A 56429-nucleotide genomic window follows, 5' to 3' on the forward strand; every position below is an offset into this window, starting at 1 on the left:
TGACCATGCCGGCCCTGCTGTTCGCCGGCGTGCTGGTGTTCTTCCTCGGCTTCGAGGTGTTCGGGCTGCCGCTGGTGCTGGGCGATCCGGAAGGCCACCTGGTGCTGGCCACCTACCTCTACAAGCTCACCAACAAGCTCGGCGTGCCGTCCTACCACCTGATGGCGGCGGTGGCGATCTGCATCGTCGCGATCACCTTCCCGCTGGTGCTGCTGCAGCGCCGCCTGCTCAGGAGCGCGAACCGTTTCGTCACGGTCAAGGGCAAGGCCGGGCGCGCCACCGTGCTGCCGCTGGGCGGCTGGCGGTGGCTGGCGCTGGCGATCGTGATCGCCTGGCTGGCGCTGACCGTGGTGGTGCCGATCTCGGGCATCGTGCTGCGTGCCTTCGTCACCAACTGGGGCGAGGGCGTGGCGCTGGCCGAGGTGCTCACGCTGGCCAACTTCGTCGAGCTGTTCGAGCAGGACAACCTGGTGCGCGCGATCCTCAACACGCTCGGCATCGGCGTGATCGGCGGCGCGCTGGCGATCGGCTTCTACACGCTGGTGGCCTTCGCCGGGCATCGCCGCCACGACTGGGCCACGCGCCTGCTCGACTACCTGGTGCTGCTGCCGCGCGCGGTGCCGGGGCTGCTGGCGGGCCTGGCCTTCCTGTGGATCTTCCTGTTCGTGCCGGGCCTGCGCGAGTTGAAGAACTCGATGTGGAGCATCTGGGTGGCCTACACCGTGGTCTGGCTCGCTTACGGCATGCGCCTGATCCAGAGCGCGCTACTGCAGGTCGGCCCGGAACTGGAGGAAGCCGGCCGCAGTGTCGGCGCGAGCCGCGCGCGCGTCTCGCTCGACGTCACCCTGCCGCTGGTGCGCTTCGGCCTGCTGGCCGCCTGGCTGCTGATCTTCATGATCTTCGAGCGCGAATACTCGACCGCCGTCTACCTGCTCTCGCCGGGGACCGAGGTGATCGGCGCGCTGCTGGTCTCGCTGTGGGCAACCGGCGCCGTCGACCAGGTGGCCGCCCTGTCCGTCATCAACATCGCGATGGTCGGCGCCGGTCTCGGCGTGGCCCTGCGTTTCGGAGTCAAACTTCATGGATAAGCTCAGCGTCGACGATCTCCATCTCAGCTACGGCAGCAACCCGATCCTCAAGGGCGTGTCGTTCGAACTGAAGGCCGGCGAGGTGGTCTGCCTGCTCGGCGCCTCGGGCAGCGGCAAGACCACCTTGCTGCGCGCGGTGGCGGGCCTCGAACAGCCGCATGCCGGCCGCATCACGCTCGATGCGCGCGCCTTCTTCGACGGCGCGCGCGGCCTGAACCTGCCGGTCGAGGAGCGCTCGCTCGGGCTGGTGTTCCAGTCCTACGCGCTGTGGCCGCATCGCACCGTGGCCGACAACGTCGGCTACGGCCTCAAGCTGCGCCGCGTGTCGGCCGCCGAGACGCGCCAGCGCGTGCAGGCCGCGCTCGACCAGCTCGGCCTCGGCCATCTCGCCGGCCGCTATCCGCACCAGCTTTCCGGCGGCCAGCAGCAGCGCGTGGCGATCGCGCGCGCGCTGGTCTACAACCCGCCCGTGATCCTGCTCGACGAGCCGCTCTCGAACCTCGACGCGAAGCTGCGCGAGGAGGCGCGCGCCTGGCTGCGCGAGCTGATCGTCTCGCTGGGGCTGTCGGCGCTGTGCGTCACGCACGACCAGGCCGAGGCGATGGCGATGTCGGACCGCATCCTGCTGCTGCGCAACGGGCGCATCGAGCAGGAAGGCACGCCGGCCGAACTCTATGGCGCGCCGCGCACGCTCTACACGGCCGAGTTCATGGGCAGCAACAACCGGCTGGACGCGCGTGTCGAGGCGGTGGCCGGCGAGCGCGTCACGCTGGCCGGCGAAGGCTGGCAGTTGCAGGCGCTGGCGCGCGAGGCGCTCGCGCCGGGCCAGCCGGCGCAGGCGGTGATCCGCCTCGAACGCGTGCAGGTGGCCGACGCGCCCGGCGCGAACCGCCTGCCGGCCGAGCTCGTCACCTCGATGTATCTCGGCGATCGCTGGGAGTACCTGTTCCATTGTGGCGCGCTGCGGCTGCGCGCGTTCGGCCAGGTGCCGCGCGCGGCCGGCCCGCACTGGCTGGAGTTCCCGGCCAACGACTGCTGGGCCTTCGCCTCGGCGGGCTGAGGCCTCGCCCGCCTCGCTTCAGGCTGCCGGCCCGCCGCGCCGGGCCGGCAGCCGTCGTCCGCGGGACGATCGAGCGCGGTCCTTCACGAACCATGTCGCATCACCCGCTCTTATCGCAGTCCTCATCAATCGATAACAACCAGACTGGAGACATCACCGCATGAACCCGCTTTTCCGCCCGCGCCATCGCCGCGCGCCCGCGCCGCTGGCCGCCGCCATCGCCGCCGCGCTCACGCTGGCCCCCTGCGCCGCGCAGGCCGCCTCCTCGGTCACCCTCTACGGGATCATGGACGCCGGCCTCGAATACACCAGCCATGCCGCGCCCCGGGGCGGCGACAGCTTCAAGCTGCGCTCGGGCACCAAGAACACCTCGCGCTGGGGCCTGCGCGGCGTCGAGGACCTGGGCGGCGGCCTGCAGGCGGTGTTCCGGCTCGAGAGCGGCATCGACATCGCCAACGGCACGCTCGACGACGGCGCCGATTCGATCTTCGGCCGCCGCGCCGTGGTCGGCCTCAAGGGCAAGTGGGGCGAGCTCACGCTCGGGCGCAACTTCACGGTCACCTACGACTACGTGCTGCCCTTCGACCCGATGGGCTACGCGCAGAACTACTCCTGGGCAACCAGCTCGACGGCCAGCGGCAACCGCAAGGACGGCCTGTTCACGCGCGCCTCGAACGCGGTGCGCTACGACGGCGAGTTCGGCGACTTCCGCTTCGGCGCGATGGTCGGCCTCGGCAACACGCCGGGCAGCGTCAAGACCAGCTCGAAATACGGCGTGGCCGGCGGCTACGAGCATGGCCCGTTCGCCGCGGTACTGACCTTCGACCGCCAGAACGGCGCCAACGACAGCGTGCTGCCGGCCGACCCGGTCAACTACGCGCAGCAGATCCACGCGGCGCTCAGCTACGACTTCGGCAAGCTCAAGACCATGGCCGGGTATCGCAACTACCGCCGCAGCCTGCATGCCGGCGACGTCACGCAACTGAGCGACACCTACTGGCTGGGCGGCTCCTACCAGTTCACGCCGACCTTCACGCTGATCGCGGCCGTCTACCACCAGGACCTCAAGGGCGGCACCGACGCCGACCCGACCCTGGTCTCGCTGCGCGCGAACTACGCGCTGTCCAAGCGCACCGTGCTGTTCGCCTCGGGCGGCTTCGCCTTCGCGCGGCACGGCCAGAACACCAGCGTGTCGCGCGACCTGGTCGGCTACGCGAGCAACCAGGTAGGCGCCACGCTCGGCATCCAGCAGCGCTTCTGAGCGATGCGCCCATGAGGTGCCGTCGAGGCGCCGCCAAAGCGCACGATCGTTCGCGGAAAAAACGCGGCGGCCTTCACGGCCGCCGCGTTTTTTTGCCGAATCCGTAAAGCCGGCCTCGTAAGCACAACGAAAACCTTTAACAGTGCTTGCCGCGATCTGACGAATCCATTCACGAATCCGCGCACAAATACGCACGAATTTCATCGAACCGGAGTGCCTCGGAAACATATCCTCCTGTTAAGATTGTTTCCCTGCCTGCAACACCCGAATCGATTTACATGAATCGCACGATTGACCATCGCAATCTGACGATGCTGCTGCTCGAGGCTCGTGAGACGCTGATCGGACGCTTCCGCCCGATCCTCAAGGAAGTCTCCCTGACCGAGCAGCAGTGGCGGATCATCCGCCTGCTCGATGGCGAGCCGAAGGGCGAGCTGGAAGCCGGGCAGATCGCGAAACGCTGCTGCATCCTGAGCCCGAGCCTCACCGGCGTGCTCGAGCGGCTCGAACGCGACGGCATGATCACGCGCATGCGCTCCACCGAGGACCAGCGCCGCCTGCTGGTCGCGCTGACCGAGCGCAGCCGCCAACTGGTGCGCCGGATCGGGCCGCGCATCGACGACCAGTACCGTCAGCTCGAACAGCAACTGGGCTCGGATACGCTGCGCGACGTCTACTCCGCGCTCGACCGCCTGCTCGAAGTCGCCTCGCCCAACTGAGCGCGCGGCCAGCGCCGCGATCCGCTCCCCTCTCCGCCCGCGCCTCGCCGGGCCGCCGCACGATTGCCCGCCCGCTTCCGCTGGACCGACGAGTCTGTTCGTCATGACGCGATGCCGTCGCGCGCGGCTTCGTCAATTCCAGGCGTGACGCGCCGGCTTCACGCCGTTCAGGTAGTAGTTGCCGACCAGGTGATACTTCCAGCGCACCGGATCGTGCAGCGTATGCGTGCGCGCATTGCGCCAGTGACGGTCCAGGCCGTGCTCGGCCAGCGTCGCCTGGGTGCCGGCCAGCTCCAGCAGCTTCTCGCCGGCCAGCAGGGCCGCCTCGGTGGTCAGCACCTTGGCCTCGCCCACCGCCACCGAGGCGCGCGCCACGTCGTCCTCGCTCACCTCGCCGCGCGTGGCGATCTCGTCGAGCGTGCGCGCCGCGCGCTCCAGCAGCGCCTCGGCCGCGTGCAGGCGGATCACCAGGTTGCCGGTCTCGCGCAGCGTCAGCGGATCGTCGGCGGCGCGCTCCACGCCGCTGTCGATCCAGGCGCGCGAGCGCTCGCGCACGAAGCGCAGCGTGTCGTCGAGCGCCGCGCGCGCGATGCCCGCGTCGATCGCGGCCTGGATGATCTGCGAGATCGGCCCGTTCAGGGTCGGCTGGTCCGACACGCGCTGCGCGGGAAATACGTGCGAGGCCGGCACCCGCACGTCCTCTAGCCTGACCGTGCCGCTGGCCGTGGTGCGCTGGCCGAAGCCGGACCAGTCGTCGATCACCGTGAGGCCCGGCGTATCGCGCGGAATGTAGGCGAGCCAGGCCTGCCGTTCCTCGTCGAGGCCGAGCACCGGCACGTAGTGGGCGAACAGCGCGCCGGTCGAGTAGAACTTGGTGCCGTTCACGCGCCAGGTCTCGCCCTCGCGCACGATGCGGGTCTTCAGATCGAGCACGTGCTTCGTGCCGCGCTCCGAGAAGCCGTTGCCGAAGCGGCGGCCGGCCAGCACCTCGGCGAAGAAGGCGCGCTGCTGCGCCTCGCTGCCGGTCAGCGCGATCACGTCGACCAGGCCGTAATGGTTCTGCGGCAACTGGCCGAGCGAGGGATCGGCTGCCGAGATCAGCTTGACCACCTCGGTCAGCGTCACGAAGGACACGCCCGCGCCGCCATGCGCCTTCGGCACCGTGATCGCCCACAGCCCCGATTGCGAGAACCACTCGATCTCCTCGCGCGGCAGGCGCCGCTCGCGGTCGCGCTCGATCGCGCCGGCCGCCAGCCGCGCGGCCAACTCGCGCGCCACCGCCAGCGCCTCCTGGTCGGAGGCGATCACGTGGGCGCGCGCGGCGGCGGGTGCCGCCGGCGCGTTGGCGGAGGTCGGGGTGGTGGCGTCGAGGGTGGACATCGGCATCTCCGTGCAGGGAATCGAGGGGAACGAAGCGACAGGCAGACGGCCAATCTAGCAATCGCGCCCCCGCCGCCCAAGCGATCGATTCGGGAATCGATATTCCCGCGCAGGACCTCGCCGCGACACACCAGTCATCACACCTCTTCGCGCGACATGATCCACCCGATAAGGCACGAAAATGCGCAAACGATTTCGCTCCCGAGGCCGATGCAGCGAGCCTATGACGGCTGCATGCCCAGTGCGGCAATTTTATTGCGCACCCATCTTGTGTTTAGCTGGGAGGCCTCTAGACTGTTTACTTCCCGCCTTCATCCATGCCATCCAGGAGACGATTCCATGCGCCTCACGATACGGATCAACGCAAGCAGCCAACCCACTTCGCGCCAAGCCTCGTATGCGGTGCTGTGGGTCGACACCGACGAGCAGCTCTGGTCGCGCGAGGCGCATCAGGGCATCGATCTGCCGCAATGGGGGAAGGTGAAGCATGTCGAGGGCGCGGTCGCGCTCTGCGCGGCCGACGGCGACGAAGCGCTGTGCCGGTTGCAGGGCCTGTCGATCGATCGCGTGATGGGCGTCGCCGCCGATGCCGGCCAGGGCACCGCGCTGCTCGGCAGCAGCAGCTCCGACGGCGCATGGCACCTGCAGGCCGTCGATCGCTGCGCGACGCAATCGGAGAACCGCGGCTTCACCGTGGTTCGCTGAAGTTTCTCGCCGAAGTCGCATGAGCGGCGCGTTCGCCGGCTCGTTTCCAGCCAGCGGGTTCGAAGCCCTCACCTGCCGATCATCAAGGCGCCCGGCGCGATGCCGGGCGCCTTTCTCTCGCGGGCCAGGTTCGCATGCGGCGCAAGCCGCGCCTTGGCGGATCCGAAACCGGCCCGGCGAATCCCGGGCTGCCCCAGCTTCCTCGCTCTCGCGCCACCGCCTTCGGTCCCTTGTCGGGCGGCCCTGAGCCGATCCTCGACCGTTTCGGGCGTAAATTTGCACACTTCATACCAATTCGCGCAAACGTTTCGCTCGATGCAACGTTCACGTTCCTTGACGTTACGTCACAGGGGAACAGCGCCGTAACAATTCGCCCCTTGCTACGTAACAGAGCGCCGAGCGCGCCATGCAGGCCAATGCGAAGCCGGCCTCACGCTTCCGAAGCCACCTCGACAATTCCTTTTAAATCAGTTGCTTGCGAAAAATTTCCAGTCGACTCCGCCGAACCACGCACGTTGGCCCGCTTATTGCAGAGTAGAGGGCGTTCCGCTCCGGGGCCATCAGACTAATTGCGAGGACCATCATGGATTGCAAGTATCTGTACATCGACAACATAAAAATCAATTTCATCCGCCGCTCGATCGAGATCGAGGGCCAGCAGGTCGACATGACGCCGCGCGAATTCGACGTGGTCGAATTCCTGCTCGACAACATGAACAAGATCGTGCCGCGCCAGGCTATCCAGGAAGCCATCTGGGGCCGCGAACTCGGCGTCTCGTCGCGCACGCTCGACACCCATATTTCCCGCATCCGTTCGAAGCTCAAGCTCGACAACGACAAGAACATGCGGATCATCCCGATCTACTCGATCGGCTATCGGCTGGTGCTGTTCGGCGCGGCGATGACGCATGTCGAGCCGCACGACGAACCGACGCTGCGCCGCAGCCCGCAACCGGGCGCGCCGCTCACGCACGCCTTCGCCTGAGTTCCACCGATCGACGCGCGGGCCGCTCGCGACTCGCGCGTCGATCGCCAGGACTTCGCGATGCCGCCCGGCGGCATCGCAACCCCGCCGCCTCACGGCGACTGCCTCGCCATCGATGCCTGTGCACGCAACCAGGCCGCGACGGATCATGGGCGCCGACGCAAACCCTGGCCGGCGCCCCTCCTCCCTCCAGCCGCCGCTCACTGCCCGTAACGATCGAGCAGCTTCGCGGTCACGCCATTGGTCCAGCCGAAGCCGTCCTGCAGCGGGTACTCGCCGCCGCCACCGCCGCCCACGCCGGAGCCTTCCACCACATACTTCTCGACCAGCTTGCCCTCGCTCGCGTAGACGCCCTTCACGCCCTTCAGGAAACGCTGGCCGATCTCGTCGGCGAGCGGCCGTTCGCCGTAGCGCGACAGCCCCTCGATGGCGATCCACTGCAGCGGCGCCCAGCCGTTCGGCGCGTCCCATTGCTGCCCGGTGTTCTGCGTGGTGGTGGCCAGCCCGCCCGGTTGCAGCAGCGTGTCGCGCACGTGCTGGGCGGTCGAGATCGCATGATCCGGCGTGGCCACGCCGGCGAACAGCGGGTACAGCGCGGCCGCGGTGAGGCCGTCGCGCGGCTGGCCGAGCTGCCAGTCGTAGTCGCCGTAATAACCGTTCGCGTTCCACAGCCAGTGATTGATCGCCGCGTCGCGGCGCGACGCGCGCGCCGAGAAGTCGGCCACGCAGGCCGCGTCGTGCGTGACCGTGCAGCCCGTCACGATGGTCTTCTCGAGGTGGTACATCAGGCTGTTCAGGTCGATCGGCACGATCGCGGTGGTGCGGATGGTCGCCAGCGTCTTGCCGTCGCCGAGCCAGCGCGAACTGAAATCCCAGCCGCTCTCGGCGCCCGCGCGCAGGTCGCGCCAGACTTCCGGAGCCGGCCGGCCAGCCGCCGACTTCGCGGTCTGCACGTCCTCCAGGTAGGACTCGTCGCGCGGCGTCGCGCTCGCATCCCAGTAGCGGTTCAGGACCGCGCCGTCGGGCATCGTCACCACGTGCGCGGTGGCCGCGCCGCGCGCCGTGCCGGTCTCGCCCTGCATCCAGTACGCGTACTCCTTGCGCAGCGCCGGCAGGTATTTCTGATAGACGCCGTTGCCTTCCTTCTCGGCGGCCAGCTCCACCATGTAGGCGAAGAACGGCGGCTGCGAGCGGCTCGCGTAGTAGGTGCGATTGCCGTTCGGCACATGGCCGACGGTATCGATCAGGTGCGCGAAGTTGTCGAGCATGTCGTCGACCAGGTCCTCGCGGCCGGCTTCCTGCAGGCCCAGCATCGTGAAGTAGCTGTCCCAGTAGTAGCCCTCGCGGAAGCGCCCGCCCGGCACCACGTAGGGCTTGGGCAGCGTGATCAGCGAGCCGTTGGGCGAGGCGCCCTCGGTGGTGCGCGTCAGGTGCGGCCACAACCAGTCGATATGCGCGCGCAGCGTCTGGTTCGCCGGCGGCGTGACCACCGCGTCGACCGGCGGCTTGAAGTGCTGGGTGACGAAGTCGCGCAGCGAGAAGCCCGGCGCGTCCTTCTGCTGCGCGTAGAGCCGCATGATGGTGGCCGCGTCGGCATCGGGCGTGGTGTCGACGAAGGTCTTCTGGTCGGGATAGATCTGCTGGGTCTGCACGGCGGTGAACAGTTCACCGTACAGCTCGCTGGGCGGCGGCAGCACGCCGCTCGGGCGCGTCTGCGGCGGCGCGGCGGCGTCCTCGCCGGGGCGCACCACGGGCTGCGTGTCGGAGCAGGCCGGCAGCGAGACGCAGGCTGCGGCCAGCACGAAGGCGAGGCTGGCGCGGCGGCGCAGCGTGCGCGGCAGGTTCGGTCGGCGCGCGAGGGCGTTCGCGGCGAAATGTTTCGCTGTGCGATCGAATGCGGCTTCCGGAGAAGGGTTCGACTCGTGTCGGGCTGGAATGACGGCCATCTTCGGTCCTTTGTTATGAATTCCGGGAATCCGATGATGCCCGAGGCGGGCGCGGGCCGCGCCGGCAGTTCTGCGAGCTTGTCAGGCGAAACGATGCCGTGCGTGGCCCCACGAGTCGCGCGGCGCGAGCAGGCGTCATGCCTTGCGCGCCGCCCGCGCTGGCAGGATCAGATGCTTGGCTCGCGCCTCACAAGCCCGTCCGCCCGGGCTCCGCACGCAGATAACCGAACACCGCCCGCAGCGCGCGCCGCTCCAGCGCGGCGGCATCGGTCTCACCGGCCTCGCCCGCCATGTCAGTGATGCCCCGCACCATCGCGAGCACATCGCGTGCCGCGACCTCGGGCGCCGCGAGCGGCGGCGCACCGGGCTTGCCGAACGCGATCGCGATCGCTTCCAGCCCGCGCGCGGCCACGTAGCCCACGCGGCCCTCCACCGGCAGCCGCCGCTCCTCCACGTCGATCAGCCGGGCCAGCGCGGGACGGCGCAACTGGTGCGCGACGGCCGCCCGCACCATCGCCGCGAGGATCGAGGCGCAATCGGGCAGCTCGACCGCGCGATCGAAATCGGCGAGCAGCGCGCCGGTCTCGCGCTCGATCAGCGCGGCCGTCAGGGCATCGCGATTCGGGAAGTACTGGTAGAGCGAGCCGATGCTGACGCCGGCGCGCGCGGCCACCGCATTGGTGGTGTAGGCATCGAGCCCCTCGCGCTCCAGGATGCGCGCGGCGGCCTCGACCAGCGCCTCGACGGTGGCCGCCGAACGGCGCTGGACCGGCGCCTTGCGCGGCGTCACGTGGTTCCTGGCGGGGGATTTCGTCATGGGCTGGGTGCAGGGCGTTTCGAATATGAGCGAACGCTCGTATTCTAAACAGTTGGCTGCAGCCCTCGCGAACGCGATCGGCGACGGGTGGAAATCGATGCGCACGCATCCACGACATGGCGTTCCATTCGTCACGCGAACCCTGGCGCGCGACCAGCGACCCACATCGCCCGCGAGGTGCCGCGCGACATACCGATCCTGGATCGCCGCATCGAAAGCATCGAGAACCGCGTCGAGCGCGAGCCAGCCCTCGAAGCCCGGGCGATTGGCGAGCAACGGGATGCAATCGCGCGACACGCCCCGAACCCGCCATGCAGTACGCAACGCGTTCGGCGGCGATACGTCCAGATGCGCCCAGATGCTCGAACGGGAAGGGTTCCGCTAACGCCGGCAGAGGGATCGATGCAATAATGTCGGCTTTGCCGCGCGCCGATCCCCAATGCCGCTCGCAGTCCATCCGTTCATCGCACCGCTGATCGTCGCCTGCGCGTTGTTCATGGAGACGGTGGACGCCAACATCATCGTCACCGCGCTGCCCGCGATGGCACGCGCCTTCGGCCACAACCCCGTCACTCTCAATATCGCGATCACCGCCTACGTGGTCGGGCTCGGCGTGTTCATCCCGATCTGCGGATGGCTGGCCGACCGCTACGGCGCGCGCACGGTGTTCCGCACCGCGATCGGCATCTTCGTGGTGGGCTCGCTGATGTGCGCGGCCTCCACCAATCTCGAGCTGTTCACCTTCGCGCGCTTCGTGCAGGGCGTGGGCGGCGCGATGATGGTGCCGGTCGGGCGCATCATCATCTTTCGCGCGGTGCCGCGCGCGGACCTGATCCGCGCCATGAACTACCTGAGCCTGCCCGCCTTGTTCGGCCCGGCCGCGGGGCCGCTGCTGGGCGGCTTCCTCACCACCTACCTGCACTGGCGCCTGATCTTCTTCATCAACGTGCCGATCGGCATCTACGGCATCTACCTCGCCAACAAGTACATCGCCAACACGCACGAGGCGAACCCGGGCCCGCTCGACTGGTTCGGATTCCTGCTTTCCGCGGCCGGCGCCTCCTTGCTGCTGATGGGCCTGACCATGCTCGACGGCGCGCTGATCAGCCCGCGCGACGCGGTGCTGATGTGCGTGGCCGGCGCGCTGCTGCTGGGCGGCTACGTGCTGTACGCGCGGCGCGCGACAATGCCGGTGCTCGAGCTGCGCTTCCTGAAGATCCCCACCTTCAACGCCAGCGTGATGGGCGGTTCGCTGTTCCGTATCGGGCTCGGCGCGGTGCCGTTCCTGTTACCGCTCACGCTGCAGGAAGGACTCGGCATGAGCGCCTTCGATTCGGGGCTGATCACCTGCGCCTCGGCGGTCGGCGGCACGCTCTCGCGGCTGCTCTCGCAACGCCTGCTGCGCCGGTTCGGGTTCCGCCGGGTGCTGATGGTCAATGCCGCGCTGGCGGGCCTCGCGATCGCGATGTACGGCACCTTCTACCCGGGCATGCCGGTGTGGGTGATCTGGGTGATCGTGCTGGTCGGCGGGATCTTCCCCGCGCTGCAGTTCACCAGCCTCAACTCGGTGATCTACGCCGAGATCCAGCCGCGCGACATCGGCCGCGCCACCAGCCTCGGCAGTGTGGTGCAGCAGATGTCGCTGGGCCTGGGCGTGACGGTGGCCGGCATCGTGCTGCACCTGTCGGCCGCGCTGCGCGGCCACCCTTCGGTGCAGTGGTCGGATTTCTGGCCGGCCTTCCTGGTGGTGGGGCTCTGCTCGTTCGCCTCGATCCCGATCACGCGGCGCCTCGCGCCGAACGCCGGCGACGAGATCGCGCGCGGCAAGCGCGGCTGAGCACGCCGATCGCATCGGCGGGTTCGAATTCAGGCGGGAAAGAGGCGGCGCGGCGGCCCTGGAAAAAACGGCTCGCGCCAAAAAGAAATCGGCGGACATCCACATCGGGCCTGGAGAGCCGTTCGGATATCCGCCGAATGATTCCGGGTGCGGCGACACAGTCACGTTCCCCGGATTCACTCCCTGCGTGCCATTGACATATGTTGCGTCGGGAGCAAAACCGGCGCCGATCGAATCGCGATCCGGTGGAATCGCGGCCGTCACGGCATGAACGTCACTATAGGGAAACTCGATTCGGGCGTCTGTCAACGATTGTCAGATCCGATGCAGCAAGCATGTCGCGTCTTCGCGTCCCTGCCGCCGCGTCGACGGCAACGGCGGCCATCGAATCGCGCTACAGTGACGGCTTCCGTCCCCGCTCCGCGCACGCCCGTGACCACCCTCCCGCTCTCCGCCGCCCGCTCCCTGCACCTGGCCGCGCAAGGCCTGCTCGCGCCGCCGCGCCGCAAGGCCGTGAAGGCCGACGTGCTGGATGCGATCCGCCGCATGGCGCAGTTGCAGATCGACACCATCCACGTGGTGGCGCGCAGCCCCTACCTGGTACTGTTCAGCCGCCTCGGCCCCTATGAGCAGCGCTGGCTCGACGAGCACCTGGCCGAGGCCAGCCTGTTCGAATACTGGTCGCACGAGGCCTGCTTCCTGCCGATCGAGAGCTTCGGGCTGATGCGCCACAAGATGCTGAACCCGGCGGGAATGGGCTGGAAATACGCGGCGGACTGGCACGAGCTGCACCGCGAGTCGATCGATACGCTGCTCGCGCGCGTGCGCGACACGGGCCCGGTGCGCTCCTCGGACTTCGCGCGCGAGGATGGCGCCAAGGGCTCGGGCTGGTGGGACTGGAAGCCCGAGAAGCGTCACCTGGAGGTGCTGTTCTCGACCGGGCAACTGATGGTGGCCGCGCGCCAGAACTTCCAGCGCATCTACGACGTGCTCGAACGCGTGCTGCCGCATTGGGACGATGCGCGCGACCTGCCCGCGCGCGAGATGGTGCTGCCACAGCTGCTCGAGCAAACCTGCCGCGCGCTCGGCGTGGTACGCGCCGACTGGGTGGCCGATTACTATCGCCTGCCCAAGCGCGCCTATCGCGACGAACTGCATGCGCTGGTCGACGCGGGCCAGTTGCTGCCGGTGACGGTGGAAGGCTGGAAGGAACAGGTCTTCGTGCATCGCGACCTCGAGCCGCTGCTCGCGCGCGCCGCCGACGGCACGCTGCGCTCCTCGGTCACCACCCTGCTCTCGCCCTTCGACCCGGTGGTGTGGGACCGACGGCGCGCCTCGGCGCTGTTCGACTTCGACTACACGATCGAGTGCTATACGCCGGCGGACAAGCGCCGCTATGGGTATTTCTGCCTGCCGATCCTGCATCGCGGCCGCCTGGTGGGCCGCGTCGACGCCAAGGCGCATCGCACGCAGGGCGTGTTCGAACTGAAGGCGGTCCACTTCGAGCCGCAGGTGCGGCTCGGCAGCGGGCTGGCCGGCGACGTGGCCCGCGCGATCGGCCGGCTCGCCGATTGGCACGGCACGCCCGAGCTGGCGGTCGGCAACGCACCGCGCGAGTTGAAGGCCGCGCTCGCGGCGCGCTGAAAAGGCTCGCAGCAGCGAGTCGGCGTCACGACGAGTTCCTCGCCGGGCCAGCCCGGCCGATAGGGTCCGCGCCGCTCGCGCGCTCATCGAATCTTCAATCGCGCAGCTTGCGAAAGCGCGGCGTGCCATCTTCCAGCGTGCCGTGGAAGTTGTCCTCGGGACGCGCGCGCAGGCTCGGCTCGTGCGGCCAGACATGCTCGTAGATCACCAGCGCCTCGTCGGTTTCGGAATGACGCGCGACGCCGATCACGCGATAGAGGCCGCCCTTGTAGTGGCGGTGGGTGGCAAGCTGTTCGGCTTGTTGTTCGGTCAGGTCGCTCATGGCGGGCTCCGCGTGCAAAGCGCGTATTGTAGGCGCCCGCGCGCTCAAGCCCGGCGATACACCTCGGGCCGATGCAGCTCCATCCAGCGCTCGGGATGCGCGGGCGCGACGAAGCCCACCGGCGCATAGAGCCCGTGCGCGTCGCTCGTCACCAGCGCGATGCGGCGCAGGCCGCTCACGCGCGGGTCGGCGAAGACCTGGTCGATCAGCGTGCGCGCATGACCCTGCCCGCGATGCTCGGGCAGCACGAACACGTCGCAGAGATAGGCGAAGGTGGCCAGGTCGGTGACGAGCCGCGCGAAGCCGACGAAGGTTTCGCCGAGGAAGGCGCCGAAGCAGAGCGAGCCGTCGATCGACTGCTGCACCACCTCGCGCGGGATGCCGAGCGACCAGGGCGCGTGATCGTGCAGGAAGGCGTGGATCGCGTCGACGTCGAGCTCGCGCTTGTCGGTCGAGATGCGCAGCGCGCCCGGCCGGATTTCAGGTTGGGACATGAGACGAATCCTTCGTGGTCCTCGATAGGCGGCAGGCGCCCGGTATACGGCGCAGGGGCGCGAGGCAATCCGGCCTCGCGCCCCTGCGTGGTTCCAGAGCGCGCTCAGCGCGCGGCGGCGATCACGTCGGCCACCGCGGCGGTCAGCCGTTTCGCGTAAGGCACGTGCAGGAACTCGTTGGGCCCGTGCGCGTTCGACTTCGGCCCGAGCACGCCGCACACCATGAACTGCGCCTTCGGGAAACCGGCCTGCAGCACGTTCATCAGCGGGATCGTGCCGCCGATGCCCATGAACGCGCAGTCGGCGCCGAAGTGGCGGCGCGAGGCCTCGTCGAGCGAGCCGGCCAGCCAGGGCGCGAGCTCGGGCGCGTTCCAGCCGGTGGCGGCACCCGAATCGGGCTTGAAGGTGACCTTGGCGTTGTAGGGCGGCTCGAGCTCGAGCAGGCGCTTCAGGTCCTGCACGGCCGTGGCGGCGTCGACCAGCGGCGGCAGGCGCAGCGAGAGCTTGAACACCGTCTTCGGGCGCAGCACGTTGCCGGCGTTCTCCAGCGGCGGCAGGCCCGCCGCGCCGGTGACGGCCAGCGAGGGCCGCCAGGTCGAGTTGAGCAGCGCCTCGCGCGGGTCGCTGGTGGTCGGCAGCACCGGTCGGCCGTCCTGGCCGCAGGCCCAGGGCAGGCCCTTCCATACCTGGTCGCCGAGGATCGCGGCGGTGGCCTCGGCCTCGCGCACGCGGCTCTCGGGAATCTCGCAGTGGAACACGCCCGGCAGCAGGTTGCCGCTGGCCGAATCCTCCAGCCGCTCGAACAACTGCCGCATGATGCGGAAGCTCGACGGCGCGATGCCGCCGCCCATGCCCGAGTGCATGCCCTCCTCCAGCACCTCGACATGCAGCTCGCCCGCCACCGTGCCGCGCAGCGAGGTGGTCAGCCACAGCTGGTCGTAGTTGCCCGCGCCCGAATCGAGGCAGACCACCAGGCCGACCTGGCCGAGCCGGTCGCGCAGCGCGTCGACATAGGGCAGCAGGTCGTAGCTGCCCGATTCCTCGCAGGTCTCGATCAGGCCGACGCAGCGCGGGCGCTCCACGCCCTGGGCGTCGAGCGCGGCCAGCGCGGTGATGCTGGCGTAGATCGCGTAACCGTCGTCGGCGCCGCCACGGCCATAGAGCTTGCCGTTCTCGTACTTGGGCGTCCAAGGGCCCAGGTCGGCGCGCCAGCCGTCGAATTCGGGCTGCTTGTCGAGGTGGCCGTAGAGCAGGATCGTCTCGGTGGTGCCGGAGCGCGTGGCGGGCGCGTCGAAGAAGATCACCGGCGTGCGGCCCGGCAGGCGCACGATTTCCAGCGTGAGCCCGCGCACCGGCTGGCGCTCGGCCCATTGCGCGGCATCGACCACCACGCGCTCGAGCAGGCCGTGCTGCTGCCAGTCGGGATCGTAGGCCGGGCTCTTGGCGGGAATCGCGATGTAGTCGGTCAGTTGGTGGAGGATCTCGTCGTTCCATTTGCGCTCGACGAAATCGGTCAGGCGCGGGTGATCGAGGGCGGTGTCGGCGGTGCTTGTCATGATGGTGCTGGCCGGTGGGGACGAAGAAAAGATGATAGCGCCGATGCGGGCTCGCGCGGCGGGCGATCTCGCGCAAACGCGCGCCGGCGCACGAGACTACGGTAAACCGCTTGCGACCGCCCGGCAGCCGCCGGCTGCGGGGCGGCGCGAAGGGCGTCTGCCGCGGATCTGCCGCTCGACGGTGCAAACACGGTGGAGCGCCGCGCCCCCAGCCTACCGCCGCGCCTCTTCAGCGCACGTCGAAATCGCGCCGGTACGCAGCGGGGCTGGTGGCCGCGACGCGCCGGAAGTGGCGACGCAGCGATTCCTCGGAGCCGAAGCCGGCCAGCTCGGCCAGCTGCGCCAGCGGCAGCGCCGGGTTCGCCTCCAGCATCTCCTTGGCGAGCCCGACGCGCTCGCGGATCAGCCAGGCATAGGGCGCCAGCCCGGTCGCCTCGCGGAACTGGCGCTGCAGCGTGCGCGGGCTCATCGCCGCGCGCTCGGCCAGGCTCGCCAGCGTGTGCGGCTCGGCCGCGTGCTCGCGCATCCAGTCGATCAGCGGCGCGAGCCGGTCCCGCCCTTCCGGCGCGACCGGGCGCGGCACGAACTGCGCCTGGCCGCCCTCGCGATGCGGCGGCAGCACCAGCCGCTGCGCCACGCGGTTGGCGATCGCGCTGCCGTGGTCGCGCCGCACCAGGTGCATCAGCATGTCGAGCCCGGCGGCCGAGCCGGCCGAGGTGACGATCGCGCCCTGGTCGACATACAGCGCGTCGGGGTTCACCTGCAGCGAGGGATGACGCGCGCGCAGGCGCTCCACATACCGCCAGTGGGTGGTGACGGCCAGGCCGTCGAGCACGCCGGCGGCGGCCAGCACGAACACGCCCGAGCAGATCGAGCAGAGCCGCGCGCCGCGCCGGTGGGCCGCGCGCAGCTTGCGCAGCAGCGCCTCGGGCGGCGCCTCGTCGGGATCGCGCCAGCCGGGGATCACGATCGTGTCGGCGCGATCGAGCATGGCCAGCCGGTAGGGCGCGGCCACCGTGATGCCGCCGGCCGCGCGGATCGGCCCCGGCTCGGCAGCACAGACCGCGAAGCGATACCAGTCCACCTCCAGCTCCGGGCGCGGCAGCGCGAACAGCTCGACCGTGCAGCCGAATTCGAAGGTGCAGAGGCGATCGTAGGCGAGCGCCACGACGAGATGATCTTTCATGGCGCGATGTTACCGGAACTTGTCGATCGCGCCACTTTCGGGCCGGGCCCGCGATGCCGATACTGGGGACTCGGACACTTATTCCAGAGGAACCCGAACCATCATGTCCTACGTCACCGAGATCCCCGCCGCCGACAGCGCCGCCGCCCTGGCCCACTTCAGCGACCTGCTCCGGTTCGAAACCGATTGCTGGGACGTGCATCACGCGCTCGCTTCGGGCCAGGCCGATTTCGTCCTGCTCGACGTTCGCAGTCCCGAGCAGTTCGCCGCCGGACATATCCGGGGCGCCATCAATCTTCCGCACCGCAAGATCGTCGCGGGGACGCTATCGCATTTTCCAATCGATACGATATTCGTTGTCTATTGTGCCGGCCCGCACTGCAATGGCGCCGCTCGTGCAGCGCAGCGCCTGGCCCGCCTCGGAAGGCCCGTGAAGCTTATGGCAGGCGGGATTACGGGATGGTGCGACGAACATTTCAAATTGGTGACGGATTGAGTGACGGGTCGGTATCATCGCGGTAAACGCAACAATTAGTTGCCGGCACGGGATCCGAAAAAGCGCGACAATCCGTCTCACTGCAGTCGACTTGTCGCACTGCAACACGGAAGGAGAAGTCCCATGAAGATCCTGTTTCAGATTGCCGGGGCAGTTATCGCGATTGCGCTCTACTTTCTGCCGGCGATCATCGCCGACCGTCGCGGCCGTCACGACAAGCTGACCCTCGCGCTGTTCAACGCGCTGTTCGGCTGGACCGGCATCGGCTGGCTGATGACGCTGTACTGGGCCAGCCTGCCGAACCCGGCGCGCAACCTGGCCGGCAACATCGTCCAGACGCGCCGCTCGATCAGCATGCGCAAGTTCTCGAACGGCCTGGTCGATCGCGTGCAGAACCGCGTCGCGCTCCAGCAGGCCTGGATCGAGAAGCAGGATTCCCGCTGAGCCACCGGGCCCGGCCCGCCAGGCCTGATCCGTCGTACCCGTTGTCGTCGCTTCCGGATTTCCCCGCATCACCGACTGCGTAGCCCTGCCCCGCGTCACCTGTGAGCGTCTTCCGCCTGCGTCACCCCGCCCGATCGTTGGTCCCGTCCCGGCGCCTTGCCCCGGATGATCCCGTCTTGCCGGTTTTTGGCGGGACGGGCCGTGCCGGCACTGCCGGCAAGCCTGAAGGCGCCGACGAACGCGCACGGCATCACCCGCGCGGCGTATGCCGCGCGAGTGATGGGAAAACTCGGGAAAAACAGCGGGAAGGAAAAACGGCGGGAAGAAACGACGGAAAAACGCGGCAGGAAACGACTGGCGGACGACTGGCCGACGGCCCGGCGCGCCTCAGAGCGCCACGCCGTTCGACCAGCCGAAGCGCCGCAGGCTGGCGCGGCCCGCCGAGATGGTGGTCGGCTCCAGCACCACCGCCTCCACGGCAAAGCGCTGCTGGCGGAATTCCCCGCTCGCATCGAACCACTGGCAGCTCACCCAGGATTCGCCGCCGGCGGCACCGACGAAGGTGACCGTCATGCGCGGCCCGCCGGTCTTGAGCGTCACGACGTCGCCGATGCACGGCGACGCGGCACGGATATCGTTCAGTGATGTCATGGCCCTGGCCTCTCGGAAGTCATGCCGGATCGATTTCCGGCTTGTGTATTTGACGCAGCCTAGCAACGAAAATATTCAGGCACAAGAAGTCTTTTCAGCTTCCTTCATCACCAATCAGAAAATAGCCGATTTCACCTGTCAGCCTTGCCAGTCAAGACTTCGCAGACTGTCCAAAGCGCCATTTCCTCCTGTCCGATTTGACGGGTTTTCAGCCGACATTTTCGACTGGGGAAATCATCGGATTTCATTATTTCGTCAAAACTTCATTGCCGAAAATGAATCCACCAAAGATCGAATGGCGATTGGAATCGGGGAATATCGAAAATGAACCGATCCGGCCGCCCTTGTCGGCCTGTATTGCGGGAAACGGCTCAGGACGCGCTATAGGCGCCGCGCGCGTGCAATTCCGATTCGGTGCGCTCGAGCGCGGCCACCGCCTCGCCGCCCTCCAGCGCCAGCAGTTGCGCTACCAGGCCCTCGGTGAGCGCGTGCGCGGCCACCAGCGAGGGGAAGAACGAGGGGCTGTCGTGGCTGAACAGCAGGGTGAGATCGGCCAGCAGCGCGATCGGCGAGACGCTGCTGTCGGTGATCGCGACCACCCGGCTGCCGCGATCGCGCGCGATGGTCGCCACGCGCGTGGCCTCGGCCGAATACGGCGCGAAGCTGACGATCACGGTCACGCTGTGGCGGCCGATCGCGCGCAGCTCCATCTCCAGTGAACCGGCCACGCCGGCCAGCAGCGACACGCTGGGCCGGAACAGCCGATAGGCATAAACGAAGCCGAACGCGACCGGATAGCAGGAACGGAAGCCCGCCACATGCACGTGCTGCGCCTTGCGGATCAGCTTGGCCGCCTCGAGCATCGCGCGCTCGTTCTGGCCGGCCGTGCCGGCCAGGTTGTGCTGCTGCGCGGCCAGCAGGTCCTGCGCGAGCGCGGCCTTGCCGCCGGGCTTGACCAGCGAACGCGCGCGCTGCGTCATCGGCGCGGGGCGCGTGCGCAGGCGCGCCACGAACAGGTCGCGCAGCTCGTTCCAGCCGGGAAAGCCGAACTGCTGCGCGAGCCGCACCAGCGAGGCCGGCTGCACCTGGGCACGCTGCGCGAGCTTGCGCATCGACGACACCGCGACCTCGTCGGGATGGTCGAGCAGGAAGGCCGCGCCGACCTGGAATTGCGGGCTCAGCTCGGAAAATTGCGCGCGGATCAGGGACGCGAGTTCGTCGAAATTGGCGGGCATCGTCAGGGCAGCGTGGAGCGGGCGCCCATGGTACACCGGCCCTCGCGGCCCTGCGCGACGGGCGGCGGCCCTCGCGCGCCGGGCTCGCGCCCGCTTCTGCTACATTGCGGCGAGGCGCCGCCCCTTTGTTTCCTTGCCCCTTCATGCCTCGATGCCTGCCCGGCCCGCGCCGGCGCGGGCCCGCCACGATGACCGACGACTTCCGCTGGATCGATGCCCCCCAGGGCCGCCTCTACGCGCAACGCTGGCCGCGCCCCGCCGATGGCCCCGCCACGCCGCCCGCGCCGATCCTGATGCTGCACGACTCGCTCGGCTGCGTCGCCCTGTGGCGCGAATTCCCCGCCGAGCTGGCACGCGCCACCGGCCGCGACGTGATCGCCTACGACCGCGCCGGCTTCGGCCGCTCGGCGCCGGCGCAAGCGCCGCTGCCGGCCGACTTCATCGCGGCCGAGGCGCGCGACAGCCTGCCGGCGCTGCAGCGCGGCTTCGGCTTTGCGGGCTTCGTGGCGCTGGGCCATAGCGTCGGCGGCGCGATGGCCGCCGCCTGCGCGGACGCGCAGCCCGAGCACTGCGAGGCGCTGGTGACGATCTCCGCGCAGGCCTTCGTCGAGGCGCGCACGCTGGAGGGCATTCGAGCGGCCCGCGAGGCGTTCGCGCGGCCGGATCAATTCGAGCGGCTGGCGCGCCATCACGGCGAACGCGCGCGCTGGGTGCTCGATGCCTGGATCGACACCTGGCTCGATCCGGCCTTCGCCGGCTGGACGCTCGACGCCACGCTGGCGCGGGTGCGCTGCCCCGCGCTCGTGCTGCACGGCGAGCATGACCAATACGGTTCGCCGCGCCACCCGGCGCGCATCGTCGAGGGCCTGGCGGGGCCGGCGCGCATGATGCTGCTGCCCGGCTGCGCGCATGTTCCGCATCGCGAGGCGAAGCCGGCGGTGCTGCAGGCGCTGCACGGTTTCCTGGGTGCGCCGGCACGCTGAGCGCCCGGCCTCGCGGCTTATCCACAGAAAATGTTGGCAAGCTTGTGGATGACCTGCGCATGCCTTTCGCAAGCCATTGAACATACAAGGATTTTTCCCGAATCTCAGGAATCCGGCAGGCCCCGCCGCGATGCGCCCCGGATGCATGGCTTGTCCACAGTTTTTGTTGGCAAGCTTGTGGATATCCTGCTGGCGAGCCCGCCAAGTCCTTGATTCGATTCGGATCCTTGCCGGCAATACGTGCTTCGGCAGCGCCGCCATGCCCGGCTGGCGGGCGAAAAGATCAACGAGATCAAGGATCTAGCGTTCGATTGGCGGCCGGCACCGGCATCCTGCCGATGCGGCTGCCCAGCCTGCTCCATGGCTCGCGTGCGCCGGAAACCTCGGCGACAGCCCCCTCGCCCCGGCGCCCCGGTTGTCCACATTTTTTGTTGGCAAGCTTGTGGACATCCTGCTGTCACATACGACAAGCCCATGATCCGTCGAGGTTTTTTCCCGCGCACCAGGAAAGCGGCAGCGCGCCCGGCGGCCGGCTTGTCCACAATTTCTGTTGGCAAGCTTGTGGATTACCTGCGCACCGGCCACGCAAGCACTTGATCCGACACGGTTTACCGCCGCGCGACAAGGATGCGGCAGCGCGCATCGACGCCAGCCCGGCATGCCCGCTTCACTGCCCGTAATCGAGCTTGGGATACCAGTCGCCGCCGCGGCCGGCCGGCGTCATGTCGAGCACGGTCCAGATCGGCATCAGGTCGGGCGCGCCGCGCGGATCCTGGCCGGGATCCGACATCTCGCCGCTCATCTCGCCGCCGTAGAAATGCCGGATCGTGCCGTCGCGCCGCGTGAAGACGTTGAGCGCGGGGATATCGCTGTCGCCCTCGCCGATCGCGTGGTAGTCGCGGCTGTATTCGCCCGACAGATCCGTGTAGAGCCGCAGGTCGCGCCAGCCGCGCTCGCGCCGGAACGCGTCGAGACGTGCCCAGGGCGCGCGCGCCACCGCGACCAGCGAGACGCGCTGCCCGATATCGCGCGCCTCGCCGTTCCAGGCGCCCAGCAGCGAGGTACACATCGGGCAGGGCCGCTGCCAGGTCGGGCCGAACATGTAGCTGTAGACCACCAGCGTGTCGTGCCGCCCGAACAGCTCGGCGAAGCTGCTGCCGCCGGCCTCGCCCTCGAAGCGGTAATCGCGCGTCACCGCGCCGCCGGGCGGCAGCGCGCGACGCTGCTCGGCCACCCGCTCGATCCGGCGGCGCAGCTCGATCTCCTCGGCCAGCAGGGCGTTGCGCGCCTCGCGATAGGCCGCGCTCTCGTTCGGGTAGCTGCAGCGGTTGAGAGCCGCCAGTTCGGCGGCGGGGATCAGCGGCTGGCTCGGGTTCATGCTCGTCTCCTTGGCAATCGTGGATCGCGGCGGGGGCGGCGAGAGCGGCAGGCAGTTGGCCCGGGCTTCGGGCCGCCGCCGTGTGCCGCATGGCCGCCGCGCGGGATTCAATCGGCGTCGGGCGCGCCGAGCGGGAACAGCTTGCGATAGGGCCGCGCCTCGTCCACCGCGCGCGCGAACGAGGGCCGCGCCAGCAGCCGCTCGCGGTAGGCGATCACGTGGCGGAAGCCGCGGTCGATGCGGTGCGTCCAGTCGGCATAGAACAGGAAGGGCGCGGCGCCGCAGTCGGCGAGGCTGAAGCCCTCGCCGGCCGCCCAGCTTCGCTGCGCCATGTGGCCGTCGAGCCAGGCATAGGCGGTCTCGAGCTGCGCGCGCGCCTCGGCCACGCCATAGGCATCGCGCTCGCCTTCGGGCCGCAGGGCATTGGCGACGATGCGCTGGGCCGGCGTGGACAGGTAGTTGTCGAAGAAGCGGTCGAGCGCGCGCACCTCGAGCGCGGCCACCGGATCGGCCGGCAGCAGCCTCACCGGGCCCGGATGATGGAGCCCCAGGTGCTCGATGATGATGGTGGCCTCGGCCACGCTGCGCCCGGCGTCGACCAGCAGCGGCATCCGCTTCAGCGGCCAGCGCGCGGCGAACTCGGCGTAATGCCCGGGATGCTCGCCCGACAGCTCGCGCAAGCTGAACGGGGTGGCGTTCTCGTAGAGCGCGATCAGCACCTTCTGGCAATACGAGGAAAAGGGATGCGCGTAGAGCGTCAATGACATCGCGACTTCCTCCTGGGAATCGACGACAACGGATGGAAAAACGGCAACGCGCGGCAAATACGGCGAGCGGCACCCGGCGACACGGCAAGGCGGCCCGGCACCCGCGCAGCCCGGGCCGCCACCTCGCCATCGCGCCGCCGCGCTTCAGGCGCCGACGCTCAGGACGGCTGGCGCACGCACTGCTCCATGCCCTCGCGGATCTGCTCGGGCGTGAGGTCCTGGCGATGGGTGGCGACCGACCAGCGATGGCCGAAGGGATCCTCCACCTGGCCGTAGCGATCGCCCCAGAACATGTCGGCGGGCGGCATGACCAGCTTCGCGCCGGCCTCGACCGCGCGCGCCACCACCGCGTCGGCGTCCTCCACGTAGAGATGCAGGATCACCGGCGAGCCCTTCAGCGCCCGCGGGCCGAGCGCGCCGCAGCCGGCCATCTCGTCGACCAGCATCAGCGTCGAATCGCCGATGCGCACGGCCGCGTGCATCAGCTTGCCGTCGGGCCCCGGCAGGCGCGTCAGCTCGGTGGCGCCGAACGCGGCGCCATAGAACGCGATCGCATCGGCCGCGCCGTTGCAGATCAGGTGGGGGGTGAGGGTATGCATGCCTTCGGGGATCGGTTTCACGGCGGCGGACATGATGTCGGCTCCTTGGGTGGGTGCGTCGGCGACGCGTCGGGGCGAGCGGCGCGTTCGGCGCGCTCTCCTTCCCACGACGCGCGACGGCGGCCGGAATCGACATCGCGGCGAAAAAATTTCCAGCCGCGCCCACGAGGCTTCGCCGGGACAAATCCGACGAAGCCCGAGTTATCCACAGTTTTTGTTGGCAAACCTGTGGATATCACTGAAAGCCAATCGCCAAGCCCTTGATCGGAATGATTTTTTTTCGTCGATACCTGGGACGCCCAGCAAAGCGACAAACGCAGGCAGTGCTTGTCAACACGGGAGGTGGGCAAGCTTGTGGATATCGGCCTGACAGCGCGCCGAAGTGCTTGATCCCGCGGCATTTTTTTAGCGTGCCCGATTAGCGGGCAGGGCCGCCGGGCGGCGGCCCCGGTCCGGACGCGATGCCCGCTCGATGCCGCTCAGGGCCGCTCGGGCGCGGCCATCAGCTCGTTGACCTTGTCGCGCAACGCCTCGTAGCCGGAGCGCGCGTGCTCGGGCAGGTCCGGGTCGCCGATCAGCGCGCCGAGCGTCTCGACCAGGCTGAAGGCGAGCCCCTTGGCGGCGCCCGTCGCGATCGACTGCGACCTGACCGAATCCTGCAGATGGCCGACCGCCGCCTCCATCTGCTCGAGTTGCGATTGGCGGCCCTCGTCGGGCGTGGGTTGCTGGCTCATGATCTCGCTCTCCTGTACTGCTGCGAGGCGGTGCCGGCGGCACCGCCTCGCGTTCCCGCCGGCCAGCCGGCCGGCGCCGATGCGGCGGGCGCCGCGCCGGCTCGGCACCGGCGACGCCCGCCATCCAACCGCCGCGCGCTACAGCGCGGCCACCACCTTGACGCGGCCGCCGCCCTGCGCGGCCGCCACCACCTGGCCGCCGACCCGGCGGAAGGTCAGCGAGACCGTCTCCCCGCCCACCCGCAGGCCGTCGAGTTCGAGCCAGTCGATGCCGTCCGGCAGCGCGGGCCGCTCGATGCGCACCTCGCCGCGCGCCGCGTCGACGCTCACGCCCAGACAGGCCTGCAGCATCATGAACGGCGAGCCGGCCGCCCAGGCCTGCGGCAGGCAGGCCACCGGATAGGCGGTGGGCGGTTCGCCGCGCCGGCGCGGGAAGCCGCAGAACAGCTCGGGCAGGCGCATGTCGAAGCTGACCGCCGCCTCGAACAGCGCGCGCAGCAGCTCGGTGGCGGCCGTCTTGTTACCGTAGCGCGCGAAGCCGCGCGCCGCCAGCGCGTTGTCGTGCGGCCAGACCGAGCCGTTGTGGTAGGCCATCGGGTTGAAGCGCGGCTGGCCGGCCGCCAGCGTGCGCACGCCCCAGCCGGTGCGGAACAGCGAGGAGTCGAGCGTGCGCGCCACTGCTTCGCCGCGGCTCGCCTCGGGCAGCCCGAAGGCCAGCAGGTGCCCCGCGTTCGAGGCCAGCACGCGGCACAGCTCGCCGCGCCCGTCGAGCGCGATGCCGTAGAAACCGGCCTCGGGCATCCAGTAATGCGCCTCCACCGCCTCGCGCAGCTTCTTCGCGCGCGCCGAGTAGTCGGCCGCGCGCGCGGCGTCGCCGCGATGGGTCGAGAAGGTCGCCATCGCGTCGAAGGCGGCGCAGGCATAGGCCTGCACCTCGACCAGCGCGATCGGGCCTTCCGGGAAGCGGCCGTCGGCATGGAAAACCGAATCGTGGCTGTCCTTCCAGCCCTGGTTCGCCAGGCCGCGCTCCGAGGTCTTCTGGTAGTCGAGCAGGCCGTAGGGATTGCGGTCGCAGGCGCGCGCCACCCAGCCGGCGGCCTTCTCCAGCGCCGGCCAGAGTTCGTCGATCAGGGCCGTGTCGCCGGTCTGCTCGAGATAGGCCCCGGCCAGCACCACGAACAGCGGCGTGGTGTCGACGCCGCCGTAGTAGAGCGCGAACGGCACCTCGCCGGTGGCGGCCATCTCGCTGCGACGGAACTCGTGCATGATCTTGCCCGGCTCGGCGTCGCGGAAGGCCGAGGTTTCCTGCGCCTGGTGCGCCGCCAGGAAGCGCAGCACGCCGCGAGCCAGCGAGGGCTGCAGCCACAGCATCTGCAGCGAGGTGATCACCGCGTCACGGCCGAAGGGCGTGGAGAACCAGGGGATGCCCGCGTAGGGATAGGGGCCGGTCTCGAGCTGGGTGGTCAGCAGGCCCAGGTCGGCCAGCGAGCGGTCGAGCCAGGCGTTGAAGAGCGGATTGCCGGTGCGCACGCGCGCGATGCTGCGGCGCCGCTCGCGCATCTGGCGGTGCACCTGCACCAGCGCGCGCCGCAGGCCCGGACGGCCCGCCCGCGCGAGCGGCTGGGCCGGCGCGGCCGGCTCGCCATCGCGCTCGATGCGCGCCTCGACGCTCAGGTAGATCGATACGCAGGCCTGCGCGGCGATGGTCAGCGTGTAGTCGGCGCGATCGGTGGCCAGGCGCACCGGCGCCGGCGAGAAACCGATCCGCACGGTGCGCGCGACGCCGTCCAGGCCGTCGTAGCGCAGCCGCACCTGGCCGGCCTCGACCTCGGGCGCCGCCACCGCGCCGCGCCGCTCGCGCGGCGTGCCGCGCACCTCGAACATGTCGAGGAAGTCGGCCGCGAACGAGATCGACAGCGGCACCTCGGCGTCGGCGGTGCCGTAGTTGGTCAGCGTCAGCGCCTCGTACAGCACGTTGTCGGACAGCACGCGGGTGCGGTCGATGTGGATCACGCCCTCGGGCATCTCGTGGCCGCCCAGCGGCGGCAGCGGCCGGTTGGTCAGGTGCGCGGTGAAGGAGGCGTTGTCGGCGCTGGTCGCGCCCGACAGCAGCGAGGGCGCGCGCCCGCCAAAGGTCAGGCGCCAGCCCGACAGCACGCGCATGTCGTCGACGAACAGGCCGTCGTCATGGCCGAGGATGTCGCCCAGCGTGTCGCTGACCACGAACGCGTCGCCGGCCTTCAGCACATGCTGGCTGCCGGCCACCGGTTTCTGCGAGACGGGTTCGGGGGCGATGAAGGGCGGCGCGCCGGTCGCGGCGACCTGCGCGGCCTGGGAAGCGGAAGAAACAGGGGAAGCGGGGGAAGGGGTTGCGGCCGCTTCGGCCGTCGGGGTAACGGGATGAGCTTGCGTGCCGGGCATTGCGACTCCTGACTGCGGTCCACGGGGAACAGGGGAAAAACGGGCGCGGGCGGCGGTTCGCCCCGCTGCTCGCACCCCGTTTCGCCACAGCATAGGCCAGAACGGCCCTGCTTCGCAGTGTCGCCTGCCGGCGTGTCAGTGATCGGTTTCCATCGCCAGCCGGCCCATCGCCTCGCCGGCGCCGCGCACCGCGCAGCTCAGCGGCTCGTCGGCGACCCGCACCGCGAGCCCGGTCTCGGCGTACAGGCGCCGGTCCAGGTGAGCAAGCAGCGCGCCGCCGCCGGTCAGCACGATGCCGCGATGGGCGATATCGGTAACCAGCTCGGGCGGCGCTTTCTCGAGCACGCGCTTCACCGCGTTGACCACCTGGTTGAGCGGCGCGGCCAGCGCCTCGGCGATGTCGTGGTTGGACAGCTCGATGGTGCGCGGCAGGCCATCCTCGACGCCGCGCCCGACCGCGCGCATCGATTCGCGCGGCACCGAGCCGCTGGCCGAGCCGATGTATTTCTTGACGTGCTCGGCGGTCTGCTCGCCGAGCAGGACGTTGTAGAGGCCGCGCACGTGGTTGATGATGGCCGCGTCGAACTGGTCGCCGCCGACCCGGATCGCGTGTTGATAGACGGTGCCGCCGAGCGACACCACGCCCACCTCGGTGGTGCCGCCGCCGATGTCGACCACCATCGAGCCGACCGCCTCGGTGACCGGCAGCCCGGCGCCGAGCGCGGCCGCCAGCGACTGGTCGATCAGGTTCACGCGCGAGGCGCCGGCCGCCGCCGCGGCCTCGCGCAGCGCGCGCCGCTCCACGGCGGTGGCGCTGGAGGGCACGCAGACGGTGAATTCGATGCGCCGGCCGAACAGCGAGCGCGCATGCGACATGCCGACGAACTGGCGGATCATCTGCTCGGCCGCCGGGTAATGGGCGATCACGCCGTGGCGCAGCGGCCGGACCGCTTCCAGGTGCTCGGGCACGCGGCCGATCAACGCCTTGGCCAGCTCGCCGACCGCCTCCACCCGCGCCTTGTCGACATGGGCGTCCGCCTTGCGGAAACAGACCACCGACGGCTGGTTGAGCACCACGCCGCGTTCCTGCGTATAGATGAGCGTGCTCGCGGTGCCCGGATCGACCGCGACGTTATTGGCGAAAAGCCTGCCCAGGATGGGTGTCGACATGGATGTGCCTTTACGGACTGACAGACCGAGGAAACGCGCTGCGCGGCCAAACCGGCATTTTCCCCGTGCCGGTACTGCTTCCGATGGCCGCCGGCGTTCGCATCGAAACGCGACGCGTCGGCGACAGGAAGTTTCTACTCTAGGTAATTCCAGGTCAATGGAGAATATTCCGATACCGAATTGACAATCTGACGGGAAGATTGGCAGTCCGTTGGATTCCGGAATGAATTGACGCCCTTCGCAAAGTCTGTACCCTCTCGTCTCGCCGGCGCGTTTACCGTCGCGCCAGGCCAGGCCAACCCGATATCAAAAGAATGTTCAACGCCGCACGCCCCGCCTCGTCCGGGGCCTCCGCCGCCGCGCGCGCGCCCAGCGCCGCCATCCACGAGGCGCGCTCCGGCGCTGCCGGTGCCCATGCCGCGTGCTCCGTCGCTGTCGATCGCGTATTCGATTTCGTCTTCGATTCCGCATCCCGCCAAGGCGGCGCGCGGCCGTGGCGCGGGCTGCCGGCCCGGCTCGCCTGCCTCGCGGCCCTGCTCGCGGCGGCCCTGCTGCCCTCGCTCGCCGCGGCCCAGGCGAGCCCATCCGCCGCCCCGGCGCTCAACGGCTCACCCACCGCCGTGCCCGTGCAAGCCCCCGATGCCGCCACGCCGTCCCTGGCCTGGGCCGACGCGCTCGCCGCGATGCGCGCGGGCGCCCTGGCCGCCGATGCCGGCGACCGTTCCGGCGCCAATGCCCAGGCCAGCGCGGGCATGCCCATCGCCCAGGGCACCGCCCCTGCCATCGCCACCACACCGGCCATCTCCACCGCCCCGGCGAGCGCCAATCAACCGGTCACGCAAGACTGCCGCGCCGAAGGCGGCCAGGCGGGCCGTCCCGCGATCGGCCTGGTGCTGTCGGGCGGCGGCGCGCGCGGCTACGCGCACCTGGGCGTGCTGAAGGTACTGGCCGAGCATCGCATCCCGATCGACTGCATCGCCGCGACCAGCATGGGCGCCGTGGTGGGCGGCCTGTACGCGAGCGGGATGGACGCCGACGAGATGGCCCAGCGCCTGGCCAGGGTGAACCTGGCCGACATCGCCTTCGACGTGGTCAACCGCGCGGACCTGCCGCAAAAGCAGCGCGAGGACGAGGAGCGCTATATCAACGGCCTGACGCTCGGCTTCGGCAAGAACGGCTTCAAGGCCCCCGCCGGGCTGGTGCAGGGCAACCGCCTGCAGGCGCTGCTGGCCGACTGGACCGCGGCGGTGCCGGTCAACCAGCCCTTCGACCGCCTGCCGATCCCGTTCCGCGCGATCGCCACCAACCTGCGCAACGGCCGCATGGAAGTGCTCGACCACGGCTCGCTGCCGCTCGCGATCCGCGCCAGCATGGCCATGCCGGGCCTGTTCTCGCCCACCGAGATCGCCGGCGTGACCCTGGTCGACGGCGGCCTGGTCAGCAACCTGCCGGTCAGCACCGCGCGCAGGATGGGCGCCGACGTGGTGATCGCGGTCGACATCGGCTCGCAACTGCGTCCGCTCGACGCGCTGGCCTCGCCGGCCGACGTGTTCCAGCAGATGCTCGGCATCCTGATCCGCCAGAACGTCTCGCGCGAACGCAGCGAACTCGGCCCGCGCGACGTGCTGCTCGAGCCCTCGCTGGGCTCGCTGAGCTTCACCGACTTCCAGAACGCCAGCCAGGCGATCGCCGCCGGCGAGGCGGCGGCCGAGGCCGCGCTGCCGCGGCTGGAGCGCTACGCGCTGTCGCCCGAGGCCTACGCGGCCTACCGCGCCGCGCACATGCGCCCGCCCGCCGAGCCGATCCGGCTCGCCGAGGTGGAGATCCGCGCCCACGGGCCGGTGCCGAAGCGGGTGGTGGCCGATGCGCTGCACGTGAAGCCGGGCGACATCTACGATCCGCAGGCCGTCAGCCGCGACCTGCTGGCGCTGACCACCACCGGCAATTTCGACACGGTCACGCAGCAGGTGGTGACCGACGGCGATACCAACAAGCTGGTGGTGGACGCGCGCGGCAAGACCTGGGGCCCGAACTTCCTGCTGTTCGGGCTGGGCATGTCGAGCAGTTCCACCGACGAGGGCGGCTTCCGCTTCCATATCGGCTACCGGCGCCCCTGGCTGACCGATTCGGGCCTGGAATTCCGTGCCGATTCCACGCTCGGCAGCGACCTGCAGGCGCTGCGCGCAGAGCTGCGCCAGCCGCTGTCGAGCAGCCATGGCCTCTATCTCGCGCCCTACGCCGAATTCGAGCGGCGTTTCGCCAATCTCTATTGGGACGACTACAAGCTCACGCAATACCAGTTGCAAACCGAGCGCCTCGGCCTCGATCTCGGCCTGCCGGTCGGACGGCTCGGCGATTTCCGCGTCGGCCTGGCCTACGCCCACGGCAATGCCTCGCCGACCTACAATTTCCCGGCCGACATCTCGCCCAACGGCAGCCCGATCGGCCAGGTGTTCGACAGCGACAACGGCCACCAGCTCAGCGTGCGCGCCCGTTTCGTGGTCGACCAGCTCGACGATCCGACGCTGCCGCGCAACGGTTACTTCGCCAAGTTCAGCGTCGAGCGCTCCCTGGTCGCCAGCGATCAGGTCCAGTACACGGAGGTATCCGGCAAGGCGATGGTCGCGCAGCAGTTCGGGCGGCACAGCATCAACGCCAGCATCGAGGGCGGCAAGAGCTTCGGCGGCACCAGCCCGGTCAACCTGCTGGGCTTCACGCTCGGCGGTTTCCAGCACCTGGCCGCCTATGCCGCCGACCAGCTCAACGGCGACGCGCTCGCCTATGGACAGGTCACCTACATGAACCAGGTGGCCAGCTTCAACGCCTCGCCGATCAAGGCGCTGTACCTGGGCGCGAGCGCGGAAATCGGCAACGTCTGGACGTCTTCCGGCGACCAGATCCGGCTCGACATCAGCAGCGGGCCGATGAAGCAGAGCTATTCGTTCTTCGCGAGCTTCACGACCTCGTTCGGGCCGATCTACGTGGGCGTGGCGCTCGCGCCGGGCGGGCGCCGCAACCTGTACTTCCAGCTCGGCCGCACCTACTGAGCCCGCAGCGGCGCGGCGCCGGCATCCCGAACGCCGGCGCCGCGCGCCTTTCCCGATCCAGCCCAGCCTCGCGAGCCGGTGCTCGCCGCCGGCGCCGCCCCGCTCAGCCCGGCCAGCGGATCTCGAAGCGCGCGCCGGGCAGCACGCGCGCGTCGGTCACCGCGATGTTGCCGTGATGGGCCTGCAGCACCTGCCGCGTGATCGCCAGGCCCAGCCCGTAGCCGGCCGTGTGGCGATCGAGCCGCACGAAGGCGTCGAAGATCCGTTCGCGCTCGCCGTCGGGCACGCCGGGGCCGTCGTCCTCGACGTAGATCAGGATCTCGCCGCCGCTCGCGCCCAGCGTGGTGCCGATCAGGATGCGCGATTGCGCGTACTTGGCCGCGTTGCGCAGCAGGTTGCGGATCGCGTAGGACATCAGGCGCGTATCCATGTTCACGCGCAGCTCGGCCGGCGTGCCCAGGCGCGTCTCGATGGTCTTGCCCGGGCTCAGCGGCGCCACCTCGTGCACCTGGGTGCCGAGCCAGCAGGCCAGCGTGGTGGGCTCCAGGCTCGACTGCAGCGAGCTGTATTCGAGCCGCGCGTAGGTCAGGCTCATGTCGATCAGCTCGTCGAGCTCGGTCACGTCCTGCGCGATGCTGTCCAGCGCGTTGAGCCGCTCGGCATCCGACATCGGGTCGCGCAGGATCTCGAGCGCGAAGCGCACGCGCGCCAGTGGCGTGCGCAGCTCGTGGGAGATGCCGTTGGTGAGGTCGCGCTGCGCCTCGATCAGGCGCTCCATGCGCATCGCCAGCGCGTTGAGGGTACGCGCCAGCGGGCCGAGGATCACGCTGTGCGATTCGCGCGCGCGCGTGTGGAAACGCCCGCCGCTGAAGTCGATGGCGCGCTCGCGCACCATCACCAGGTCCACCCAGGTCGGCCGCGCCCAGCGCCAGGTGGCCAGCGCCGGCACCACGATCACGAACAGCGCCACGCCGAGCGCGCCGCCCGGCAGCGCCTCGAAGCCGGCCAGCACCGTCCACGGCGAGAGCGTCACCGACAGCGCCAGCAGCGGCACCGCCACCACCAGCAGGACCAGGCTCATCAGGTGCAGATAGGCGCGCACGTAGAGGCGCGACCAGCTCGGCATGCGATCGGCGCGCGTGTCGGTCCAGGAGCGCCGGAAGCGCAGCCAGCGCCAGCGCAGGTAGCGCAGCGCCGACAGCCGCGACTGCCCGGCGCCGCCGAAGCCGCGGGGCCGGGCCGCGTCCTTATTCCCAGGCATGGGTGCTGAACTGGTAACCCTTGCTGCGGATCGTCTTGATCCGGCGCGGATGGCTGGCGTCGTCCTGCAGCTTGCGACGCAGCTTCGAGATGCGGCCGTCGATGGTGCGGTCCAGGCCGTCGAATTCGACGCCGCGCAGTTGCAGCATCAGGTCGTCGCGGCTGACCACCTCGCCCGCGTGGCTCACCAGCACCCACAGCAGGTCGAATTCCGCCGAGGTGAGGTCCGGCGAGGAACCGTCCGGCAGCCGCACCGAGCGGTTGCCGCGATTGATCGAGAACTTGCCGAAGGCGTAGCTCTCGGGCCCGTTGCCGGGCTCCGGCGCGCGCACCGGCGCACGCCGCAGCTGCGCCTTGATCCGCGCCAGCAGGATGCGCGGCTCGACCGGCTTGCGCACGTAGTCGTCGGCGCCGAATTCGAGGCCCAGCAGTTCGTCGTAGGGCTCGTCGCGGGCCGTCACCATCACGATCACGCCGTCGAAATGCTTGCGCGCCTCCCGGCAGATCTCGAAGCCGTCCTTGCCCGGCAGGTTCACGTCCAGCAGCACCAGGTCGGGCCGCGACGAGAGGATCGCGGGGACGGCCGCGTGGCCGTCGAGCACGGTCTCGACTTCGTAGTCGTGCTTGCGCAGGTAGCCGGTGATCAGGGTGGACAGGCGATTGTCGTCCTCGACGAGAAGAATCCGGTAAGGCATGGGGGGTGATCGTTGCTGGCGGTGAATCGGGCCGGGTTCCGGCGGCGGGTCGGGCCGCGGTCCGGCAGGTAACCATCGGTAACATCTCAAGCAAATCAGCATGATACTGCTGTCCGGTCCCCGATTGATGCATGTTCCTCAGGAATCGACGCCGCTGTGCAGCAAGTGCGCAAGCAGCCGGAAACAACCGGCGCGAACGGCGCGGGAACGCGCGGCGGGACCGGGCCCGGCCATGCCATGCAATGGCCGGCCGCATTCGACCGGCCGCGGCGTCGGGAGTGCCTGAAACCGCTGTCGACTTCGCTCGGCTCCATCGAATCTCCATGCCATCTCCACATCGACGGCGGCTCGCGCCGGGCCGCGCCGCGCGATCGATCCGGTAAGCGCTTACCTGAGGCCGTCGCGTTTTCCTGTCCCTTTCGCTCGGCTGCCGTGTCATCGACTGGTAACCCGGATTCGAACCACACAGGAGTACCTCGATGATTGCTCGGCCCTCCCGCCGCCCGGCCACGCAGCCCGGCGCCGCCGCCCACCCCGGTCACCCGCGTGCCTCGCGCTCGCGGCGCGGCCCGGTCGCGCGGCGCGCGCTTTGCGCGGCCGCCGCGTTGGCCTGGACCCTCGCGCCGACGAGCGGCGCGGCCGAACCCGCGCGCGGCGCGCATGCCGGCACGGCCGGCGCCACCGCCTCCGAACGCGCCGCCCCGGATGTCGCCCCGGATGCCCCGACTCCGGCCGGGCGCCGCGCCTGGCATGTGCCGGCCGGCGAGCTGGGCGCCGCCTTGTCGGAGCTGGCCAGCCAGGCCGGCGTGACGATCCAGATGGACGCGCGGCTGGTCGAGGGCCGGCGCACGCGCGGCATCGACGGCCGCTACACGCTGGCCGAGGGCTTCGCCGCCTTGCTCGCGGGCAGTTCGCTGGAGGCCGTCGACGGCGGCCGCCAGGTCTGGCTGGTGCGTGCGCGGGCCGGCGGCGGCGATGCCGATATCGATGCCGCCGGCGCGTCGGGCGCGGCCAGCCACGCGCTGCCGGTCGTCAAGGTCAGCAGCCGCGCGGGCGACGACGAAGGCGGCTACGTGGCCGCGACCAGCAGCGCCGGCTCGAAGACCGCCACCTCGCTGCTCGAGATCCCGCAATCGGTCTCGGTGGTCACGCACGACCAGATGGTCCAGCAGGACGCGCAGACGCTCAACGCGGCGGTGCGCTACACCTCGGGCGTGCAGCCCGAGACGCGCGGCGCCGTGGCCACGCGCTACGACCTGCTGACGGTACGCGGCTTCCAGGCCGACACCTACTGGAACGGCCTGAAGCAGATCACCAACAGCATGTATTCCACGCCGCAGATCGACCCCTATCTGCTGGAGCGCATCGACGTGCTGAAGGGGCCGGTGTCGGTGCTCTACGGCCAGGCGGCGGCGGGCGGCGTGCTCGACCAGGGCAGCAAGCTGCCGACGCGCCAGCCGCTGCACGAGATCGGCGTGGAGCTCGGCACCGATGCGCACCGGCAGGCCACGTTCGATTTCTCGGGCCCGCTCGACGCCGACAGCCGCTACCTGTACCGCTTCACCGGCATCGCGCGCAGCGAGTTCGGCCAGGTCCAGAGCACCCGCAACGAGCGCATCGCGCTGGCGCCCTCCTTCACCTGGCGCCCCGACGAGGCCACCTCGCTGACGCTCTACGCGCTCTACCAGCGTGATCCGCGCGGCAGCTCCTACGGCGCGGTGCCGCTGGAGGGCTCGGTGATCGGCAGCCCCTACGGGGCGCTGCCGCGCGACTTCTACGACGGCGACACCAACTTCGAACGCTTCAGCCGCACCGAGGCCGCCGTCGGCTACCGCTTCTCGCGCAAGCTCGACCGCGACTGGACGGTGCGCTCGAACGCGCGCTACTTCCATATCGGCCAGGATTACGCGAGCGTCTACAGCAGCGGCTTCGTGCCCGGCACCTCTTCGCTGCAGCGCTACTCGATCGCCTCGCAGGACCAGTTCAACTCGATCGCGCTCGACAACCAGCTCGAAGGCCGCTTCGCGACCGGCGCGGTGCGCCACACGGTGCTGGCCGGCTTCGACTACCAGCACTTCGCCACCTCCTACGCGCTCGGCTACGGCAGCGCGCCGCCGCTCGACGTGCTCGCGCCGAACTACGCGCAGCCGATCGACCCGATCGCGCTCGCGCCCACCCGGATCCGCGGCAACCAGTTCGGCGTCTATGCGCAGGACCAGATGCGCTACGGCCACTTCGTGCTGACGCTGGGCGCTCGCCAGGATTGGGCCAATACCTCGACCACCGCCAATGGCGCGACCAGCTCGCAATCGGCGCGCGCCTTCACCAAGCGCGCCGGCCTCAGCTACGTGTTCGGCAACGGCATCGCGCCCTACGTCGGCTACACCGAATCGTTCTCGCCGCAGAGCGGCACCAGTCGCGCCGGCCGGCCCTTCGACCCGGAACGCGCGAAGCAGTACGAGATCGGCCTGAAGTTCCAGCCGACCGACTACGACGCGATGTTCACCATCGCGCTGTTCGATCTCACCCGCAACAACCTGCTGACCACCGACACCGTCAACCCGCTCTACCAGACCCAGTCGGGCGAGGCGCGCTCGCGCGGCATCGAGCTGGAGGCGAAGGCGAGCCTGTCCGATTCGCTGAACGTGACGGCCAGCTATACCTACCTCGATACCAAGTACGTGAAGGACAACAGCGGGCTGGAGGGCAAGTTCCTGACCGGCGTGCCGCAGCACCAGGCCTCGGCCTGGGCCTACTACACGCAGCGGCGCGGGCCGCTGGCGGGGCTGTCGGCCGGCGCCGGGCTGCGCTACACCGGCCAGACCTACAACGACACCAACCAGTACCGGCTGGCCAGCTACCTGCTGCTGGACGCGACACTGCGCTACGATCTCGGGCGCCTGTCCTCGCGCCTGAAGGGCTCGGATATCTACGTGAACGCGCAGAACCTGCTCAATCGCCGCTACGTCGCCTCGTGCTCGTCGACGGCCTGGTGCTGGTTCGGCTACGGGCGGCAGGTGTTCGCGGGCGCGAACTATCGCTGGTAAGGCGACGGAAAGCCGGCGGCGGTGAACGCGCCGGCGGTAACGGGCGAGCGACAGGCCGCTGGCGGCAACGCCCCCGCTCGCCGCCGGCGCCGCTTCGCGCGAAAGGCCGCCGGGCCGCATCGGCGCTTGACGAATCGGCGCGCAGGCGCTTCCATACGGGCTCGCTGAATTCCGTGCGCGCGCCGCCGCCTCCGTCATGAATTACCAATCGATACTCGACCGCATCCAATCCGAAATCGCGCCCTGGATCGGCGCCGGGCGCGTCGCCGACTACATCCCCGAACTCGCCAAGGTGCCGGCCGAGCGCTTCGGCATGGCGATCGTCACGCTCGACGGGCAGACCTACACGGTCGGCGACGCGCACGAGCGCTTCTCGATCCAGAGCATCTCCAAGCTGTTCGCCTGCACGCTGGCCTTCCAGTTGCTCGGCGACGAGCTCTGGCAGCGCGTCGGCCGCGAGCCGTCGGGCACCGCCTTCAACTCGCTGGTGCAGCTCGAGAGCGAGCGCGGCAAGCCGCGCAATCCCTTCATCAACGCCGGCGCGCTGGTGGTGACCGACGTGCTGAGCCGGCGCTTCGTGCGCGCCGAGACGGCGCTGGTGGAATTCATCCGCCGCCTGATCGGCTCCAACGAGATCGACTACGACTCGCGCGTGGCGAGCTCCGAGCTGCAGCATGCCGAGCGCAACCGCGCGATGGCGCACTTCATGGCCAGCTTCGGCAACATGTGGATGCCAGCCTCCACGGTGGTGGACGCCTACTGCCGCCAGTGCGCGATCTCGATGAGCTGCGTGGAGCTGGCCCAGGCCGCGCTGTTCCTCGCCAACGGCGGGGTGGCGCCGATCAGCGGCGAGCAGATCGTCGACGCCAGCTCGGCCAAGCGGCTCTCGGCCCTGATGCTGACCTGCGGCACCTACGACGCGGCCGGCGATTTCGTCTACCGCGTCGGGCTGCCGGCCAAGAGCGGCGTGGGCGGCGGCATCGTCGCGGTGCTGCCGGGGGAGATGGCGGTCTGCGTGTGGTCGCCGGGGCTGGATCCGAACGGCAATTCGCTGGCGGGGGTGCTGGCGCTGGAGTGGCTGACGACTTATACGGGGCGGTCGATTTTTTGAGGACGGTGCGCGACGCGGCGGCCGCGGCCGGTCGATCGGAATGGCATCTCCCGGCAAGCGCACGATTCCCGCAGCCGTTAAGCCTGGATTAATGAAGCCTGCCGAGAATGAACACCGCCGACAACGGCACACGTCGCGTCGACGATCGATTCAACGCGCGGCGATGGCTCGCTTATCAAACTGATGAGGTCAATGATGAAGAAGCTCAGCATGTGGTGTGCAGCGGCGGCGCTCATGGGCATCGCGACCGCGAACGTGGCGTATGCGCAATCGACGGCGAAGACGATCGCGCCCGCCAAGATGACGTGCGCCGATTTCGTGACGCTCGAGGATGTCTACAAACCCGCCGTGGTCTATTGGGCAACCGGCGTCGACAAGCTGGGCGTGCGCGAGACCGATCAGATCACGATCGACACCGGGCACCCGGTGGCCGAGGACATCACCGCCGCGTGCCGAGCGACGCCGAAGGTCAAGATCGTCGACAAGGTCAAGGCGATGGCAAAGGCGGGCAAGCTCAGCATCTACAAGGGCAACTGAGACACGCCGGACCGCCGGGCGCCGAATCCCGGCGGTCCGGCGCCGCATCGGTCCAGCCGGCCGATGCGCCCTGAGCGCACCGCCGGACGCCCGAGCTTCTACTCGCGCCCCTGCCTCGGCACGCCAATGTGCTCGCGGCACCGACAAATCAGCTTCGCCAGCCACGATCGCGCCTCCGCTGCAGCGCAAAGCCCCCTGCCTCGCTAGCCCCCTGCCTCGCTAGCCCCCCTCCTGCCTGTCACGAACCTGACTTACCCGCCACTTACAGTGGCGGCTCGATTGAATCCCAAAGAGGACAAAACTCGTGAACCACTCCTATCGCATCGCGGCGGTAGGCGCGTGCCTGGCCGCCTGTGCCGGCATGTCCGCCCACGCCCGCGCAGACGAAACGCCAAGCGCCGCCGGCACCTCGGTGACCCTCTACGGTATCCTCGATACCGGTCTCGAATATCTCGACAACGCCGCTTCCTCGAAAGGCACCACGCACAGCGTGACGCGCCTGAGCTCGGGCAACATGTCCGGCTCGCGCTGGGGCATCACCGGCCGCGAGGACCTGGGCGGCGGCACGCGCGCCTTCTTCCTGCTCGAGAGCGGCATCAACATCGATACCGGCGCCTCGCTGCAGGGCGGCCGCGAATTCGGCCGGCTCGCCTACGTCGGCATCGCCGACGAGCGGCTCGGCACCGTCTCGCTGGGTCGCCAGGGCGGCCTGTTCCTCGATTGGGTCAGCGAATACAACCCGCTCAAGAACGCCGTCTACGCGATCAAGATGCAGGATCCGGCCTTCTCCGACCGGCTCGACAACACGGTGCGCTACGAGAAGCGCTTCGGCGGCTTGACCGCGATCGCCCAGTACAGCTTCGGCTACGACAGCGTCACCTACGGCGCGCAACCGGCCGGCGACACCCGCTACGCGCGCGTGATCGAGGCCGGCCTGCGCTACAAGCACGGCCCGTTCAGCGCGACCCTGGTGTACGACCAGAAGAACGGCGGCAGCACCAGCCCGACGGCGGCCCACACCACCAAGGCCGGCGGCTACGAGGGCGACATGGACCGCCGCATCGGCGTGGCCGCGAGCTACAAGTTCTCCAGCGTCACCACCTACGCGGGCTACCGCTACCTCGATTCGCACGCGGTGCACCTGAGCACGCTGTCGAGCTCGCCGGTCGAGGCCAGCAGCCTCTACTGGCTCGGCTCGACCTGGTACGCGCAGCCGGACCTGGCCTTCTCGGGCACCGCGATGTACCAGAACTTCTACGGCAACTCGCGCGATCCGTGGTCGTTCCAGGTCGATGCGGACTACTTCCTGTCCAAGCGCACCGACCTCTACCTGAACCTCGGCTACGTGCTGAACCGCAACGGCTCGAACCTCGGCCTGAACGGCTTCGGCACCGACGTGGTGGCCGGCAAGAACCAGTTCGGCCTGATGGCGGGCATCCGCCACAAGTTCTGAAGGAGTCCGCATGAACCAGGACACGCGCGTCTCGATCCGCCTGCGCGGCTTGCGCCAGCGCTTCGGCGCGCACACCGTCCTCGACGGGATCGACCTCGACGTGCCGGCCGGCACCACGCTCGCGCTGCTGGGGCCCTCGGGCTGCGGCAAGAGCACCTTGCTGAAGCTGCTGGCAGGTCTGCTACAGCCCGACGAGGGGGCCGTGCAGTTCGGCGACCAGATCGTCGCCGAGCCCGGCCATTGCCTGCCGCCCGAGGCGCGCGAGCTCGGCATGGTGTTCCAGGACTACGCGCTGTGGCCGCACCTGACGGTGGCCGGCAATGTCGCCTTCCCGCTGGAGATGCGCCGCGTGCCGCGCGCCGAGCGCGCCGCCGCGGTGGCGCAGGCGCTGGAGCGCGTCGGCCTCGGCGGGTTCGGCGCGCGCCGCCCCTCGGCGCTGTCGGGCGGCCAGCAGCAGCGCGTCGCGCTCGCGCGCGCGATCGTGGCGCGCCCGCGCGTGCTGCTGTTCGACGAGCCGCTGTCCAACCTCGACCCGCAACTGCGCGCCTCGCTCGCCCTCGAGATCCGCGAGCTGCTGGCCCAGCTCGGCACCACCGCCGTCTACGTCACGCACGATCGCGCCGAGGCCGACACGCTGGCCCACCGCATCGTCGAGCTGGCCCAGGGGCGCGTGGCGCGGGTCACCCAAAATTCATGGAGCCGGTAGTATGCTCACCACCATTTCCAAGACCGTCCTTACCCTTACGCTGGCCTTCGGGCTTTCCCAATCCGTGCACGCTCTCACCGTCTATACCGCCGGCCCCGGCAATCTCAGCAAGAAACTCGCGCAAGGCTTCGAGCGCAAGACCGGCATCAAGGTCGACCTGTTCCAGGCCACCACCGGCAAACTGATGGCCCGCGTCGAGGCCGAAGCCAGCAATCCGCACGCCGACGTGCTGATCTCGGCCTCCTGGGATACCGCCCAGGATCTCGACCAGCGCGGCTGGCTGGCGCCCTGCACCAGCCCGAACGCCGCCCACGTGCCGCCGATGTTCAAGACGCCGAACTACGTGGCGCAGGGCATCTCGGCGCTCGGCATCGTCTGGAACACGCGCACCGGCAAGCCCGAGCCGCACGACTGGAAGGATCTCGCCGCGCCCGCCTATCGCGACCAGGTGAGCACGCCGAACCCGGCGCTCTCGGGCGCCTCGCTCGACCTGCTGCTGGGCCTGCAGGACCGCCTCGGCGAAGCGGCCTGGCGCCTGTTCGACAGCCTGCACCGCAACGGCATGGTGGTGCTCGGCCCGAACGCGCAGGCCATCAACCCGGTGCTGCAGGGCGCGAAGTCGGCGGTGTTCGGCGCGGTGGACTACGTCGCCTACGGCGCGGCCGCCACCGGCGAATCGGTCAAGGTGATCTTCCCGAGCAGCGGCACGGTGATCGCGCCGCGCCCGATGATGATCTTCAAGACCTCGAAGGCACCGGCCGACGCGCGCGCCTTCGTCGACTACGTGCTGTCCGACGAGGGCCAGCAGATCGTGGCGGCCGCCTACCTGATCCCGGCACGCGACGACGTGAAGTCGCCCCGCCCCGGCCTGAAGGATCTCAAGCTGCTGCCGATCGACGACGGCAGCAACAAGACCTCGCGCGCCGAGGTGCTCAAGCGCTTCAACGCCCTGTTCGGCGAGCACTGATGGCTACCGTGCTCGCGCGACGCGCCGCCCGGCCGGGCGCGCGGGGCTCGGGCCGCGCCGGCCGCCTGGCCGGCCTCGGCGCCCTGCTCGCCGCGCTCGCGCTGCTGGTCGCCCTGCCGGTGGCCTTCGTCGGCCTGCAGGCGATCTTCCCCGCCCTCAACCAGGGCTCGTTCGCGCATCCCTTCGCGGCCGTCAGGGCCACCCTCGACGAGGCCGGCACCTGGCCGCTGCTCGGCAACACGCTGCGCTTCGGGCTGGCGGTGGCGGCCGGCAGCCTCGCGCTGGGCGTGCCGCTCGGCGCGCTGCGGGGCCTGGTGCGCCTGCCCGGCGCGCGGCTCTGGGACCTGCTGTTCCTGGCGCCGTTCCTGATTCCCCCCTACCTCGGCGCGCTCGGCTGGATGTTGCTGCTGCAACCCAACGGCTATCTGCAGCAGTTGGTGGGCATCGAACTGGGCGGCTTCCTGTTCTCGTTTTCCGGCATCGCCACGGCGATGACGCTGAGCGTGTTCCCGGTGGTCTACTTCTCGGTGTCGCGCGCGATGATGCAGACCGGCGGGCGGCTGGCCCAGGTCGCGCGCGTGTGCGGGGCCACGCCCTGGCGCGCCTTCCTGCGCGTGACCCTGCCGCTGGCCGCGCCGGCCATCGCCGCCAGCGCGCTGCTGGCCTTCACCATGGCGATCGAGGAGTTCGGGATTCCCTCGGCGCTCGGCGCGCGGGCCGGCTTCAGCCTGCTGGTCACCTCGATCGAGGCGCGCTTCTCCGACTGGCCGATCGACCTGCCCGGCGCGGCCGTGCTCTCCAGCCTGCTGGCGCTGACCGCCTTGCTCGCCTTTTACGCGCAGCGGCGCCTGCTGGCGGGACGCGATTTCGACACGCACAACGGCAAGCCGGTGAGCGTCGAGCCCGCCGAGCCGGGCCGCTGGCGCCTGCCGATCCTGCTGCTGTTCGCGCTGGTGGCGACCGGCACCAGCGTCGCACCGATCGCCGCCATCATCGCCACCGCCTTCCTGCGCACCTTGTCGGGCGGCCTGCACGCGGCCAACCTGACGCTCGCGCATTTCGGCGCGATCACCTCGGCCGGCGACGGCGCCGGCGCGCTCGGCACCAGCCTCGCGCTGGCCGCCGGCACCGCGCTGCTGACCGGCGTGCTCGGTTTCCTGTGCGCCTGGGTGGTGGTCAAGACGCGCACGCCGGGACGCGCCGCGCTCGACGCGCTGACCCTGCTGCCGCACGCGATGCCCGGCATCGTGATCGGCGTGGGCCTGATCCTGGCCTGGAACCTGCCGTTCTGGCCCGTCACGCCCTACAACAGCTGGGTGATCCTGCTGCTCTCCTATGCCTGCCTGCTGCTGCCCTACCCGGTGCGCTACGCGAGCGCGGCGCTGCGGCAGATCGGCGGCAGCCTCGAGGCGGCGGCGCGCGTGCACGGCGCCACACCCGCGCGCGTGCTGTGGCGCATCGTGCTGCCGCTCGCGGCGGCGCCGCTGGCCGCCTCGATGATGATCGTGTTCGCGGTGGCCTCGCGTGAACTGGTCACCTCGCTGCTGCTCGCGCCCAGCGGCGTGCAGACCGCCTCGGTGTTCATCTGGCAGCAGTTCGAGCAGGGCTCGATCGGCGACGGCATGGCGATGGGCACGCTGATGCTGCTGATCAGCGGCGTGCTGCTGGCGCTGGCCTCGCGCTGGACCAGGCGATTCGACACGCTGCACTGAGCCTGCCGAATGAGAAACCGCGCCGGACGCTGACGCGTACCGGCGCGGTGCGTTGCTGACAACCAGGCCAGCGCCTGGCCGCCGCTTACTTGCCGCTGCAGAAGTTCGGCTGGTACTGGTAGACCCAGGCGGTCTTGGTCGAGCTCGGCGACTGCACCCAGTTCGTCATGCCCTGGATGGTGTTGAAGATCAGTTGCGAGCGCGAGCTCACCTTGTCGGTGAACACGCCATCGTCGTTGACGTCGACCTCGAAGGAGATCTCCGCCAGCGCCGGCATGCTCGAACCGTTCGCATACCAGACCGTCATGGTGAAGTCGGCGTCTTCCTGGCCGAGATCGCTGGTCGGGCCGTCGAAGGTCAGCTCGTGGATCGACAGGCCGCTCACCGGCACCAGCGCCTGGCCGCCGATGCTGTCGAAGGTCTTGGTGGTGGGGAACAGGTCCTTGATGTCGCTGAGCTTGTTGATGTTCTTCGAGCTCGACAGCGGCTCGCTGGTCGAATGCGAGAAGGTCTCCCTGGCCGGCGGCGTGATGTCGTCCTCAAGCTTGGTCTTGGCCTTCGACGAGCTGCCGCTCACGTCGGTATTGGCCGAGGTGGCCTGGCTCGCCGAGCCGAACTTCAGCTCGATGTCGAGGCTGCCGCTCTCGTTGCGCTGGCGCATCGAGTAACCGGCCGTCTTCACCGCGCAGTTGCCGGCCGTGTCGTAGTAGAGCACGCCGCGGTCGTGATCGGCCGCGAAGCTCTTCTTGATGCTGCTGTCGAAGCCGTTGGCGGCGAGGCTGGCCTTCAGGTCGGTGAGGAAGCGGTTGGCGGCATCGGCCGGCGCGCTCTGGAAGGCCTGCGGATTCAGCAGGACCTTGTATTCGCGGCTGCCGACGCTCGGGGTGCCCGCGTGGGCGAGCTGGGACGCGGCGAACAACGCCAGCGCCGCTGCATGATGCAATCTGATCTTTGTCATTTCGGTGCTCATGAGTGGAGGGATACGACACTTCGCCGCTCGGCGAAGCCCTCACAAGTTAGCGCTGCGAAATGACGTGGCGGTGAAGCGAATGTGTCGGTTCGACGTGCGGCGCGCAGGAGGGGCGATGGCCTCGTTCGTGCGCGCCGCTCGATGCAACGATCAGCTTGCCGGATGCGCGTCGCGCAGGCTGCCGACGAAGGGCTCGCGCGTGCCGGGCGCGGTGGCCGTCATGCTCGGGCGCGCGGCCCAGGTCGCGAGCCAGGCCGCGAGTGCCGGGCGCGCTTCGCGCCAGTCGCGCGCATAACGGAAGTCGGTGTATTCGAGCGCGACCGCCACGGCGATCTGCGTGCCCGAGGGCAGCCCGCCGGCTTCATCGCCAAATGCGTCGCCGAGCTCATCGCGGCGCGCATCGATCGCATCGAGCGAGCGCAGGATCCGCGCCTCCAGCTTCGCCAGGTAGCCGTCGTCCTGGCGCGCGGCTTCGCGCAGCGATTCGACGCGACGCGCCAGCACCGCCTCCATCAAGCCATCGGCGAGCGACAGCATCGACAGCGCGGCCGCATCGCCGACACGCACCAGCGGCGCCTGCTCGTGCAGCGTATCGAGATGGAGCAGGATCGCCATGCTGTCGTAGACGCCCGCGCGCTCCGACAACACCAGCGTCGGGATCTGCCAGAGCGGATTGAACGGCGCGAGCGGCTGCGGCGCCTTCATGTCGACGAACTGCTCGGCCACCTCCAGCCCGCGCTCGAGCGCGGCGACGACCACCTTGCGGCCGAACGGCGAGGTCGCATCGGTCATGATCTTCAGCATCTTCATCTCTCCAGGGTCGGTCAGGTTCAGGTCGCGCTTGCCGGGCCGGCATCCAGCGCGAGGCAGCGGATCGCGTCGATCGCCTCGTGGCGGCGCGCCCACTGCACGAATACGTGATCGTGGTAGTAGCCCGACATCACGTTGGCGCTGATGCCTTCGCGCGCAAGCGCCGTGGCGACGGTCGCGATGAAGCCGACCGCCTCCAGCGAGGAATGGATCTGCAGCGTGATCCTGGCCCATTCGCCGGCGGCTTGCAGGCCGCACTCGCGCGCCGTCTCCAGCGGCAGGATCAGGGTGCGCCCCTCGCGTTCGTCGAAACTGCAGATGCAGCCGGCCGGCGTGCCCGGCGTATCGCAGGGCACCGTGCAGAAGGTGTAGATCACCTCGTCGAGCAGCGGATCGATGCCGCTCAACAGGCGTTGCAGGTCGGTCTGGCCTTCGGGGGCTCGGTTCATGGCGTGGGCTCGTGCCTCATGGGGAAAGGGCCGCGCGGCACGCGGCCGGCCGGCGCGGCGGACCGTCATGATGCAACGAATCGCCCACGCTTGCCGAGCGAGTTCGCGGCAGCGGCCCCGCATTGCGAAGGCCGCCCGGCCATGGCATGCTCGCCGCCATCCCGACCATCGGCGCATCGGCGCCGCCTCCACGATGCGCATCCCCGAATCGCGACACGCCCTGGCTCCCGCCCTGTCGATGCTGCTGGCCGGCTGCCTTCTCGGCGCGGCCGTGCCGGCCTCGGCCGCCAAGCCGCTGCTGACGGTCAGGGTCGACGCGAGCACCACCGCCACCGTCACGCGCGCCGACGGCAATCACGTGCTGGTGCGCCTGTCGCCCGACAACACCACGCAGAAGCTGGAGGTCGGCGTCAGCGACGAGGATGGCAACACGCAATACGGCTCGGGCGACTACAACTTCGACGGCCACCAGGACCTGGCCTTCTCGGCCACGCTGGGGATGGTCAACGAGCGCTACCAGGTCTACCTGTTCGATGCAGCCAGCCGCCGTTTCGTGCCGCTCGGGCTCGCGCCCGGCAGCGACAAGCTCGGCAACTGCGGCGATCTCACCAACCTCGACGCGAAGCCGGCCGAGCACACGCTGTACAGCTCCTGCCGCAGCGGGCCGATCTGGTACACCGATGCCTATCGCTACCGCGCCGACGGCGTGCTCTATCTGTACCAGGCGAGCCGCGAGCTGCCGCAGGAGGTGCAGGACCTGGTGGACGGCAAGCCCGACGACGGCCCCGCCTCGCTGCTGGTGAGCCATGACGCGAGCGGCAAGGTGATCGGCCGCACGCCGCAGGCCTATGGCGGCGGCGAGGCGAGCATCACGGTGGCGGTGCCGAAGCTGGCGCTGCACGACGGCCCGCACGAGGGGCCGACGCGCCGCTACGTGGTGGCGGGCAACAAGCTCGCGCTGGTGGGCGCGAACGACGCGATGACCTGGCTGCAGGTGCGTTTCAGCAATCCGCGCGCGGGCGCGATCGTCGGCTGGATCAAGGTGAGCGAGGCAAGCGCGCCGGCCCAGGCCGCTGCCGCCAGCGGCACGACGCAGCCCTGAGGCGGGCCGCCGACCCGAGCGGCCCCTAGCGGGCCGCCGCGACGTGATAGGGCGTCGGCTGCCCCGCCGCCTGCCAGAGCGCGATCGCGCGTGCCACGCGCGCATCCACCTCGGCCAACGGCGCCGGCTGCGAATCGCCGTTCAGGAAATACCAGTGCCAGTTGCCGTCGGCATCGCGCACCGCCAGCGGCAGGATCGCCGAGCCGCGCATCAGCGGGCTGACCGCCTCGTGCAGATCCCTGAAGTTCGGCCGCGTGGTCTGGATCACCGTGATCTCGCCGTTCTCGAGATCGCGGCAGATCGCATCCACGTCCACCGGGTCCGCGTGGAAATCGATCTTCATCTTCATGGCAGCCCCACCCCGGATAGCCAAGGAGCTTTGTAGTCTAGTCGGCGATCGGCCGCCCACCAAGATCGATCAGGCAGCGCTCAGCGCGGCGCGCCGGCCGCCGCCGCCGTCAGCCCGCGAGGCGTTCGCGCAGCCGCGGTGCAACAAAATCGAGGAAGGCACGCAGCTTCAGCGGCATCGGCGCCTGCCCCTTGTGCACCAGGCTGACCGGCAGCGGCCGTGCCTCGAAACCGTCGAGCACCACTTCCAGCGCGCCCTCGCGCAGCGCCGTCTCGACCTGGTAGGACAGCACGCGGATCAGCCCGACCCCGAGCACGGCCGCATCGATCGCGGCCTCGGCCGTGTTCACCGCGAAACGCGAATGCACCGGCACCGTCAGCTCGCCCTTGCCTGCCTCGAACACCCAGGCGCGCCGCGAGGCCAGCACCTCGAAGCTGATGCAGGGGTGATTCGCCAGGTCGGCGGGTTCGGCCGGCGCGCCGTGCGCGGCCAGATAGGCCGGGCTCGCGCAGATCACGCGGCGCACGCTGCCCACGCGGACGGCCATCAGGCTGCTGTCGGGCAGCTCGCCGATCCGCAGCGCCACGTCGATCTGCTCCTCCATCAGGTGGGCGACGCGATCGGTCAGCACCAGGCGCACGTCGATCTCGGGATAGTGGGCGAGGAAGGCCGCCACCGCCGGCACGATGTGCAGGCGCCCGAACACGATCGGCGCGGTGACGATCAGCTCGCCGCGCGGCGCCGCGTATTCGCCGGTGGCGGCGCGCTCGGTTTCCGCGATGTCGTCGAGGATGCGCCGGCAGCCGGCCACATAGGATTCGCCGGCCTCGGTCAGCGATAGCTGGCGCGTCGTGCGATGCAGCAAGCGCGTGTTCAGGTAGGCCTCGAGTTCCGCGATCTTGCGGCTCACGGTGGCCAGCGGAATGTCCAGCCGGCGCGCCGCGGCCGACATGCTGCCGGCATCGACCACCGCCACCAGCAAGGACATCGACTCGAGCCGATTCATGCTGCCTCTCGAATTCTGGAAAGATGATTCCAGATTCTGTTGGATTATCTTTCCACGAGCAAGTCGGTAGGCTGGCTTCCCATCATCGCGCCCGCGGCATCCGCCGCCGGTGACGACGACGAATTCGCCAGGAAAGGAAGCTGCCATGAACGATTTGCCCATCGCCGCCGGCACCCCGCGCGCCGCGCCGGCCACGCCCGCGCCCCCCGCGACCCCCGCCGCCTCGCGCGGCAAGATCATCACGATGGCCGCCATCGCCGGCGCGGTGGTGACCAACATCTACTGCACCCAGCCGATCCTGCCGCTGATCGCGCAGGGCCTGCATGCCGAGGCGGCCTCCGCCGACCTGGTGGCCGGCGCGGCCCTGCTCGGCTTCGCCACCGGGCTGGCGCTGCTGCTGCCGCTCGGCGACCGCTACGACCGGCGCAAGCTGGTGCTCGGCCAGATCGCGCTGGCCTTCGTCCTCGCGCTCGCCGCGGCGCTCGCGCCGAACCTCGGCTCGCTGATCGGCGCCGCCTTCGGGCTCGGCGTCGTCAGTTGCGTGCCCCAGCAACTGGTGCCGTTCGCGGCCGTGATGTCGGCGCCCTCGCAGCGCGGCCGCAATGTCGGCACGGTGGTCACCGGCATCATGGTGGGCATCCTGCTCGGCCGCGCGGTCAGCGGCGTGATCGCCGCGCGCTACGGCTGGCGCGCCGTGTACGCGGTGGAGGCCGCCGCGATGGTGCCGGTGGGCCTCGCCGCGGCCTGGCTGCTGCCGCGCGGCGTGCCGAGCACCACGCTCGGCTACGGCCGGCTGCTCGCCTCGCTCTGGCCGCTGGCGCGCGACCATCGCCCGATCCGCGAATCGATGCTGGTGCAGGCGCTGCTGTGGGCCGCCTTCAATGCCTTCTGGGTCAACCTCGCGGCCCTGCTCGCCGAAGGGCCCTGGCATCTCGGCAGCGCCTGGGCCGGCGGCTTCGGCATCATCGGCGCGGCCGGCGCGATGGCGGCCACCATCGGCGGCCGCGCCTCGGACCGGATCGGCACGCGGCGCGTGATCGGCCTGAGCATCGCGATCGTCACCGCCGCCTACCTGGTGCTGGCCGGCGCGGGCAGCTCGCTCGCCCTGCTGGTGATCGGCGTGGTGGTGCTCGACATCGGCGTGCAGGCCGGCCTGGTGGCGAACCAGACGCGCGCCTTCGCCGCCGATCCGAAGGCGCAGGGGCGCATCAACAGCCTCTACATGACGGCCACCTTCGTGGGCGGCGCGCTCGGCGCCATCGCGAGCGGCGCGTTGATGGCCCGCTTCGGCTGGCACGGCGTGGTCGCGTTCGGCATCGCGGCGGGGCTGGCCGCCGCGCTCGTGCATCGCTGCCTGGGCCCGCGCTGACGCGGCGCTCGCGATGATCGATCCCGACCTCGCCCACAAGGCGCTCGCGCATCCGTTTCGCCGGGAGGTGCTGCGCTGGCTGAAGTCGCCGGACGCGTTCCCGGCATCGGCGCGGCTGCATTCGTGCCACGGAGCGCCGCTGTCGGCCATCGTGGCACGCAGCGGGCTGTCGCAATCGACCGTCTCGGCGCACGTCGCGCTGCTGCGCGAGGCGGGGCTGGTGATCGCCACGCCGGTCGGCCAGTGGATCTTCGTGGCGCGCGACAATGCCGCGATCGCCGATTTCGTCGCCGGAATGGCTCGCGAATTCTGAGGATCCTTTGCTTGGTCGGCAATGCTTCGCGTGGATTTTCCGCCCGCCAATCAAAATACTTAATATGAAAAATACAATCGGAGAAATTCCCGATCCAGGATTTTCTCCGCGCCGATTTTCATCGCCTTTATTCGTCGATATTCTCTGAGCGCCGGCCGGTGCATCCGATCCGGCAAGGCGTCAACAATTCATTGAATTGCTTTCAGACGATATCCGCAGGGGGCCGCCAACGCAATCCATTCAAAACAATCGCATCGATCGTTTCCATTCCGATTATTCGAACAAGAGGCCGTTGATGAAAAAGATCCGATTCGCACCATTGAGTCTCGTGCTTTGTCACGCGCTGCTGATCGCCCCCGCCCTCGCGCGGGCGGATGAGGGCGGCGACGTCGCGCAGAAGCTGACCAAGCTCTACAACGACACGCGCCAGGATTGCGGCGGGCCGTCCAAGCCGGCCTTCCTGTGCTCGGGCGTGCTGTTCCGCGCCACCTGGCCGTCCACCGACTACATGTTCTACAGCGTGAGCCCGAAGAGCCAGAAAAGCGGCGGCATCTCGGTCTCCTATCTGCGCAAGGACGCGAAGTTCCGCCGCCTCGCCTATGGCCTGAAGAGCGGCTTCATCCTCAATCCGATCTTCGGTAATCCGAAGGAGAACAAGGACTACGACGTGCTCTGCTCGTTCCCGATCGACGCGGCCACCGACGCGCGTGCGCAGGCGGGCTGCACCGATTCGAGCTTCACGCCCAACTATGTCGAGAAGTCCTGCCAGGATCTCGGCATCACCACCGCCGACCAGTGGTACGCCGACTACCGCAAGCACAACGGCGACCACTCGATGCAGTGCTCGTTCGACGTGCGCGACGATCGCAACAAGGACGCGGCGCCGGCCTTCTACCAGAGCATCCTGTCGATGCAGAAGATGGGCGAGGAATCGATGCAGACCCAGGACGAGCTGCGCATCGCGAAGTGGGAGGAGGATCCGCCGCGCTCGCCCTCGGTGATGGCCCTGTTCTACGCCGACGACAGCGGCGTGGAAGGCGCGCGGCTGAACCAGATCCAGTGGTATGAAAGCACCCAACAGTACCTGCCGATCATCAACCTGCAACTGCCGCAGACGCGCCAGGACGATGCGAAGTTCGTCTACAACGAGTGCAAGCAGGCGATCTGGCCGGTCACGGCGAAGAACAGTTGCGATCGCTACGTGCAGAGCGCGGCCTGGATCTGGCGCGACGACCCGGGCTTCAAGAAGAAGATCGCCTCGCTGCAGGTGGTGCCGACCGATTGCGGGCGCGCGGTGAAGGACGAGCAGACCAACAACTTCTTCAACGAGCTGGTGGTCCAGCATTACCTCGACGCGCCGTGGAAGGAGAACGAGGACAATCGCGACAGCAATCTCGCCAGCATGCGCCGGCAACTGGTCTGCCACTTCCAGATCGCGCGCAACAAGGCCGAATGGAACCTGGAGCCGTCGCGGCCCTATACCTCGCAGCAGGAATCGGTCGCCAAGGGTTGCAACAACCTGTGAGCGCATGAGGCCCGGCCGTGCATGAACCGCGCGTCGGCGGTTCATGCACGCCACCGGCGCTCACATGCTCAGCGCGGGTTGCCGTGGTCGTCGGTATCGAAGGTCTGCGACTGGAACGCGAGGAACACCGCCAGCCAGGTGTCGTCGGGGTAATGCAGGATCAGGCAACCGTCCTGGTAGACGCCGTTGTCCTTGCGATACGAACCCGAGTTGCCCTGGTTCATGTGGATGTCGTGCACGCCCTGCCCAGGCACGAACTTGAAATACTGGTCAGGCTTGTCCTCGGGGCCCCACTTCGAGCCGAACGCGAACACCTGCGAGCCGGCCTGGCTCATCGCCTTCACCACCGCGCTCTCCAGGCGGTCCTTCAGGTCGTTGTCCTGGCCCGGCGCGTCGGGCGGCACCGGCACCATCGCCGAGGTGTCCACCAGGCCGCCGCGCACGAAGTCGATCGCCAGGCCGCCCGGCTTGCTCGCCAGTTTGGTGAAGCCGACCTCGGCCGCCATCAGTTGCGAACTCAACGAATCCGGCAAGGTGTCGCGCGATTCGAACAGCACGGTGGACGGCGCGTGCGGCGCCGAGGATTTCACGTTCACCGCGATCCGGAACACCTCGTCGCCGGCATGCACGAGGATCTGGTAATGATCGTCGTCGGCATCGCGCAGATGCCCGGAAACGGTGCCCTTCAGCAAACCATAGTTCAGTGCCATCGGAAGGTCCTGTCGTGAGTGGGGATTCGATTCTGCCGCCTGCGACTGACAGTTTCGAGACGCCGGAGTTGCAGCCGCAAGCAGTCGATGCGCAACGCGCAGGCGCGTCTTCCTTTCGACCGGTAAGCGCTACCGAGCCCGAAACGACCGGGCAGCGGATTCGGCAATTCCTGTCGATCGACGAAGGAATGTGCGCGCGGCAACGTTCTCATGCGCAGGCCCGTTCGCGATGCTTGCAATCGGCTTCACATTCCTGCCAAAAACCGAGCTTACAGTCGGCTTCGGATCCCGGGCCCGTCCCGCATGCGGAACCGTCGGCCGGCGCGTTCCCCGCTCCCTCGCTGTCCCTATGGATGACAATCACCATGTCTCGCCTTTCGATACGCGGCACGCCCCTGCTCGGCACGGCGCTGCTGTGCGCCACGCTGTTGCTGGCCGCCTGCGGCGGCAACGACGACGCGCCGCGCCCGGCACCGTCCACCGGAGACTCCGCCTCCGCCTGCGGCACCCGTCACTGCGCACCGGCTCCCTGAGCCGCCCCCACTCTGCCTGGAAGCCCATTCGCATGACCTTCGACTCTTCCAAACGCCGGTTCCTGAAGACCACGCTCGGCAGCGCGGCCGCCGCGGCCACGCTCTCCAGCTTTCCGCCCGCGATCCGGCGCGCGCTCGCGATCGACGCCAACAACGCCACCGGCACGCTCAAGGACGTCAAGCACGTGGTGCTGCTGATGCTCGAGAACCGCTCGTTCGACAGCTACTTCGGCACCTTCCGCGGCGTGCGCGGATATGGCGACCGCTTCGCGGTGCCGTCGGCGGCGGGCGCGGCCAACATCTTCCACCAGCGCTACACCAAGGCCGGCGAGACCAGCACGCTCACGCCCTACCATCTCGACGAGACGCAGGGCAACGCGCTGCGCGCCGGCAGCACGCCGCACACCTGGAACGACGCGCAGGCCGCCTGGGATCACGGCCGCATGTCGGCCTGGCCGAGCGCGAAGACGCCGCTCTCGCTCGGCTACTACGAAGCCGCCGAGGTACCCTTCCATCGCGCGCTGGCCGATGCCTTCACGATCTGCGATGCGTATCACTGCGGCATGCACACCGGCACCATCGCCAACCGCCTGTTCTACTGGAGCGGCACCAACGGCCCGAACGGCCTGAGCCCGGCCGATAACAACCCGGTGCGCGTGGCCGCGCTCAACAACGAGTTCAACGGCGGCAACGACATCGGCCCGTCCACCTCGGGCTGGACCTGGACCACCTATGCCGACCGGTTGCAGCAGGCGGGCGTGAGCTGGAAGGTCTACCAGAGCCTGGTCGACAATTTCGGCTGCAACGAGATGATGAGCTTCCGCCACTGGCGCGCCGCGATCGAGCAGATGCCGGAGGCGCGCCGCCCGGTGTACGTGTCGACGGTGGACATCAGGCAGGCGGTGACCGCCGCCGGCCCGTTCTACGATCCGAGCATCGACGACGCGCTGAGCCCGCTCGCCAAGGGTTTCGGCAACACCATGCCGGAAGGCTTCCTGGAGACCTTCCGCGACGATATCCAGAACGGCACGCTGCCGGCGGTGTCGTGGATCATCCCGCCCTCGTACTACAGCGAGCATCCGGGGCCGTCGAGCCCGGCGCAGGGCGGCTGGTACGTGCAGGAAGTGCTCGACGCGCTGACCGCCAACCCCGAGGTCTGGAGCCAGACCGTGCTGCTGGTGAACTACGACGAGAACGATGGCTTCTTCGACCACCTGCCGCCACCGAGCGCGCCCTCGCGCAATCCCGACGGCTCGCTGGCCGGCGGCAGCACCTTGCCGGCCGACCAGATGGCGCCCGAGTATCACGACTTCACGCCGGCCACCGCGAACCAGCCCGCCATCGACGGCCGCCCTTACGGCCCGGGCCCGCGCGTGCCGATGTGGGTGATCTCGCCGTGGAGCCGCGGCGGTTTCGTCAATTCGCAAGTGTTCGATCACACCTCCACCCTGCTGTTTCTCGAGAAGCGTTTCGGCGTGGTCGAGCCGCAGATCAGCGCTTATCGCCGGGCGATCTGCGGCGACCTCACCTCCTGTTTCAACTTCGTCTCGCCCAACGAGGGCGCGCTGCCCATGCTGTCGGGCCGCACCAGCAAGGTGAGCGCCGATTCGCTGGCGGCCTCGCAAGGTGCCGCGAAGGCGATCCCGGTGCCGAGCGCGACGCTCACCTCGGCGCTGCCCGCGCAGGCCACCGGCGCGCGCGCCTCTCGCGCGCTGCCCTATGAACTGCACACCACCGCGCATCCGGCCGCCGGGGCGATCACGCTGGAATTCGCGAACGCCAGCGCCAATGCGGCGGGCGCCGTGTTCCATGTCTACGATCGCCTGCACCTGGACCGGATCCCGCGCCGTTATGTGGTGGAGGCCGGCAAGACGCTGAGCGGCAGCTGGACACCCGATGCCGCCGACCAGGGCAGCTACGACCTCTGGGTGCTCGGGCCGAACGGCTATCACCGCGAATACGTCGGCAAGCTGGGCGACATCGCGGCTGGCGCCGATCCCGAGGTGCAGGTCTGCTACCAGCCCTGCGATGCCTCGGCGCTTAGCGTGAAGCTGTTCAATCGCGGCAGCCGGCCGGCCCGGTTCACGGTAACGGCGAACGCCTATCGCGGCGACGGCCCGTGGACGCTCGAACTTGCCGCGAACGCCTCGGGCGAGTTGAGCTGGAGCGTCGCCGAGCACGGCAACTGGTATGACTTCACGGTCGCCAGCAGCAATGCGCCGAGTTTCTCGCGGCGCTTCGCGGGACGCATCGAGACCGGCAAGGATTCGGTGTCCGATCCGGCGATGGGGATGGCGGGCTGAAACCGACCGCGCGCAGATCCTCGCGCGCGCCCCGGCGCGCGCCCGATCGGATCGCACGATTAAACGGTATAAGCATATGAGAACAAATTCGGTTCAATCGAAACCCGTCGTGCGAACATAAGCTCGAACCTGAGAGACGCCTCGAAGAAAAACGCTTATATCCACGATACGTCGGAATTCTTATTTCGATATACGCACGGATCTTCGTGTCGTTACCGCGATTGCCGTTAATGGCCCGCCTCGAGCGCGTGCCGGAGTCGCGAACCGAACGCTAATTTTCAAAAAAATATATCGCGATGCGCCGCCCGGCGGATCGCGAGGGGGAAGGCCGTGCATAAAGTCGTGATCCTGCCGCAAAACGTCGAAGCCACGCTGCCCGCGGGCTGTTCCCTGACCGACCTGGAATTCGAGCTATACGGTCAGGACAGCATCAATTTCGGCTGCAAGGCGGGGGCCTGCGGCACCTGCGCCATCCAGGTGCTCGAAGGGCTCGCGCATCTTGGCGTCAAGGGCGACGAAGAAACCGCATTTCTCGACCAACTCGGCTTCCCCGGCAATGAATTCAGACTGGCATGCCAATGCCGACTGAATGGCGAAGTACGCATTCGCGCCGCATCGTTCGCACACGAAGACGCAAGTCTTTAATTCGAAGTCAAATTCCGAGGTTATCCATGAGCAATCGCGTCAAGCACGTCGGTTTCGACAACCGCATCCCTTTCATCAATGCCGCGCGTTCCGCCGAATTACGCGCCGAAATCGATTCGATCATCGACGGTCAAATCGACAAGTGGTATGAAACGGTGCCCTATGCGGCCCACCTCGAAGGTAAATCCATCGATTCGACCTATTATCAGCGTCACCTGATCGAAACCGCCTGGCGTATTCGCCTGCTGCGCGTGGCCGAATCGAAGGCACTCGCGGAAATCGCCAAGCGCAGCCCCGAGGCGGCCCAGATCTGGGCAAACTACGAACGCGAGGAAATGCTGCACGACGAGCTGTTCATCCAGGACCTGGCTCGCGCCGGCGTGAGCCGCGAGCAGTTCCTGGCCACCGAGCCCTATCTGTCGACCAAGCTGCTGGCCGGCTTCTTCTCCTACCTGCTCGATCACGAGGGTCCGCTCGGCGTGGTCGCGTACTCCTACCTGGTCGAGTACGTCAACGTGAAGCTGGAGCCGCGCAAGCTCGCCGCCCTGAAGGAATCGGTCGGCGAGGCCAATATCGGCGGCCAGATCTCCCACTCGCATACCGACATCAACGACGATCACCCGGGTGAGGTGTGGGCCGCGATCCGCCACCTGCTGCGCAGCGAGGACGATATCGCAGCGCTGAAGCGTTACCTGGACGAACACCAGACGGTGCTGGCGCTCTACTTCAAGGAACTCTACGAAGACAAGATCGCCGCCACGCTGAAGGCCGCAGCCTGACGCCGCCGGGAGCCCACCATGACATCCGATGGCGTTCTCATCCTCAGTCACTGCGGGTTCTCGTTCGCCGAGGACCTGGTGACGGCGGCGCGCGCGCGCGGCCTGGCGGTCTGGATCCTGTCCTCGCGGCCGCTGCCCGAAGCCGGCGAGGCACGCCTGGCGGCACTGCGCGAGCTGGCCGACGAGGTGTTTTCCACCGATTCCCACGAACTCGGCACTCGTGACGTCGAGAACGCCATCGCGAGCCTGCGCGATCGCGGGCGCCGGATTCGCGGCTGCATCAGCGTCTGGGAGGGATATCGCGCGCTGATGGCCTACGCCAATGCGCTGCAGGGGATCGCGGACCTGCCGTGGAGCAGGATCGACGCCCTGCGCGACAAGCGCGTGGTGCGCGCGCGCCTGCACGCGGCGGGCCTGTCGCGCGCCACGGCACGCAAGCTCACGCCGGAAACACTGGACGCGCTGGCCCGCGACGGCGGCCGCTATTTCGTGAAGCCGGCGCGCGGCATCGCCTCGTATGGCGCATTCCGCCTCGCCCACGACACCACCTGGGGTACGCTCCAGGAGATCGCGGCCAAGGCGCGCGCCGATACGGTCTACACCGCCTTGCTCGGCAGCGAGATCGAGTTCATTGCCGAGGACTACATTCCCGGCAGGGAGTTCAGCTTCGAGGTGCTGGTCGCCGACGCCCGTGCGTTCGTCGTCGGCATCCACGAGAAGTGCCAGTTGACCGAGCGCGACGGCACCGTGCTGGAGGACAGCTGCACGAGCCCGCCGCATTCCCTGTCCGGAGTACAGACCGCCGCCGGCATCGCCTGGATCCGCGCGGTGCTGGCGCAACTCGATCTCGACTGGGGCTGCTTCCATATCGAGGCGCGCTTCGACGGCGAGCGCTGGGAACTCATCGAGGTCAACCCGCGGGTGGGCGGCAGCCTGATTTCCCGCAGCGTGCTGGCGCTCAACGGCCGCGCCAGCGTGCTCGATCTTTGGCTCGACCAATTGCTGTCGCAGCAGGACGGCAAGGCCTCGCCACCCTACCTCGATACGCTCGAGACGCTGTCGTACCGCGACGACGGCAGCGCGCCGACCGACCAGGCAACTTTCTTCCGCGTCTATTTCGCGTTGCCCGGGCGCATCGAGCGCATCGACGTCG

The 56429-nt window shown here is 69.1% G+C and carries 52 protein-coding genes (2 of these 52 cut by a window edge); 29 read left to right on the plus strand and 23 right to left on the minus strand.

The features are described from left to right. From BM43_RS10515 to hpaR, 4 genes are all read left to right on the plus strand, one after another. Positions 1-1088, plus strand: the 3' portion of a protein-coding gene (locus tag BM43_RS10515; RefSeq protein ID WP_036055627.1) for an ABC transporter permease. Its footprint begins 682 nt before the window's first position; the window shows 1088 of its 1770 coding nt (coding positions 683-1770); its start codon lies beyond the left edge, outside the window; it ends in the stop codon at positions 1086-1088. Further along, the gene (locus BM43_RS10520) at positions 1081-2148 is read left to right on the plus strand and encodes an ABC transporter ATP-binding protein (RefSeq protein ID WP_013691086.1); all 1068 of its coding nucleotides are present in this window, start codon (positions 1081-1083) and stop codon (positions 2146-2148) included. Before BM43_RS10515 ends, BM43_RS10520 begins: the two co-directional genes overlap by 8 nt. A gap of 160 nt (positions 2149-2308) precedes the next feature. Then, positions 2309-3409: a porin gene (locus BM43_RS10525; protein ID WP_036055626.1), complete on the plus strand. Its 1101-nt coding sequence runs from the start codon at positions 2309-2311 to the stop codon at positions 3407-3409. A 278-nt stretch (positions 3410-3687) separates the two neighbouring features. Further along, on the plus strand, positions 3688-4128 hold the full coding sequence (gene hpaR, locus BM43_RS10530; RefSeq protein WP_025097549.1) for a homoprotocatechuate degradation operon regulator HpaR: 441 nt from the start codon (positions 3688-3690) through the stop codon (positions 4126-4128). Positions 4129-4260: 132 nt separating this feature from the next. Here hpaR and BM43_RS10535 read toward each other — a convergent pair whose 3' ends face one another. Further along, the gene (locus BM43_RS10535; protein WP_036057165.1) at positions 4261-5508 is read right to left on the minus strand and encodes an SfnB family sulfur acquisition oxidoreductase; all 1248 of its coding nucleotides are present in this window, start codon (positions 5506-5508) and stop codon (positions 4261-4263) included. Positions 5509-5847: 339 nt separating this feature from the next. On the opposite strand from BM43_RS10535, the gene BM43_RS10540 reads away from it, so the two are divergent. Both BM43_RS10540 and BM43_RS10545 read left to right on the plus strand, forming a co-directional pair. After that, positions 5848-6213 (plus strand): DUF3564 family protein, encoded by a 366-nt coding sequence (locus BM43_RS10540; RefSeq protein ID WP_036055625.1) that lies wholly within the window; start codon positions 5848-5850, stop codon positions 6211-6213. 583 nt (positions 6214-6796) lie between these two features. Beyond that, on the plus strand, positions 6797-7198 hold the full coding sequence (locus BM43_RS10545; RefSeq protein WP_013691091.1) for a winged helix-turn-helix domain-containing protein: 402 nt from the start codon (positions 6797-6799) through the stop codon (positions 7196-7198). A 200-nt stretch (positions 7199-7398) separates the two neighbouring features. On the opposite strand, the gene treA is transcribed toward BM43_RS10545, so the two are convergent. Then, entirely contained in the window at positions 7399-9144 is a 1746-nt protein-coding gene (gene treA, locus BM43_RS10550) for an alpha,alpha-trehalase TreA (RefSeq protein WP_036055623.1), read from the minus strand. Positions 9145-9331: 187 nt separating this feature from the next. Next, on the minus strand, positions 9332-9961 hold the full coding sequence (locus BM43_RS10555) for a TetR/AcrR family transcriptional regulator (protein WP_036057164.1): 630 nt from the start codon (positions 9959-9961) through the stop codon (positions 9332-9334). A gap of 439 nt (positions 9962-10400) precedes the next feature. Here BM43_RS10555 and BM43_RS10560 point away from each other — a divergent pair, with 439 nt between their 5' ends. Continuing rightward, on the plus strand, positions 10401-11798 hold the full coding sequence (locus BM43_RS10560) for an MFS transporter (RefSeq protein ID WP_013691094.1): 1398 nt from the start codon (positions 10401-10403) through the stop codon (positions 11796-11798). A gap of 432 nt (positions 11799-12230) precedes the next feature. Then, on the plus strand, positions 12231-13442 hold the full coding sequence (locus BM43_RS10565) for a winged helix-turn-helix domain-containing protein (RefSeq protein WP_036057163.1): 1212 nt from the start codon (positions 12231-12233) through the stop codon (positions 13440-13442). Positions 13443-13536: 94 nt separating this feature from the next. Here the strand turns inward: BM43_RS10565 and BM43_RS10570 are convergent, their stop codons facing one another. The 4 genes from BM43_RS10570 to ftrA all read right to left on the minus strand — a co-directional run bounded on the left by BM43_RS10570 (position 13537) and on the right by ftrA (position 17000). Further along, positions 13537-13755, minus strand: a complete 219-nt coding sequence (locus BM43_RS10570; protein WP_025097557.1) for a DUF1653 domain-containing protein — start codon at positions 13753-13755, stop codon at positions 13537-13539. Between the two features lie 53 nt (positions 13756-13808). Beyond that, complete coding sequence (locus BM43_RS10575) at positions 13809-14258, minus strand: GNAT family N-acetyltransferase (RefSeq protein WP_036055622.1); 450 nt, start codon at positions 14256-14258, stop codon at positions 13809-13811. 104 nt (positions 14259-14362) lie between these two features. Beyond that, entirely contained in the window at positions 14363-15814 is a 1452-nt protein-coding gene (locus BM43_RS10580; protein WP_013691098.1) for a M20 family metallopeptidase, read from the minus strand. A gap of 229 nt (positions 15815-16043) precedes the next feature. Beyond that, a complete protein-coding gene (ftrA, locus tag BM43_RS10585; RefSeq protein WP_017919807.1) occupies positions 16044-17000 on the minus strand; it encodes a transcriptional regulator FtrA in 957 nt (318 codons plus the stop codon). A 103-nt stretch (positions 17001-17103) separates the two neighbouring features. On the opposite strand from ftrA, the gene BM43_RS10590 reads away from it, so the two are divergent. Together BM43_RS10590 and BM43_RS10595 are read left to right on the plus strand one after the other, a co-directional pair. Next, positions 17104-17496, plus strand: a complete 393-nt coding sequence (locus tag BM43_RS10590) for a rhodanese-like domain-containing protein (protein ID WP_036055621.1) — start codon at positions 17104-17106, stop codon at positions 17494-17496. A 123-nt stretch (positions 17497-17619) separates the two neighbouring features. Beyond that, on the plus strand, positions 17620-17940 hold the full coding sequence (locus BM43_RS10595; RefSeq protein WP_013691101.1) for a superinfection immunity protein: 321 nt from the start codon (positions 17620-17622) through the stop codon (positions 17938-17940). Positions 17941-18327: 387 nt separating this feature from the next. On the opposite strand, the gene BM43_RS10600 is transcribed toward BM43_RS10595, so the two are convergent. Further along, a complete protein-coding gene (locus BM43_RS10600) occupies positions 18328-18591 on the minus strand; it encodes a YodC family protein (protein WP_017919805.1) in 264 nt (87 codons plus the stop codon). A 43-nt stretch (positions 18592-18634) separates the two neighbouring features. Between BM43_RS10600 and BM43_RS40290 the strand changes: the two genes are divergently transcribed. Further along, a complete protein-coding gene (locus BM43_RS40290; RefSeq protein WP_124083556.1) occupies positions 18635-18919 on the plus strand; it encodes a hypothetical protein in 285 nt (94 codons plus the stop codon). A 43-nt stretch (positions 18920-18962) separates the two neighbouring features. Here the strand turns inward: BM43_RS40290 and BM43_RS10605 are convergent, their stop codons facing one another. After that, entirely contained in the window at positions 18963-19826 is an 864-nt protein-coding gene (locus tag BM43_RS10605; protein WP_025097563.1) for a MurR/RpiR family transcriptional regulator, read from the minus strand. A 188-nt stretch (positions 19827-20014) separates the two neighbouring features. Here BM43_RS10605 and BM43_RS10610 point away from each other — a divergent pair, with 188 nt between their 5' ends. Further along, positions 20015-20809: an alpha/beta fold hydrolase gene (locus BM43_RS10610; protein ID WP_036055620.1), complete on the plus strand. Its 795-nt coding sequence runs from the start codon at positions 20015-20017 to the stop codon at positions 20807-20809. A gap of 667 nt (positions 20810-21476) precedes the next feature. Here the strand turns inward: BM43_RS10610 and BM43_RS10615 are convergent. From BM43_RS10615 to mreB, 6 genes are all read right to left on the minus strand, one after another. Next, entirely contained in the window at positions 21477-22187 is a 711-nt protein-coding gene (locus BM43_RS10615; RefSeq protein ID WP_025097565.1) for a DUF899 family protein, read from the minus strand. Positions 22188-22294: 107 nt separating this feature from the next. Then, a complete protein-coding gene (locus BM43_RS10620; protein ID WP_025097566.1) occupies positions 22295-22954 on the minus strand; it encodes a glutathione S-transferase family protein in 660 nt (219 codons plus the stop codon). 158 nt (positions 22955-23112) lie between these two features. Further along, the gene (locus tag BM43_RS10625; protein WP_036055619.1) at positions 23113-23586 is read right to left on the minus strand and encodes a VOC family protein; all 474 of its coding nucleotides are present in this window, start codon (positions 23584-23586) and stop codon (positions 23113-23115) included. Positions 23587-24032: 446 nt separating this feature from the next. Next, on the minus strand, positions 24033-24287 hold the full coding sequence (locus tag BM43_RS10630) for a hypothetical protein (RefSeq protein ID WP_025097568.1): 255 nt from the start codon (positions 24285-24287) through the stop codon (positions 24033-24035). A gap of 138 nt (positions 24288-24425) precedes the next feature. Next, positions 24426-26708: an amylo-alpha-1,6-glucosidase gene (locus BM43_RS10635; RefSeq protein ID WP_036055618.1), complete on the minus strand. Its 2283-nt coding sequence runs from the start codon at positions 26706-26708 to the stop codon at positions 24426-24428. A gap of 135 nt (positions 26709-26843) precedes the next feature. Further along, positions 26844-27878, minus strand: coding sequence for a rod shape-determining protein (gene mreB / locus BM43_RS10640; protein WP_013691110.1), 1035 nt, complete (start codon positions 27876-27878; stop codon positions 26844-26846). Between the two features lie 314 nt (positions 27879-28192). On the opposite strand from mreB, the gene BM43_RS10645 reads away from it, so the two are divergent. After that, complete coding sequence (locus BM43_RS10645) at positions 28193-30925, plus strand: patatin-like phospholipase family protein (RefSeq protein WP_036055617.1); 2733 nt, start codon at positions 28193-28195, stop codon at positions 30923-30925. 103 nt (positions 30926-31028) lie between these two features. Here BM43_RS10645 and BM43_RS10650 read toward each other — a convergent pair whose 3' ends face one another. Further along, the gene (locus tag BM43_RS10650; RefSeq protein ID WP_013691112.1) at positions 31029-32186 is read right to left on the minus strand and encodes an ATP-binding protein; all 1158 of its coding nucleotides are present in this window, start codon (positions 32184-32186) and stop codon (positions 31029-31031) included. After that, a complete protein-coding gene (locus BM43_RS10655) occupies positions 32173-32880 on the minus strand; it encodes a response regulator (protein ID WP_017921518.1) in 708 nt (235 codons plus the stop codon). Before BM43_RS10655 ends, BM43_RS10650 begins: the two co-directional genes overlap by 14 nt. 479 nt (positions 32881-33359) lie before the next feature. Here BM43_RS10655 and BM43_RS10660 point away from each other — a divergent pair, with 479 nt between their 5' ends. The 7 genes from BM43_RS10660 to BM43_RS10690 all read left to right on the plus strand — a co-directional run bounded on the left by BM43_RS10660 (position 33360) and on the right by BM43_RS10690 (position 42413). Beyond that, entirely contained in the window at positions 33360-35927 is a 2568-nt protein-coding gene (locus tag BM43_RS10660; RefSeq protein WP_045577449.1) for a TonB-dependent siderophore receptor, read from the plus strand. A 196-nt stretch (positions 35928-36123) separates the two neighbouring features. Next, complete coding sequence (locus tag BM43_RS10665; protein WP_017921191.1) at positions 36124-37038, plus strand: glutaminase; 915 nt, start codon at positions 36124-36126, stop codon at positions 37036-37038. 192 nt (positions 37039-37230) lie between these two features. Further along, positions 37231-37575, plus strand: a complete 345-nt coding sequence (locus tag BM43_RS10670; protein WP_230676410.1) for an HdeA/HdeB family chaperone — start codon at positions 37231-37233, stop codon at positions 37573-37575. Positions 37576-37879: 304 nt separating this feature from the next. Then, positions 37880-39028, plus strand: coding sequence for a porin (locus tag BM43_RS10675; RefSeq protein ID WP_036055616.1), 1149 nt, complete (start codon positions 37880-37882; stop codon positions 39026-39028). A gap of 10 nt (positions 39029-39038) precedes the next feature. Then, positions 39039-39734: an ABC transporter ATP-binding protein gene (locus BM43_RS10680; RefSeq protein ID WP_036055615.1), complete on the plus strand. Its 696-nt coding sequence runs from the start codon at positions 39039-39041 to the stop codon at positions 39732-39734. Between the two features lies 1 nt (position 39735). Continuing rightward, a complete protein-coding gene (locus BM43_RS10685) occupies positions 39736-40701 on the plus strand; it encodes an ABC transporter substrate-binding protein (protein ID WP_036055614.1) in 966 nt (321 codons plus the stop codon). After that, on the plus strand, positions 40701-42413 hold the full coding sequence (locus BM43_RS10690; protein WP_198399556.1) for an ABC transporter permease: 1713 nt from the start codon (positions 40701-40703) through the stop codon (positions 42411-42413). The genes BM43_RS10685 and BM43_RS10690 overlap by 1 nt, the downstream gene beginning before the upstream one ends. Positions 42414-42498: 85 nt before the next feature. On the opposite strand, the gene BM43_RS10695 is transcribed toward BM43_RS10690, so the two are convergent. From BM43_RS10695 to BM43_RS10705, 3 genes are all read right to left on the minus strand, one after another. Beyond that, positions 42499-43371, minus strand: a complete 873-nt coding sequence (locus tag BM43_RS10695) for a hypothetical protein (protein ID WP_144417642.1) — start codon at positions 43369-43371, stop codon at positions 42499-42501. Positions 43372-43533: 162 nt separating this feature from the next. Next, complete coding sequence (locus tag BM43_RS10700) at positions 43534-44187, minus strand: glutathione S-transferase C-terminal domain-containing protein (protein WP_157693251.1); 654 nt, start codon at positions 44185-44187, stop codon at positions 43534-43536. A gap of 26 nt (positions 44188-44213) precedes the next feature. Then, complete coding sequence (locus tag BM43_RS10705) at positions 44214-44642, minus strand: ACT domain-containing protein (RefSeq protein ID WP_036055611.1); 429 nt, start codon at positions 44640-44642, stop codon at positions 44214-44216. Between the two features lie 193 nt (positions 44643-44835). Between BM43_RS10705 and BM43_RS10710 the strand changes: the two genes are divergently transcribed. Then, positions 44836-45744, plus strand: coding sequence for an XAC2610-related protein (locus BM43_RS10710; protein ID WP_052409101.1), 909 nt, complete (start codon positions 44836-44838; stop codon positions 45742-45744). Positions 45745-45769: 25 nt separating this feature from the next. Here BM43_RS10710 and BM43_RS10715 read toward each other — a convergent pair whose 3' ends face one another. Both BM43_RS10715 and BM43_RS10720 read right to left on the minus strand, forming a co-directional pair. Then, entirely contained in the window at positions 45770-46093 is a 324-nt protein-coding gene (locus BM43_RS10715) for a hypothetical protein (RefSeq protein ID WP_226284731.1), read from the minus strand. A gap of 109 nt (positions 46094-46202) precedes the next feature. After that, on the minus strand, positions 46203-47099 hold the full coding sequence (locus BM43_RS10720; protein ID WP_036036625.1) for a LysR family transcriptional regulator: 897 nt from the start codon (positions 47097-47099) through the stop codon (positions 46203-46205). A gap of 145 nt (positions 47100-47244) precedes the next feature. Here BM43_RS10720 and BM43_RS10725 point away from each other — a divergent pair, with 145 nt between their 5' ends. The 3 genes from BM43_RS10725 to BM43_RS10735 all read left to right on the plus strand — a co-directional run bounded on the left by BM43_RS10725 (position 47245) and on the right by BM43_RS10735 (position 50306). Then, positions 47245-48468, plus strand: coding sequence for an MFS transporter (locus BM43_RS10725; RefSeq protein WP_036055610.1), 1224 nt, complete (start codon positions 47245-47247; stop codon positions 48466-48468). A gap of 13 nt (positions 48469-48481) precedes the next feature. Next, positions 48482-48781 (plus strand): ArsR/SmtB family transcription factor, encoded by a 300-nt coding sequence (locus BM43_RS10730; RefSeq protein WP_036055609.1) that lies wholly within the window; start codon positions 48482-48484, stop codon positions 48779-48781. A 295-nt stretch (positions 48782-49076) separates the two neighbouring features. Continuing rightward, positions 49077-50306, plus strand: coding sequence for a DUF2599 domain-containing protein (locus tag BM43_RS10735; protein WP_036055608.1), 1230 nt, complete (start codon positions 49077-49079; stop codon positions 50304-50306). 68 nt (positions 50307-50374) lie between these two features. On the opposite strand, the gene BM43_RS10740 is transcribed toward BM43_RS10735, so the two are convergent. Further along, positions 50375-51016, minus strand: coding sequence for a YukJ family protein (locus BM43_RS10740; protein ID WP_036055607.1), 642 nt, complete (start codon positions 51014-51016; stop codon positions 50375-50377). Positions 51017-51381: 365 nt separating this feature from the next. On the opposite strand from BM43_RS10740, the gene BM43_RS41320 reads away from it, so the two are divergent. From BM43_RS41320 to BM43_RS10760, 5 genes are all read left to right on the plus strand, one after another. Next, entirely contained in the window at positions 51382-51549 is a 168-nt protein-coding gene (locus BM43_RS41320) for a hypothetical protein (protein WP_155296504.1), read from the plus strand. Positions 51550-51581: 32 nt separating this feature from the next. Beyond that, positions 51582-53852: a phosphocholine-specific phospholipase C gene (locus tag BM43_RS10745; RefSeq protein WP_036055606.1), complete on the plus strand. Its 2271-nt coding sequence runs from the start codon at positions 51582-51584 to the stop codon at positions 53850-53852. Positions 53853-54182: 330 nt separating this feature from the next. Continuing rightward, the gene (locus tag BM43_RS10750; RefSeq protein WP_042284058.1) at positions 54183-54497 is read left to right on the plus strand and encodes a 2Fe-2S iron-sulfur cluster-binding protein; all 315 of its coding nucleotides are present in this window, start codon (positions 54183-54185) and stop codon (positions 54495-54497) included. 26 nt (positions 54498-54523) lie between these two features. Further along, positions 54524-55276, plus strand: coding sequence for a hypothetical protein (locus BM43_RS10755; RefSeq protein WP_036055605.1), 753 nt, complete (start codon positions 54524-54526; stop codon positions 55274-55276). A gap of 18 nt (positions 55277-55294) precedes the next feature. Beyond that, positions 55295-56429, plus strand: partial view of an ATP-grasp domain-containing protein gene (locus tag BM43_RS10760; protein WP_036055604.1) — the 5' portion only. The gene runs 209 nt beyond the window's last position; only the first 1135 of its 1344 coding nucleotides appear in the window; it begins with the start codon at positions 55295-55297; its stop codon lies off the right edge, out of view.

The sequence above is a fragment of the Burkholderia gladioli genome (assembly GCF_000959725.1).
In the GTDB taxonomy this organism is placed as follows: domain Bacteria; phylum Pseudomonadota; class Gammaproteobacteria; order Burkholderiales; family Burkholderiaceae; genus Burkholderia; species Burkholderia gladioli.

Bases quoted from the DNA above. Each gene is read 5' to 3' on its own strand.
- BM43_RS10600 (WP_017919805.1), bottom strand. From the start codon at position 18,591: ATGACATCACTGAACGATATCCGTGCCGCGTCGCCGTGCATCGGCGAC.
- BM43_RS10745 (WP_036055606.1), top strand. From the start codon at position 51,582: ATGACCTTCGACTCTTCCAAACGCCGGTTCCTGAAGACCACGCTCGGC.
- BM43_RS10625 (WP_036055619.1), bottom strand. From the start codon at position 23,586: ATGTCCGCCGCCGTGAAACCGATCCCCGAAGGCATGCATACCCTCACC.
- BM43_RS10690 (WP_198399556.1), top strand. From the start codon at position 40,701: ATGGCTACCGTGCTCGCGCGACGCGCCGCCCGGCCGGGCGCGCGGGGC.
- BM43_RS10615 (WP_025097565.1), bottom strand. From the start codon at position 22,187: ATGAACCCGAGCCAGCCGCTGATCCCCGCCGCCGAACTGGCGGCTCTC.
- BM43_RS10670 (WP_230676410.1), top strand. From the start codon at position 37,231: ATGATGAAGAAGCTCAGCATGTGGTGTGCAGCGGCGGCGCTCATGGGC.
- BM43_RS10720 (WP_036036625.1), bottom strand. From the start codon at position 47,099: ATGAATCGGCTCGAGTCGATGTCCTTGCTGGTGGCGGTGGTCGATGCC.
- BM43_RS10710 (WP_052409101.1), top strand. From the start codon at position 44,836: ATGCGCATCCCCGAATCGCGACACGCCCTGGCTCCCGCCCTGTCGATG.
- BM43_RS10630 (WP_025097568.1), bottom strand. From the start codon at position 24,287: ATGAGCCAGCAACCCACGCCCGACGAGGGCCGCCAATCGCAACTCGAG.
- BM43_RS10650 (WP_013691112.1), bottom strand. From the start codon at position 32,186: ATGCCTGGGAATAAGGACGCGGCCCGGCCCCGCGGCTTCGGCGGCGCC.
- BM43_RS10525 (WP_036055626.1), top strand. From the start codon at position 2,309: ATGAACCCGCTTTTCCGCCCGCGCCATCGCCGCGCGCCCGCGCCGCTG.
- BM43_RS10590 (WP_036055621.1), top strand. From the start codon at position 17,104: ATGTCCTACGTCACCGAGATCCCCGCCGCCGACAGCGCCGCCGCCCTG.
- BM43_RS10685 (WP_036055614.1), top strand. From the start codon at position 39,736: ATGCTCACCACCATTTCCAAGACCGTCCTTACCCTTACGCTGGCCTTC.
- ftrA (WP_017919807.1), bottom strand. From the start codon at position 17,000: ATGAAAGATCATCTCGTCGTGGCGCTCGCCTACGATCGCCTCTGCACC.
- BM43_RS10735 (WP_036055608.1), top strand. From the start codon at position 49,077: ATGAAAAAGATCCGATTCGCACCATTGAGTCTCGTGCTTTGTCACGCG.
- BM43_RS10715 (WP_226284731.1), bottom strand. From the start codon at position 46,093: ATGAAGATGAAGATCGATTTCCACGCGGACCCGGTGGACGTGGATGCG.
- BM43_RS10620 (WP_025097566.1), bottom strand. From the start codon at position 22,954: ATGTCATTGACGCTCTACGCGCATCCCTTTTCCTCGTATTGCCAGAAG.
- BM43_RS10560 (WP_013691094.1), top strand. From the start codon at position 10,401: ATGCCGCTCGCAGTCCATCCGTTCATCGCACCGCTGATCGTCGCCTGC.
- BM43_RS10610 (WP_036055620.1), top strand. From the start codon at position 20,015: ATGACCGACGACTTCCGCTGGATCGATGCCCCCCAGGGCCGCCTCTAC.
- BM43_RS10680 (WP_036055615.1), top strand. From the start codon at position 39,039: ATGAACCAGGACACGCGCGTCTCGATCCGCCTGCGCGGCTTGCGCCAG.
- BM43_RS10725 (WP_036055610.1), top strand. From the start codon at position 47,245: ATGAACGATTTGCCCATCGCCGCCGGCACCCCGCGCGCCGCGCCGGCC.
- BM43_RS10645 (WP_036055617.1), top strand. From the start codon at position 28,193: ATGTTCAACGCCGCACGCCCCGCCTCGTCCGGGGCCTCCGCCGCCGCG.
- BM43_RS10605 (WP_025097563.1), bottom strand. From the start codon at position 19,826: ATGCCCGCCAATTTCGACGAACTCGCGTCCCTGATCCGCGCGCAATTT.
- BM43_RS10740 (WP_036055607.1), bottom strand. From the start codon at position 51,016: ATGGCACTGAACTATGGTTTGCTGAAGGGCACCGTTTCCGGGCATCTG.
- BM43_RS10545 (WP_013691091.1), top strand. From the start codon at position 6,797: ATGGATTGCAAGTATCTGTACATCGACAACATAAAAATCAATTTCATC.
- treA (WP_036055623.1), bottom strand. From the start codon at position 9,144: ATGGCCGTCATTCCAGCCCGACACGAGTCGAACCCTTCTCCGGAAGCC.
- BM43_RS10755 (WP_036055605.1), top strand. From the start codon at position 54,524: ATGAGCAATCGCGTCAAGCACGTCGGTTTCGACAACCGCATCCCTTTC.
- BM43_RS10695 (WP_144417642.1), bottom strand. From the start codon at position 43,371: ATGACAAAGATCAGATTGCATCATGCAGCGGCGCTGGCGTTGTTCGCC.
- BM43_RS10635 (WP_036055618.1), bottom strand. From the start codon at position 26,708: ATGCCCGGCACGCAAGCTCATCCCGTTACCCCGACGGCCGAAGCGGCC.
- BM43_RS10555 (WP_036057164.1), bottom strand. From the start codon at position 9,961: ATGACGAAATCCCCCGCCAGGAACCACGTGACGCCGCGCAAGGCGCCG.
- BM43_RS41320 (WP_155296504.1), top strand. From the start codon at position 51,382: ATGTCTCGCCTTTCGATACGCGGCACGCCCCTGCTCGGCACGGCGCTG.
- BM43_RS10575 (WP_036055622.1), bottom strand. From the start codon at position 14,258: ATGTCCCAACCTGAAATCCGGCCGGGCGCGCTGCGCATCTCGACCGAC.
- hpaR (WP_025097549.1), top strand. From the start codon at position 3,688: ATGAATCGCACGATTGACCATCGCAATCTGACGATGCTGCTGCTCGAG.
- BM43_RS10655 (WP_017921518.1), bottom strand. From the start codon at position 32,880: ATGCCTTACCGGATTCTTCTCGTCGAGGACGACAATCGCCTGTCCACC.
- BM43_RS10580 (WP_013691098.1), bottom strand. From the start codon at position 15,814: ATGACAAGCACCGCCGACACCGCCCTCGATCACCCGCGCCTGACCGAT.
- BM43_RS10595 (WP_013691101.1), top strand. From the start codon at position 17,620: ATGAAGATCCTGTTTCAGATTGCCGGGGCAGTTATCGCGATTGCGCTC.
- BM43_RS10535 (WP_036057165.1), bottom strand. From the start codon at position 5,508: ATGTCCACCCTCGACGCCACCACCCCGACCTCCGCCAACGCGCCGGCG.
- BM43_RS10540 (WP_036055625.1), top strand. From the start codon at position 5,848: ATGCGCCTCACGATACGGATCAACGCAAGCAGCCAACCCACTTCGCGC.
- BM43_RS10665 (WP_017921191.1), top strand. From the start codon at position 36,124: ATGAATTACCAATCGATACTCGACCGCATCCAATCCGAAATCGCGCCC.
- mreB (WP_013691110.1), bottom strand. From the start codon at position 27,878: ATGTCGACACCCATCCTGGGCAGGCTTTTCGCCAATAACGTCGCGGTC.
- BM43_RS10660 (WP_045577449.1), top strand. From the start codon at position 33,360: ATGATTGCTCGGCCCTCCCGCCGCCCGGCCACGCAGCCCGGCGCCGCC.
- BM43_RS10700 (WP_157693251.1), bottom strand. From the start codon at position 44,187: ATGCTGAAGATCATGACCGATGCGACCTCGCCGTTCGGCCGCAAGGTG.
- BM43_RS10520 (WP_013691086.1), top strand. From the start codon at position 1,081: ATGGATAAGCTCAGCGTCGACGATCTCCATCTCAGCTACGGCAGCAAC.
- BM43_RS10705 (WP_036055611.1), bottom strand. From the start codon at position 44,642: ATGAACCGAGCCCCCGAAGGCCAGACCGACCTGCAACGCCTGTTGAGC.
- BM43_RS10730 (WP_036055609.1), top strand. From the start codon at position 48,482: ATGATCGATCCCGACCTCGCCCACAAGGCGCTCGCGCATCCGTTTCGC.